Annotated in this window: 53 protein-coding genes (1 of these 53 running past the window's edge); 19 read left to right on the top strand and 34 right to left on the bottom strand. The window is 62.5% G+C overall.

Going from position 1 to position 57002, the window contains the following annotated elements:
• Positions 1–45, top strand: the final stretch of a protein-coding gene (locus FJV80_RS27575; protein ID WP_095772320.1) for a TMEM175 family protein. It extends 588 nt beyond the left edge of the window; 45 of the gene's 633 nt are visible here — the last part of the coding sequence; its start codon lies beyond the left edge, outside the window; it ends in the stop codon at positions 43–45.
• Here FJV80_RS27575 and FJV80_RS27570 read toward each other — a convergent pair.
• The 8 genes from FJV80_RS27570 to FJV80_RS27535 form a co-directional block, all read right to left on the bottom strand.
• Positions 19–1533 carry a L,D-transpeptidase family protein gene (locus FJV80_RS27570; protein ID WP_142877941.1) on the bottom strand — a complete coding sequence of 505 codons (1515 nt, stop codon included), beginning with the start codon at positions 1531–1533 and terminating at the stop codon, positions 19–21. The two genes, FJV80_RS27575 and FJV80_RS27570, sit on opposite strands and share 27 nt — an antisense overlap.
• Positions 1534–1682: 149 nt before the next feature.
• Positions 1683–2045 (bottom strand): MmcQ/YjbR family DNA-binding protein, encoded by a 363-nt coding sequence (locus FJV80_RS27565; protein ID WP_095787845.1) that lies wholly within the window; start codon positions 2043–2045, stop codon positions 1683–1685.
• A gap of 60 nt (positions 2046–2105) precedes the next feature.
• Complete coding sequence (gene clpB / locus FJV80_RS27560) at positions 2106–4712, bottom strand: ATP-dependent chaperone ClpB (RefSeq protein WP_095772317.1); 2607 nt, start codon at positions 4710–4712, stop codon at positions 2106–2108.
• 220 nt (positions 4713–4932) lie between these two features.
• The gene (locus tag FJV80_RS27555; protein ID WP_142877940.1) at positions 4933–5901 is read right to left on the bottom strand and encodes a DUF4167 domain-containing protein; all 969 of its coding nucleotides are present in this window, start codon (positions 5899–5901) and stop codon (positions 4933–4935) included.
• Positions 5902–6211: 310 nt separating this feature from the next.
• Positions 6212–7084: a peptide chain release factor N(5)-glutamine methyltransferase gene (prmC, locus tag FJV80_RS27550; protein WP_142877939.1), complete on the bottom strand. Its 873-nt coding sequence runs from the start codon at positions 7082–7084 to the stop codon at positions 6212–6214.
• A complete protein-coding gene (prfA, locus tag FJV80_RS27545) occupies positions 7077–8156 on the bottom strand; it encodes a peptide chain release factor 1 (protein ID WP_095772314.1) in 1080 nt (359 codons plus the stop codon). The genes prmC and prfA overlap by 8 nt, the downstream gene beginning before the upstream one ends.
• Before the next feature lie 10 nt (positions 8157–8166).
• Positions 8167–10437, bottom strand: coding sequence for a phosphoenolpyruvate--protein phosphotransferase (ptsP, locus tag FJV80_RS27540; RefSeq protein ID WP_019861345.1), 2271 nt, complete (start codon positions 10435–10437; stop codon positions 8167–8169).
• A gap of 81 nt (positions 10438–10518) precedes the next feature.
• Positions 10519–11772 carry an aspartate kinase gene (locus FJV80_RS27535; RefSeq protein WP_095793259.1) on the bottom strand — a complete coding sequence of 418 codons (1254 nt, stop codon included), beginning with the start codon at positions 11770–11772 and terminating at the stop codon, positions 10519–10521.
• Positions 11773–12020: 248 nt separating this feature from the next.
• Between FJV80_RS27535 and FJV80_RS27530 the strand changes: the two genes are divergently transcribed.
• The gene (locus tag FJV80_RS27530; RefSeq protein WP_142877945.1) at positions 12021–13859 is read left to right on the top strand and encodes a CHASE3 domain-containing protein; all 1839 of its coding nucleotides are present in this window, start codon (positions 12021–12023) and stop codon (positions 13857–13859) included.
• A gap of 18 nt (positions 13860–13877) precedes the next feature.
• Here FJV80_RS27530 and FJV80_RS27525 read toward each other — a convergent pair whose 3' ends face one another.
• Positions 13878–14447 (bottom strand): putative glycolipid-binding domain-containing protein, encoded by a 570-nt coding sequence (locus FJV80_RS27525; RefSeq protein WP_142877938.1) that lies wholly within the window; start codon positions 14445–14447, stop codon positions 13878–13880.
• Positions 14448–14628: 181 nt separating this feature from the next.
• On the opposite strand from FJV80_RS27525, the gene ubiG reads away from it, so the two are divergent.
• On the top strand, positions 14629–15378 hold the full coding sequence (ubiG, locus tag FJV80_RS27520; protein WP_142877937.1) for a bifunctional 2-polyprenyl-6-hydroxyphenol methylase/3-demethylubiquinol 3-O-methyltransferase UbiG: 750 nt from the start codon (positions 14629–14631) through the stop codon (positions 15376–15378).
• Between the two features lie 234 nt (positions 15379–15612).
• Here ubiG and FJV80_RS27515 read toward each other — a convergent pair whose 3' ends face one another.
• Together FJV80_RS27515 and FJV80_RS27510 are read right to left on the bottom strand one after the other, a co-directional pair.
• Positions 15613–16110 carry a flavin reductase family protein gene (locus tag FJV80_RS27515; RefSeq protein ID WP_095772378.1) on the bottom strand — a complete coding sequence of 166 codons (498 nt, stop codon included), beginning with the start codon at positions 16108–16110 and terminating at the stop codon, positions 15613–15615.
• Between the two features lie 24 nt (positions 16111–16134).
• The gene (locus tag FJV80_RS27510) at positions 16135–17259 is read right to left on the bottom strand and encodes an LLM class flavin-dependent oxidoreductase (RefSeq protein WP_142877936.1); all 1125 of its coding nucleotides are present in this window, start codon (positions 17257–17259) and stop codon (positions 16135–16137) included.
• Between the two features lie 87 nt (positions 17260–17346).
• On the opposite strand from FJV80_RS27510, the gene FJV80_RS27505 reads away from it, so the two are divergent.
• Positions 17347–17967 carry a winged helix DNA-binding protein gene (locus tag FJV80_RS27505; RefSeq protein ID WP_095793256.1) on the top strand — a complete coding sequence of 207 codons (621 nt, stop codon included), beginning with the start codon at positions 17347–17349 and terminating at the stop codon, positions 17965–17967.
• Positions 17968–17973: 6 nt separating this feature from the next.
• Here the strand turns inward: FJV80_RS27505 and FJV80_RS27500 are convergent, their stop codons facing one another.
• Positions 17974–18882 carry a DMT family transporter gene (locus tag FJV80_RS27500; protein WP_142877935.1) on the bottom strand — a complete coding sequence of 303 codons (909 nt, stop codon included), beginning with the start codon at positions 18880–18882 and terminating at the stop codon, positions 17974–17976.
• 117 nt (positions 18883–18999) lie between these two features.
• Between FJV80_RS27500 and FJV80_RS27495 the strand changes: the two genes are divergently transcribed.
• Positions 19000–19485 (top strand): MarR family transcriptional regulator, encoded by a 486-nt coding sequence (locus tag FJV80_RS27495; protein WP_142877934.1) that lies wholly within the window; start codon positions 19000–19002, stop codon positions 19483–19485.
• 3 nt (positions 19486–19488) lie between these two features.
• On the opposite strand, the gene FJV80_RS27490 is transcribed toward FJV80_RS27495, so the two are convergent.
• From FJV80_RS27490 to FJV80_RS27475, 4 genes are read right to left on the bottom strand one after another with little or no spacing between them, the layout of a single operon-like run.
• Positions 19489–19914: a DUF1178 family protein gene (locus FJV80_RS27490; protein WP_095793253.1), complete on the bottom strand. Its 426-nt coding sequence runs from the start codon at positions 19912–19914 to the stop codon at positions 19489–19491.
• The gene (locus tag FJV80_RS27485) at positions 19911–20780 is read right to left on the bottom strand and encodes a carbon-nitrogen hydrolase family protein (protein WP_095772304.1); all 870 of its coding nucleotides are present in this window, start codon (positions 20778–20780) and stop codon (positions 19911–19913) included. The genes FJV80_RS27490 and FJV80_RS27485 overlap by 4 nt, the downstream gene beginning before the upstream one ends.
• Before the next feature lie 10 nt (positions 20781–20790).
• Positions 20791–21060 (bottom strand): glutaredoxin 3, encoded by a 270-nt coding sequence (gene grxC / locus FJV80_RS27480; protein WP_142877933.1) that lies wholly within the window; start codon positions 21058–21060, stop codon positions 20791–20793.
• A 26-nt stretch (positions 21061–21086) separates the two neighbouring features.
• Positions 21087–21887: a ComF family protein gene (locus FJV80_RS27475; RefSeq protein WP_095772302.1), complete on the bottom strand. Its 801-nt coding sequence runs from the start codon at positions 21885–21887 to the stop codon at positions 21087–21089.
• A 65-nt stretch (positions 21888–21952) separates the two neighbouring features.
• Here FJV80_RS27475 and FJV80_RS27470 point away from each other — a divergent pair, with 65 nt between their 5' ends.
• Positions 21953–22825, top strand: coding sequence for a methyltransferase domain-containing protein (locus FJV80_RS27470; RefSeq protein WP_095793250.1), 873 nt, complete (start codon positions 21953–21955; stop codon positions 22823–22825).
• 24 nt (positions 22826–22849) lie between these two features.
• Here the strand turns inward: FJV80_RS27470 and FJV80_RS27465 are convergent, their stop codons facing one another.
• The 5 genes from FJV80_RS27465 to argJ form a co-directional block, all read right to left on the bottom strand.
• Positions 22850–23029, bottom strand: coding sequence for a Flp family type IVb pilin (locus FJV80_RS27465; protein ID WP_095793249.1), 180 nt, complete (start codon positions 23027–23029; stop codon positions 22850–22852).
• Positions 23030–23136: 107 nt separating this feature from the next.
• Complete coding sequence (locus tag FJV80_RS27460; protein WP_095772299.1) at positions 23137–23454, bottom strand: hypothetical protein; 318 nt, start codon at positions 23452–23454, stop codon at positions 23137–23139.
• Positions 23455–23656: 202 nt separating this feature from the next.
• Positions 23657–24079 carry a (deoxy)nucleoside triphosphate pyrophosphohydrolase gene (locus tag FJV80_RS27455; protein WP_019861362.1) on the bottom strand — a complete coding sequence of 141 codons (423 nt, stop codon included), beginning with the start codon at positions 24077–24079 and terminating at the stop codon, positions 23657–23659.
• Between the two features lie 8 nt (positions 24080–24087).
• Positions 24088–24840, bottom strand: coding sequence for a GNAT family N-acetyltransferase (locus FJV80_RS27450; RefSeq protein WP_095787856.1), 753 nt, complete (start codon positions 24838–24840; stop codon positions 24088–24090).
• 29 nt (positions 24841–24869) lie between these two features.
• Positions 24870–26111, bottom strand: a complete 1242-nt coding sequence (gene argJ, locus FJV80_RS27445) for a bifunctional glutamate N-acetyltransferase/amino-acid acetyltransferase ArgJ (protein ID WP_142877932.1) — start codon at positions 26109–26111, stop codon at positions 24870–24872.
• Between the two features lie 162 nt (positions 26112–26273).
• Between argJ and FJV80_RS27440 the strand changes: the two genes are divergently transcribed.
• The gene (locus tag FJV80_RS27440) at positions 26274–27503 is read left to right on the top strand and encodes a caspase domain-containing protein (RefSeq protein WP_142877931.1); all 1230 of its coding nucleotides are present in this window, start codon (positions 26274–26276) and stop codon (positions 27501–27503) included.
• A 22-nt stretch (positions 27504–27525) separates the two neighbouring features.
• Here FJV80_RS27440 and FJV80_RS27435 read toward each other — a convergent pair whose 3' ends face one another.
• Positions 27526–28743: an MFS transporter gene (locus FJV80_RS27435; RefSeq protein WP_142877930.1), complete on the bottom strand. Its 1218-nt coding sequence runs from the start codon at positions 28741–28743 to the stop codon at positions 27526–27528.
• Between the two features lie 259 nt (positions 28744–29002).
• Between FJV80_RS27435 and FJV80_RS27430 the strand changes: the two genes are divergently transcribed.
• The gene (locus FJV80_RS27430; protein ID WP_095772375.1) at positions 29003–29599 is read left to right on the top strand and encodes a TetR/AcrR family transcriptional regulator; all 597 of its coding nucleotides are present in this window, start codon (positions 29003–29005) and stop codon (positions 29597–29599) included.
• 67 nt (positions 29600–29666) lie between these two features.
• On the opposite strand, the gene FJV80_RS27425 is transcribed toward FJV80_RS27430, so the two are convergent.
• The gene (locus tag FJV80_RS27425; protein WP_095787858.1) at positions 29667–30578 is read right to left on the bottom strand and encodes a peptidylprolyl isomerase; all 912 of its coding nucleotides are present in this window, start codon (positions 30576–30578) and stop codon (positions 29667–29669) included.
• A gap of 262 nt (positions 30579–30840) precedes the next feature.
• Here FJV80_RS27425 and secA point away from each other — a divergent pair, with 262 nt between their 5' ends.
• From secA to FJV80_RS27380, 10 genes are all read left to right on the top strand, one after another.
• Positions 30841–33573 carry a preprotein translocase subunit SecA gene (gene secA / locus FJV80_RS27420; protein ID WP_095787859.1) on the top strand — a complete coding sequence of 911 codons (2733 nt, stop codon included), beginning with the start codon at positions 30841–30843 and terminating at the stop codon, positions 33571–33573.
• 401 nt (positions 33574–33974) lie between these two features.
• Positions 33975–35375 (top strand): lipopolysaccharide biosynthesis protein, encoded by a 1401-nt coding sequence (locus tag FJV80_RS27415; protein WP_095793245.1) that lies wholly within the window; start codon positions 33975–33977, stop codon positions 35373–35375.
• Positions 35375–36655, top strand: a complete 1281-nt coding sequence (locus FJV80_RS27410; RefSeq protein WP_142877929.1) for a GNAT family N-acetyltransferase — start codon at positions 35375–35377, stop codon at positions 36653–36655. Before FJV80_RS27415 ends, FJV80_RS27410 begins: the two co-directional genes overlap by 1 nt.
• A 2-nt stretch (positions 36656–36657) precedes the next feature.
• Positions 36658–37599 (top strand): creatininase family protein, encoded by a 942-nt coding sequence (locus tag FJV80_RS27405; RefSeq protein WP_142877928.1) that lies wholly within the window; start codon positions 36658–36660, stop codon positions 37597–37599.
• 161 nt (positions 37600–37760) lie between these two features.
• On the top strand, positions 37761–38225 hold the full coding sequence (locus tag FJV80_RS35300; protein ID WP_246689065.1) for a YncE family protein: 465 nt from the start codon (positions 37761–37763) through the stop codon (positions 38223–38225).
• 41 nt (positions 38226–38266) lie between these two features.
• A complete protein-coding gene (locus tag FJV80_RS35295; RefSeq protein WP_246689064.1) occupies positions 38267–38752 on the top strand; it encodes a YncE family protein in 486 nt (161 codons plus the stop codon).
• A gap of 251 nt (positions 38753–39003) precedes the next feature.
• Complete coding sequence (locus FJV80_RS27395; RefSeq protein ID WP_142877927.1) at positions 39004–40428, top strand: site-specific integrase; 1425 nt, start codon at positions 39004–39006, stop codon at positions 40426–40428.
• Positions 40418–40720: a helix-turn-helix domain-containing protein gene (locus tag FJV80_RS27390; protein ID WP_142877926.1), complete on the top strand. Its 303-nt coding sequence runs from the start codon at positions 40418–40420 to the stop codon at positions 40718–40720. Before FJV80_RS27395 ends, FJV80_RS27390 begins: the two co-directional genes overlap by 11 nt.
• Before the next feature lie 16 nt (positions 40721–40736).
• Positions 40737–41105: a type II toxin-antitoxin system RelE/ParE family toxin gene (locus FJV80_RS27385; RefSeq protein WP_142877925.1), complete on the top strand. Its 369-nt coding sequence runs from the start codon at positions 40737–40739 to the stop codon at positions 41103–41105.
• 1 nt (position 41106) lies between these two features.
• Positions 41107–41484, top strand: a complete 378-nt coding sequence (locus FJV80_RS27380; protein ID WP_142877924.1) for an XRE family transcriptional regulator — start codon at positions 41107–41109, stop codon at positions 41482–41484.
• A 3-nt stretch (positions 41485–41487) separates the two neighbouring features.
• Here the strand turns inward: FJV80_RS27380 and FJV80_RS27375 are convergent, their stop codons facing one another.
• The 3 genes from FJV80_RS27375 to FJV80_RS27365 all read right to left on the bottom strand — a co-directional run bounded on the left by FJV80_RS27375 (position 41488) and on the right by FJV80_RS27365 (position 45209).
• Complete coding sequence (locus FJV80_RS27375) at positions 41488–41736, bottom strand: hypothetical protein (protein WP_142877923.1); 249 nt, start codon at positions 41734–41736, stop codon at positions 41488–41490.
• A 21-nt stretch (positions 41737–41757) separates the two neighbouring features.
• The gene (locus FJV80_RS27370) at positions 41758–43014 is read right to left on the bottom strand and encodes a hypothetical protein (protein WP_142877922.1); all 1257 of its coding nucleotides are present in this window, start codon (positions 43012–43014) and stop codon (positions 41758–41760) included.
• Positions 43015–43118: 104 nt separating this feature from the next.
• A complete protein-coding gene (locus FJV80_RS27365; RefSeq protein ID WP_142877921.1) occupies positions 43119–45209 on the bottom strand; it encodes an ATP-binding protein in 2091 nt (696 codons plus the stop codon).
• A gap of 230 nt (positions 45210–45439) precedes the next feature.
• On the opposite strand from FJV80_RS27365, the gene FJV80_RS27360 reads away from it, so the two are divergent.
• Complete coding sequence (locus FJV80_RS27360) at positions 45440–46630, top strand: restriction endonuclease (RefSeq protein WP_142877920.1); 1191 nt, start codon at positions 45440–45442, stop codon at positions 46628–46630.
• Here the strand turns inward: FJV80_RS27360 and FJV80_RS27355 are convergent.
• The 8 genes from FJV80_RS27355 to FJV80_RS27320 form a co-directional block, all read right to left on the bottom strand.
• The gene (locus FJV80_RS27355; RefSeq protein WP_142877919.1) at positions 46621–48711 is read right to left on the bottom strand and encodes an AIPR family protein; all 2091 of its coding nucleotides are present in this window, start codon (positions 48709–48711) and stop codon (positions 46621–46623) included. The genes FJV80_RS27360 and FJV80_RS27355 overlap by 10 nt on opposite strands.
• Positions 48708–49676 carry a PD-(D/E)XK motif protein gene (locus tag FJV80_RS27350; RefSeq protein ID WP_142877918.1) on the bottom strand — a complete coding sequence of 323 codons (969 nt, stop codon included), beginning with the start codon at positions 49674–49676 and terminating at the stop codon, positions 48708–48710. The genes FJV80_RS27355 and FJV80_RS27350 overlap by 4 nt, the downstream gene beginning before the upstream one ends.
• On the bottom strand, positions 49673–52447 hold the full coding sequence (locus FJV80_RS27345) for a Z1 domain-containing protein (RefSeq protein WP_185975276.1): 2775 nt from the start codon (positions 52445–52447) through the stop codon (positions 49673–49675). The genes FJV80_RS27350 and FJV80_RS27345 overlap by 4 nt, the downstream gene beginning before the upstream one ends.
• Positions 52447–53937, bottom strand: a complete 1491-nt coding sequence (locus FJV80_RS27340; RefSeq protein WP_142877916.1) for an ATP-binding protein — start codon at positions 53935–53937, stop codon at positions 52447–52449. Before FJV80_RS27340 ends, FJV80_RS27345 begins: the two co-directional genes overlap by 1 nt.
• A 1-nt stretch (position 53938) precedes the next feature.
• Positions 53939–55429, bottom strand: a complete 1491-nt coding sequence (locus FJV80_RS27335; protein ID WP_142877915.1) for a DNA cytosine methyltransferase — start codon at positions 55427–55429, stop codon at positions 53939–53941.
• Positions 55426–55833, bottom strand: a complete 408-nt coding sequence (locus FJV80_RS27330; protein WP_142877914.1) for a very short patch repair endonuclease — start codon at positions 55831–55833, stop codon at positions 55426–55428. Before FJV80_RS27330 ends, FJV80_RS27335 begins: the two co-directional genes overlap by 4 nt.
• Positions 55834–56187: 354 nt before the next feature.
• Positions 56188–56454, bottom strand: a complete 267-nt coding sequence (locus tag FJV80_RS27325; protein ID WP_142877913.1) for a conjugal transfer protein TraD — start codon at positions 56452–56454, stop codon at positions 56188–56190.
• A 1-nt stretch (position 56455) separates the two neighbouring features.
• Positions 56456–56782, bottom strand: a complete 327-nt coding sequence (locus FJV80_RS27320) for a conjugal transfer protein TraD (RefSeq protein WP_142877944.1) — start codon at positions 56780–56782, stop codon at positions 56456–56458.
• Positions 56783–57002: the final 220 nt, after the last annotated feature.

Below are 57002 nucleotides of genomic sequence, written 5' to 3'. Positions count from 1 at the left end.
GCCGCCGCGCCGCGCGGCTCATTGCTGCGCAAAGTCATCGGCTGAAGGTCCGCCGACAAACTCCACGGTGACGCCTGGCGACACCAGCTTGGCGAGTTCGCGCGCATCCCAGTTGGTCAGGCGCACGCAGCCATGGCTTTCGGTCTTGCCGATCTTCGACGGCTCGGGCGTTCCGTGGATGCCGTAGGTCGGCTTGTCCAGGGCAATCCACACCGAGCCGACGGGGCCGTTAGGGCCTGGCGGAATGGTCAGGATCTTGTCGTTCTGGCCCTGCTTGAAGTTGATGTTCGGGTTGTAGGTGTAGTTCGGGTCGAGCGCGATGCGCGACACGGCGTGGATGCCGGTGGGCGAAGGCGTGTCGGCAGAGCCGATGGTCGCGGGATAGGCCGCGACCAGCTTGCCGCCCGCATCGTAGGCGTACGCTTCCTTCCTGGTCTTGTCGGCGACGATGCGCGCGACCGGCGTCGAGACCAGCTTGCCGAAATTGGCGACCTTGATGATCGTGCCGGGACGGTTGAAGTCGAGGCCCTTGTTGATCGACTTCAAATAGTTCTCGTCCATGTGGAAGCGCTCGGCCAGCGCCTCGGTGACGGAGGTGTAGCCCATGCGGTCGAGCTGCGCCTTCTGGCTGTAATCTTCCGGGATCGAGGCGACATAGGGGCCAGCCGCATCTTCCGCTGTGATGGTGTAATTGGCGAAAGCATCGCCGCCCGATTGCGCGAGCGCTGCCTGGATGCCGACTGTGTCCGTCGATTTCAGATTGCTGCCGGTGATCTGGTTATAGGCGGCCAAGGCCTTATCGACATTCGAGCCGAAACGCCCATCGATCACGCCCGGCGAAGCGCCGCCGCGGTCGAGCAGCACCTGCAGCGCCGCCACGTCCTGGCGCACGCCGAGCGACAGCGACGGATCGACGGCGGCCTTGCCGCCAGTATCAGGCGGCAGGGAAGCCTGCGTATCCGGATTGACCTGCTCTACGTCCGGCTGCGCAGGGTCTATCGCGGCCTCGTCTAGCGGCTGGCGCTTGATGGCGCCCGGCTTTGCCGTTGGCGCATCGGGATAGCTGTTGTCGTAATTGCCGTCGTCCTGCGGCGCCGGCGGATAGGCTTCGACCGAATTGTCGCCATAGGGGTCGTATTCGTCCGCCGGCGGCGGGATGACCCGGCCTTCCTCTTCCAACTGCTTGCGGCGGAAGCGCGCCATGTCTTGTGGATCGTCGAGATAGTAGCGGTCATCATCGGTGGGAGCCCGGCCCAATTCGCGCAACCTTGTCTCGCGGCGCAGTGCACGCCGGTCAAGCCGCGTCTGCGGCGGCTGGATGGCGATGACCTTGCCGGTGTCGGCATCGACGATGACGCGGTTGCCGCGGGCGTCGTAATAGATGTCCAGATTTCCGTCCTGGGCCACAAGAATGCCGCCATCATCGGTGGCGCGGGCAACCTTTCGTGCACTGTCCTGCGCCGGCGCGGCAAGCGCACCGAAAGACACAAGCCCGGTGGCAAGCGCCGAAAGGGCAAAGATCGTGCGGAACATCGTGGCCAACTCTCCGGTCCCTAATTGCCGCCGCCCGGCATTGTACACTGGGCGAACCCCTTCGCCAGCAAACCAGTTACCCCACCCTATGGTTCCAATATGAACCGGGCATGAAGATGGCGGTTTTTCGGCGCACCGACGAATACTCGCTAGCTTGCGAGCCCCAATTCCTTGCGCGCCTGCTTGGTCAGCTTCAGGGCGACAAGGCGATGGCTCTCGCGCAAATAATCCTCCAGCGCAGCATCATCCATGCTCTGGCTTGTCCGACGCTGGATCCACTTCATGCCGCGCGAGGCAAGGTAGGGCGCGGGCCGCAAACCCGGCTGCTCCCTCAGCACGTCATAGGCGATGTCGGAACATTTGAAGGTGACGAAGAGCTGCTGGCCCTGATCCCAGCCACCGATCGCAAATACCTTGGTGCCGACCTTCCAGACATGGGCGCCACCCCACTGGACGACGTGGTTTACCGCGGGCAGTGAGGCGCAGAAGCCATTGTAATCGTCCAGCGTCATCCGCCCTCCACCCTCAATATGAAAACGCCGCGCGTCCAGGATGGACGCGCGGCGTTGAAATCAGGCCGCCGCTTCGGTCGCGACGACCGTCGGCTTCGAGCGGAAGTTCAACCGGTCGGAACCGGACGTGACCTTGACGGTCGAACCGTCGAGAATCTCGCCGAGCAGGATCTTCTCCGCCAGCGGATCCTGCAGTTCCTTCTGCATCACCCGCTTCAGCGGCCGCGCGCCATAGGCCGGGTCGTAGCCCTTGGCCGCCAGCCACTCAATCGCCTCGTGATCCAGCGACAGCGTGATCTTGCGATCGACGAGCAGGCTTTCCAGCCGCTTGAGCTGGATTTCGACGATGCGGTCCATGTCCTTGCGGCGCAGCCGGTGGAACAGGATCACCTCGTCGACGCGGTTGAGGAATTCCGGCCGGAACGATGCCCTGACCACGCCCATCACCTCGTCGCGCACGGCATCGACATCCTGGTCCTCGCCGAGATTGACCAGATATTCGGCGCCAAGGTTCGACGTCATGATGATCAGCGTGTTGCGGAAATCGACCGTGCGGCCCTGCCCATCGGTGAGCCGGCCGTCATCGAGCACCTGCAAGAGCACGTTGAAGACATCGGGATGCGCCTTCTCGATCTCGTCGAACAGCACGACCTGATAGGGCCGGCGCCGCACCGCTTCGGTCAGCGCGCCGCCTTCCTCATAGCCGACATAGCCGGGAGGCGCGCCGATCAGCCGGGCGACCGAGTGCTTTTCCATGAACTCCGACATGTCGATGCGCACCATGGCGCTGTCGTCGTCGAACAGGAAGCTTGCCAGCGCCTTGGTCAGTTCGGTCTTGCCGACGCCCGTCGGCCCGAGGAAGATGAACGAGCCGATCGGCCGGTTCGGATCCTGCAGCCCGGCACGGGCACGCCGCACCGCCTTGGAAACGGCTTGCACCGCCTCGCCCTGGCCGACGACCCGCTTGCCGATCTCGTCTTCCATGCGCAGCAGCTTGTCACGCTCGCCCTGCAGCATCTTGTCGACTGGAATGCCGGTCCAGCGCGAGACGATATGGGCGACGTGGTCCGGGGTGACCACTTCCTCGACCATGCCGGCCTTGCCGTCCTGGGCTTCGGCTTCCTTCAGCTTCTTCTCGAGTTCCGGGATCTTGCCATAGGCAAGCTCGCCGGCGCGCTGGAACTCGCCCTTGCGCTGGGCAATGGCAAGCTCGTTGCGTGCCTCGTCGAGCTGCTTCTTCAAGTCGGCCGCAAGCCCGAGTTTCTGTTTCTCGGCCTGCCACTTGGTTGTGATCTCGGTCGATTCCTCCTCAAGGCCGACAAGTTCCTTCTCCAGGCGGGCGAGCCGGTCCTTCGAGGCATCGTCCGTCTCGACCTTCAGCGCCTCGCGCTCGATCTTGAGCTGCATGATGCGGCGGTCGATCTCGTCCAGCGCCTCGGGCTTGGAATCGACCTGCATCCTCAGCCGCGAAGCGGCCTCGTCGACCAGGTCGATCGCCTTGTCCGGCAGGAAGCGGTCGGCGATATAGCGGTTGGACAGCGTCGCCGCCGCCACCAGCGCCGAGTCCGAGATACGCACCTTGTGGTGCTGCTCGTATTTTTCCTTCAGGCCGCGCAGGATCGAGACGGTGTCCTCCACCGTCGGCTCATCGACAAAGACCGGCTGGAAACGGCGGGCAAGTGCCGGATCCTTCTCGACATGTTTTCTGTATTCATCGAGCGTGGTCGCGCCGACGCAGTGCAGTTCACCGCGCGCCAGCGCAGGCTTCAGCAGGTTCGACGCATCCATCGCGCCGTCCGCCTTGCCGGCGCCGACCAGCGTGTGCATCTCGTCGATGAACAGGATGATGTTGCCATTGGCCGACGTGACTTCGGAGAGCACGGCCTTCAGCCGCTCCTCGAACTCGCCGCGATATTTGGCACCGGCGATGAGTGCGCCCATGTCGAGCGCCATCAGCTGCTTGTCCTTCAGCGATTCCGGCACGTCGCCATTGACGATGCGCAGCGCCAGGCCTTCGGCGATCGCCGTCTTACCGACGCCCGGCTCGCCAATCAGCACCGGATTGTTCTTGGTGCGGCGCGACAGCACCTGGATGGTGCGGCGAATCTCGTCGTCACGACCAATGACCGGGTCGAGCTTGCCGGCGCGCGCGTCGGCGGTCAGGTCGCGCGCGTACTTCTTCAGCGCGTCATAGCCTTGCTCGGCACTCGCCGAATCGGCGGTGCGGCCCTTGCGGACATCATTGATGACCTGGTTCAGCGCCTGCGCGGTGACGCCGGCCTTTGCCAGTATGTCGGCGGTCTTGGCCGACTTTTCCATGGTGAGCGCCTGCAGCAGCCGTTCGACCGTGACGAAGCTGTCGCCGGCCTTCTTGGCCAGTTCTTCGGCCGTCGAGAACACCTTGGCCAGCGGCTGCGCCAGATAGAGCTGGCCATTGCCGCCCTCCACCTTCGGCATTGCCTCGAGCGCCGTCTCGACGCCGAGCTTGACGTCGCGGACATTGCCGCCGGCGCGTTCGATCAGCGACGCGGCCAAGCCCTCGTCATCGTCGACGAGCACCTTCAGAATGTGTTCGGGGGTGAATTGCTGGTGATTGCGGGAGAGCGCCATGGTCTGCGCGGACTGGATGAAGCCGCGCACGCGCTCGGAGTACTTCTCAAGGTTCATATCTGTCTCCTTCCATCACCGGCCCGCTTTGCGGCACCGGATCAGATTGCGGTGACGGACCCGCCCATTCGAGCCGGATCCTGTTCAGCCGAGATATGGTGCATAGGCCATGCCGTCTCAAGGCGCCTTGATGTCGGTCAATGCATAATATTCCACGTCAGCCGAAACGAAAACGGCGGAGATTTCTCCCCGCCGTTCAACGTCTTGAAATGCCGTTCGATCAGTTGTCGATGTCGACGATCGCCGGCTCGGCATTGCCGCTATCGGCCGGGGCCGCGGCCACCTCGCCGGCATCCGCATTGTCGCTGCCGCCATCGACCTGGTCGGCACTGGCGCGCGGACGGCGCGGACGGCGCGGGCGACGGGCAGCGCCGCTCTCGGCTGCCGCCTCGTTGAGCTCGGCCTGGGCGGCAAGAGCCGCTGGCGAAAAACTCTCGAACAGCGGCACCGGCTCGGCGACGGCAACGGTCTCGGCCGGTGAACCAGGCTCTAGCTGCACCTCCGCCTGTGCCGGGGCTTCGTTGCGCTGCTGGCCGCCTTGCTCGGTCGGTGACGGGTAATCACGCTGGCCATAGCCGCCATTTGGGCGGCGATCGCGGTGACGCCCGCCATTGTTGTCGCGGCCACCATTGTTGCGCCCGTTGTTGTCGCGCCCGCCATTGTCGCGCCCACCATTGTCGCGATTGTCGCGGCCGTCACGGTTCAGTGCGACCTCGGCCGGCATGCCCTCGATCACCGGCTGCGGACCGGCGCCATGGTTGATGACAGGAATTTGCGGATCGGAGACGGTGTTGCCCCCATTGCCGGCGCCATTGTTGCCGGCATTGTCGAAATCGTCGCGATCTTCATCGCCGTCATCGTCGAAATCGTCACGGTTCTGCTGGACGTTCTGGATCGGCATCTGCGCCTGCGCGGCGGCAATGATGCGATTGTAGTGTTCGGCGTGCTGGAGATAGTTCTCCGCCATGACCCGGTCGCCGGAGCTTTGCGCGTCACGGGCCAGGGTAGCGTATTTCTCGGCGATCTGCTGAGCCGATCCACGGATCTTCACATCCGGGCCGTTGCTCTCGTAGTTGCGCGTCAGGGGATTCGGGCCCTTGCGGTTGTTGTTGTTGTTATTGTTGTTGCCACCGCCGCCGCCATTGTTGTTGCGACCGCGCATGCGCCTGTTCTGCTGTTGTGGCCTCATTCGACTCTCTTCATCTTGAAATTTTCGAAAACTCGTTACGAACGGAGGCGCTCATGCAGCCAGCCGTTTCGTTTCTTCACCGGCGTTCGCCCGCATCAATTGCGTTGGCGCCACGTGCCATCCTGTTCCGGTTACATCACTTGCCGGACGATTCCCGCACGAAGCTTGGGCGTCGTTTGCGCAAGAAGGCAGCTATTTCCAAGGAGGACCGAATCGCTAAGAGCACTGCCTGCTTCGTCTCATCCGGTTGAGGCGACCCTAGCCGCATTCCCTGGTATTGCCAAGCGGTTTTTTCGCACTGCGCCAAGGCTTATCCCCATTGAAAGACAAGAACCCTGTCGTTTCCGCCGAGATCACGCAAAGCAGCAGCCGATGCATAACCAGCCGCCTTGAATATATCCGTAACCTCATTGCGTTGCGTATGGCCGATCTCGACCGCAATCCTGCTTTCGGCTTCTAGAAACCGTGCCGCCTCGGCGGCAATGATCCTGTAGGGGTTCAGCCCATCCACGCCGCCATCCAAGGCTTGGCGTGGGTCGAAATCGCGGACCTCGTCCTGCAGATTTCCAATGTCTCCTGACGGTATATAGGGAGGGTTTGCGGCAATTACATGGTATCGGCCGGAAACTTTTTCGAACCAGTCCGACTGCACCGTCGCGAACCTGGCCTCAAGTCCGAGTTCCCCGGCATTGCGCGCCGCCGTCGCCAGCGCACCGGCGGAAATGTCGACACCGGTGGCGGTCGCGGCCGGCACGGCACTCAGCAGCGCCAGCGCGATCGCTCCCGTCCCGGTGCCGAGATCAAGGATGCGGCAGGCCCCCTCCCGCGCGGCCATTGCCTTGACGAAAGGCAGCACGGCCTCGACCAGCGTTTCGGTATCCGGCCTCGGCTCGAGCGTTTCCGGCGACAGCAACAGACGCAAACCGTAGAATTCGCGGTAGCCGAGGATGCGGTGCACCGGTTCGCCACCCGCCCGGCGTCTCAGGGCGGCATCGATCGCGGCGATGGTGTTGCTGTCGATCATGCGTTCAGGATCGGCAATGGCCTGCGTGCGCGTCGTGCCGGAAAAATGTTCGACGATCAGCCGCGCATCGAGCGCCGGATCGCCGACCCCGGCCGCCATAAGCTTGGCCCGCGCTGCCCGCAGCAGCGGCCCCAGCGCCTCGGGCAGAGGGTCAGCCATCAAGGCCGATATCGGCCAGCAGCTTCGACTGGTGATCGGCGATCAGCGCGTCGATGATCTCGTCGAGCTCGCCCATCATCACCCGGTCGAGCTTGTAGAGCGTCAGGTTGATGCGATGGTCGGTGACGCGGCCTTGCGGGAAATTGTAGGTGCGGATGCGCTCCGAACGGTCGCCGGAGCCGACCTGCGATTTGCGCGATTCAGAGCGTTCCTCATCTGCCTTGCCGCGCTCCAGGTCATAGAGCCGGGCGCGCAGGATCTGCATGGCCTTCGCCCGGTTCTGGTGCTGCGACTTCTCCGCCTGCACCACCATGATGCCGGTCGGCAAATGGGTAATGCGCACCGCCGAATCGGTGGTGTTGACGTGCTGCCCGCCGGAGCCCGAGGCACGCATCGTGTCGATGCGGATGTCTTCGGCGCGGATTTCGATGTCGACCTCTTCCGCTTCCGGCAGAACGGCCACGGTCGCCGCCGAGGTGTGAATGCGCCCACTGGCCTCGGTCGCCGGCACACGTTGCACGCGATGAACGCCGGATTCGAATTTCAGATGGGCAAACACGCCCTTGCCCGAGACGGTGGCGATGATTTCCTTGAACCCGCCGGCATCGCCGTCGCTGGCCGACACGGTTTCGAACCGCCAGCCGCGTTCGGCGGCATAGCGCTCATACATGCGAAACAGGTCGCCGGCGAAGAGCGCCGCCTCGTCACCGCCGGTGCCGGCACGGATTTCGAGGATGGCGTTCTTGTCGTCGGCGGCATCCTTGGGCAGGAGCAGGATCTGGATATCCTTCTGCAGCGTTTCGATACGCTCCTCCACGCCGGGCAGATCCGCCTCGGCGAGCGCCCGCATCTCGGCGTCGGTGCCCTTGTCGGCAAGCATTGCCTCGAGGTCGGCCTGCTCATGCTCGGCCGAGCGCAATTCCCTGACCTTGGCCACCATGTCCTGCAACTCGGCATATTCCGATGCCATCTTCACATAGGCATCCGGCGCCGGGCCGGCCGACATCTGCGCTTCGAGCATCTCGAAACGCTTGACGACTTGATCCATACGATCGCGGGGCAAATTGACCATAAGGGAGACGCTACAACGGAATCGAGCGGTCGTCGGCGAAGGCCTGCAGCAGCGCCCGCATCGGCAACCCCTGTGCCGGCGCCATCAGATTGTCGTCGAAGAACGCCGTCAACTCATCCAGCGGCAGTTCCGTCAGCATCGCCTTGACCGGTCCGATCGAGGCCGGCGACATCGAGATCGAGCGGAAGCCAAGACCGATCAGCGCCATCGCCGAGATCGGCTTGCCGGCCAGTTCACCGCACAGCGTCACCGGCGTGTGGTTGCGGATGCCGGCGTCGGCGATCTGCTTGAGCACGCGCAGGAACGGCGCCGACAACGTGTCGAAGCGGTTGGCCAGTTGCGTGTTGCCGCGGTCGACCGCCATGACGAACTGGAACAGATCGTTCGAGCCGACGGAGACGAAATCGACCGCCTTCATCAATTCGTCGAGCTGGAACAGAAGCGACGGCACTTCCAGCATCGCGCCCAGCTTGAGGCTGGTCGGCAGATGATGGGCGAAACGCGAGAGATGCCGCACCTCGCGGTCGATGATTTCGCGCGCCTGGGCGATCTCGCCAAGCTCGGTCACCATCGGCAGCATCAGCTTGAGCTCGCGCCCGCCGCTGGCCTTCAGCAGGGCGCGGATCTGGGTGCGCAGCAACCCGGGCCGGTCGAGCGTCAGCCGGATCGCCCGCCAGCCGAGCGCCGGGTTTTCCTCTTGGATGGCGCCCTTGAAATAGGGCAGCACCTTGTCGCCGCCGATGTCGATGGTGCGGAAGGTGACAGGTTTGCCGCGCGCGGCCTCCAGCACGTCGCGATAGAGCTTCTCCTGCGCCTCGGCGCGCGGAAACGTCGAGGCGACCATGAACTGCAGTTCGGTGCGGAACAGGCCGATGCCGGCAGCGCCCGATTCGGCCAGTTGCGGCAGGTCGACGGCAAGCCCGGCATTCATCAGGAGATCGACTTGCACGCCGTCCCTGGTCGTCGACGGCTTCTTGCGCAGTTCGCGATAGACCTCTTGCCGTCGGGCGCGGAACCGCACCTTTTCGGCATAGGCCGCTTCGAGATCGGACTGCGGCCGCAGATGAATCGTGCCTTCCTCGCCGTCGACGATGATGGCGTCGCCGTTTTCCGCCATGGAAACGGCGCCCTTCATCTGGCCGGCGACCGGAATGCCCATGGCGCGCGCGACGATGACGACGTGGCTGGTGGCGGCACCATCCTCGAGCACCAGCCCGCGCATTTTCTCCCTGGGGTAGTCCAGCAGCTCTGCCGCGCCCATCGAGCGGGCGACGATGATGGCGTCCTTTGGCAGCGAGGCCGCGACATCTTCCGGCCCGCGGCCCATCAGCTGGCGCAAGAGCCGGTTGGCGAGGTCGTCGAAATCGCTCATCCGCTCGCGCAGATAGGGGTCGGTCATGTGCAGCATGCGGGCGCGCATGTCGCTCTGCACCTTTTCCACGGCCGCCTCGGCCGTCAGGCCGTTGCGGATCGCCTCCTCCAGGCGCCGCACCCAGCCGCGGTCGTTGGCGAACATGCGGTAGGCTTCCAGCACCTGGCGATGCTCGCCCTCGAAGGCGACGTCGCGGCGCTCCAGCATGTCGTCGATGGAGAGCCGCAGCGAACCGAGCGAGCTCTCCAGCCGCCGGACCTCTTCCTCGCTGTCCTCATTGAACAGATTGGTAACGACGATGCGCGGCTCATGCAGCACGACATGGCCGAGCCCGACGCCGTCGTTGAAGGACAGGCCGGTGAAACTGACGGGCCGGCGCAGGTCGAGTTCCAGCCCAGGCCGGGTCAGCCGCGCCAGATCGCCGGTGGCGATCATCTCGGCGATGACCATGGCGGTGGTTTCCAGCGCCTCGACCTCGTCGTCGCGATAATGGCGCATGGTCTTGTTCTGCACGACCAGGACGCCCAGCGTGCGCCCGGCCCTGAGCACCGGCACGCCAAGGAAGGAATTGTAGATCTCTTCCCCGGTCTCCGGCAGATAGGCGAAAGCCGGATGTTCCTGCGCATTGGACAGATTGAGCGGCCGCGCGCTGGCCGCGATGGTGCCGACCAGGCCTTGCCCGAGCCGCAGCTGCGCCAGGTGTACGGCGTTCGGGTTCAGACCCTCCGTGGCGTAGAGCTCAAGCACCGAATCGGCGCGCAGCACATAGAGCGAGCACACTTCCGCGACCATGTTGGAAGCGATGTCGCGCACGATCCGGTCAAGCCGCTCCTGCGGCTCCAGCGGCTCTTGCATGAGCTCGCGGAGCCGTTTCAGCAAAACGCGCGGGCCGCTGGCCTGGTCACGCATCGCGGCTTCTTCTCCAATGAAACACTTGCCGGCGCAGTTTCCGCCGCTGCCGGCATGCGCGCAACAACTGATTCAGTCTTGCTACTGCTTATCCAGACCGTAGACGGAATGCAAAGTGCGAACCGCAAGTTCGGTGTACGGACCGTCGATCAGTATCGAAATCTTGATCTCGGAGGTGGTGATGGCGCGGATATTGATCGCCTTCTCGGCCAGCGCCTTGAAAGCCGTGGCGGCGACACCGGCATGGCTCCTCATGCCGATGCCGATGACCGAAACCTTCGACATGCCGGCTTCCGACTGCACGACATCGTAGCCGACCTCGGCCTTCAGCCCGTCGAGCACGGCCAGCGCCTTGTCGACGTCACCCGAAGGCACGGTGAAGGTCATGTCGGTGAACTTGCCGTCCTCGGAGATGTTCTGGACGATCATGTCGACATTGATGTTGGCCTCGGCCAGCGGCCCGAAAATGCCGGCGGCGACGCCAGGGCGGTCGCCGACGCGGCGCAGCGAAATCTGGGCCTCGTCCTTGGCGTAGGCAATTCCGGTGACGACCTGCTGTTCCACGATCTCTTCCTCGTCGCAAATGAGCGTTCCCGGAGGATTGAGCAAATCCCCCATTCCGGGCGCGTCGGGATCGTCGAAGGACGACCGCACGAAGGTACGCACCCTGTGCACCATGGCAAGCTCGACCGAACGCACCTGCAGAACCTTGGCGCCGAGCGAGGCCATTTCAAGCATTTCCTCGAAGGAGATCTTGGCCAGCCGCCGCGCCTTGGGCTCGATGCGCGGATCGGTGGTGTAGACCCCGTCAACGTCGGTGTAGATGTCGCAGCGGTCTGCCCTGACCGCCGCGGCGATGGCGACCGCGCTGGTGTCGGAACCGCCGCGGCCGAGGGTCGCGATGCGGTTGTCCGGCCCGATGCCCTGGAAGCCGGCGATGACGGCCACCTGGCCCTCGCCGAAGCGCTTGATCAGGAAGGCGCCGTCAATGTCGAGGATGCGCGCCGCGCCATGCGCGTTGTCGGTCTTGATCGGGATCTGCCAGCCCTGCCAGGAGCGGGCATGTACGCCCATGTTCTGCAAGGTGATGGCCAGCAGGCCGGCGGTGACCTGTTCGCCGGAAGCGACGACCGCGTCATACTCGCGTGCGTCGTGCATCGGCGAGGCCTCGCGCGTCCAGCCGACCAGCTCGTTGGTCTTGCCGGCCATCGCCGAAACCACCACCGCCACCTCATGGCCGGCATCGACCTCGCGTTTGACGTGACGCGCCACATTGCGGATGCGGGCGATGTCGGCGACGGAGGTTCCGCCGAATTTCATCACGATACGCGCCATGGAAGCGAAATGCCTTTGACTGAAGCCGGCCAGGAGCCGAAAACGAAGGAAAGCGCCCGGCTGGCGCCGGCCGCTGAATGCGCGGCCTCCTTAGCCAAATGCTTTGGGTTTCGCAAGGCTGGCGGCGGAATGCCGGCTTCAAGAAGACGGCATATTGCCATCCAGGCCAGCGCCGCGTACCAAATGCTGCCCGCGGGGGATTTCCTTTTGGCTCGGCATAACAGATGATTGCTCGTCTTCGGCGCGCCATGCGGTTGCAATCGCTGCCGCTTGTCGCCGGCTTTGCTGTGCTGACGCTGATCGTCGGCACCCGCGCGCTGCTCGTCGAGGGACAAAGGGCCAATCGTGCCGCCGCGCGCGAGACAATCGAATACCAGCAACAGCTTTCAGGGCTGCTTTCATTGGCGCAGGAAGCCGAGGCAGGCCAGCGCGGCTATCTGCTGACCGGCGAGAAATCCTATCTCGAACCGTACCAGAAGGCTGTCGACGCAATTCCGGGCCAACTTGCCCACATCGATGCCATGACATCGTCCAATGATCAGCTCGCCCCGCAGATCAGCCACATCAAGGATGCGCTGGCGCAAAAGCTGGCTGAAATGTCCGAGACCATCGCCCTCTACGACAAGGGCGATGCGTCAAAGGCGCTGGAACTCGTCCGCGGCGGCCAGGGCAAGGCCGCCATGGACGATATCCGCGCCAGCATAGACACGATCCGGCGCATCGGCGCCGCCGACATCGCCGCGCGCGATGAACACACGGACCAGGCCGAGGCCTGGCTGCGTGTCGGTTCGCTTGCGGCCCTCGTCGCGATCTTCCTGCTCGGCGCCTACACCATCCGCCAATCCCGCCGCCGATTCCGCGAGGTCGCCACGGCCCAGGAAGAGCTGATGCGCAAGAACATCGAGCTCGGCAACGAGATCGACACGCGCGAGAAGGCCGAATCCCAGATTCGCCAGATGCAGAAAATGGAGGCGGTCGGCCAACTGACAGGCGGCATCGCCCACGATTTCAACAATATGCTGGCGGTCATCCTCAGCGCGATGAACCTTGCCCAGCGCAAGCTGAAGCGCGGCGAGAATGACATCGAGAAATTCATCGAGGCCGCGACGGATGCGGCCAACCGTGCCGCCAATTTGACCTCCCGGCTGCTTGCCTTCTCGCGCCTGCAGCCGCTGGCGCCGCAGGTGGTCGACACCAACCGGCTGTTGACCGGCATGTCCGACCTTCTGTACCGCGCGCTCGGCGAAGGCATCCGCGTCGAAACCGTGCTGGCGGCGGGCCTGTGGAAAACCTACGCCGACCCCAGCCAGATCGAGAACGCCATCCTCAACCTTGCCGTCAATGCCCGTGACGCCATGGACAATGACGGCCAATTGACCATCGAGACCGCCAACAGCCACCTCGACGACGCCTACGCCGCGACGCATGCCGAAGTCACGCCAGGCCAATATGTGATGATCGCGGTAACCGACACCGGCACGGGCATGTCGCCCGAGGTCATCGCCAAGGCGTTCGAACCCTTCTTCACGACCAAGCCGGTCAACAAGGGCACGGGACTTGGGCTCAGCCAGGTGTTCGGCTTCGTCAAGCAGTCGGGCGGCCACGTCAAGATCTACTCCGAACCGGGCCAAGGCACGACGATCAGGATCTATCTGCCCCGGTTTTTCGGACCGGAGGAGCCGGCGGCACCCGCCGGGCGCGGCAAGAGCGCCGCCAGGGTCACCGGAACGATCCTCGTCGTCGAGGACGACGCCCGCGTACGGGCCGCCACGACAGAGGCCATGCGCGAACTCGGCTACACGGTCATCCACGTTGGAAGTGGCCAGGAAGCCCTTCAGCAGCTGGCGGCGACATCGGACATCGCCGTGCTTTTCACGGATATCGTCATGCCTGCGATGAACGGCCGCAAGCTCGCCGAGGAAGCGGTCGCACGCCAACCCGGTCTGAAGGTCATCTTCACCACCGGTTTCACCAGGAATGCCGTCGTCCATAACGGCGTGCTCGACCATGACGTGCACTTCCTGGCCAAGCCGTTCACCATCGAGCAACTCGAAGCCAAGCTGCGCGACGTGCTGGACGCAAAATAGGCCGCGCCAGAACGTCCTTCAGCCTGAGGCAGTCACGCTTGTCCACAGGCCGGGATAGTCGACGACGAAGCCGTGCGGCGAGACACCAAGGATCTCGTCATAGCCGAACACGGGCGCGCTGTAGGCATAGCGGGTCTCGTCGAGACGCCGATAGCTTTGCTCGATAAGCACCATGTCGAGCGATGGAAAGCTCAGATAGGCGGCTGGAGCGGGCGTCGCCTCGCCGATGCCGAGGTCGAACCGGCGCATCGCCAGCAGGTTCGATGCCGGCGTGAAGCCGAGGTCGACGTCGACAAGGCCGGCAACGCCCCGCTGAGGCTCGCCGTTTAACATCCACTCGCCGTCGGCACGTCGTTCAATGGCATAGTGCAGCTCGCGCATGCCGAGAAAACCATCGACCCGCGCCGATCGCGTGAGCCAGCCGGCGTCGCAAATCACCTCATAGGCAAGGCAGCATGGCTTGGCGTCCTGGACGAAGATGGCCTGTCCCTGGAGGCTGTGCCCGCCATCGGCTTGCGACAGCAGGCAGGCGTCGTGGCCCTCCACATCCAGCCTGCGCCAAAGGATCGAAGCCGTTATGACCTTCATCGTGCACTCCTTCGAATCCAAACGATGCCCCTCATTCGCCAGCCGGCCAATTGTGTTTCACCGCCGCGGTCGACAACTGACATGCCCTGACAGGATGCTGTGCCCTGTCGGCAGAGGAAAATTGTTGCCTTGACTTTCCCGCCTTCACGCCCGACTTCCTAGCGTTCGAGGAGACCAACCAATGCCAGAACCCCGACGATCGACGATCGATGCCGGAGAAGTGGAACGCTTTTCCGCCCTTGCCGCCGAATGGTGGAACCCGAACGGCAAGTTTCGTCCGCTGCACAAATTCAATCCGGTCCGGCTTTCCTATATCCGCGACCAGATAGCGACGCGCTTCGGTCGTGACCCGCGTGCCGCGCGGCCGTTCGAGGGGCTGCGCATCCTCGATATCGGCTGCGGCGGCGGTCTTTTGTGCGAGCCGATGGCGCGTCTTGGCGCCGAGGTCGTGGGAGCGGACGCCTCCGAGACAAACATCGAAGTGGCGAAACTGCACGCAGCCGAGGGCAATGTGATCGTCGACTACCGAGCCACAACTGCCGAGGATCTTGCCGACGCCGGCGAAACATTCGACGTCATCCTCAACATGGAAGTGGTCGAGCACGTCGCCGACATCGATCTGTTCGTCGCCAAATGCGGCCAGATGGTCCGCCCCGGCGGCATCATGTTCGTGGCCACCATCAACCGCACGCTGAAGGCGCTGGGGCTCGCCATCATCGGTGCTGAATATGTGCTGCGCTGGCTGCCGCGCGGCACTCACCAGTTCGGCAAGCTGGTGCGCCCGGAAGAACTGGAGAAGGCGCTCGACGGCGCCAGCCTGACGGTCATCGACCGCACCGGCGTCACCTACAATCCGCTTGCCGACCGCTGGGCGCGGTCGAAGGACATGGACGTCAACTACATGGTGCTGGCGGAGAAGGGATCCGTCTGATCCGGCGCACTTTTCCTGGAATTTCCTCCAAGGTGTGTCGGGATTGAGGTCAGGCCGAGTCGAAAATGGTGGCTTCCGAGAACCGGAGCGGAGCGCATTTTTGGCTACGCGAGCACCGGCCTGCGCGGGCCGTAGCCTTAGCTGCCGCGCCATTCACGAGTGCTTCGGCCGGCGAGGCCGGAAGCGCAGGAAGCCGCCATTTGCAGGCCGGCATCACCTGAATATCACCACACCTCAGGCGTCGAGTGGCCGATAGCCTCCGCGCCAGTAGATCAGCGCCTGGCCGGCATCGCGGGTGCGCACTGCCTCGACCGAACCGATGACGATGGAGTGCGTGCCGCGGTCGATCATCTCGTCGAGGCTGCAGTCGAAGGTGGCCACCGCGTCCGAAAGCAGCGCGGCTCCGGTCTTCAGCGTCACCCACTCGGCGCCCTCATAGCGGTCCTTGCCCTTGATGCCGCCAAAGCCGGAGAAACGCTCCGCCACGGCTTGATGCCGGGGCCCCAGCGAATTGACGCCGAAATGCCGGTAGCGCTCGATAACCGGCCAGGTCGATGACGATCGGTTGACGCAAGCGATCACCTTTGGCGGTTCGGCCGACAGCGAGACCACCGAAATGACGACAAGGCCGGACCGGTCGTCGCCGACACCGGCGGTGATGACGCTGACATTGCCGACGATGAGCCGCATGGCGGCGCGGAAGTCGGCGACGCTGACCGAAGCTTCTGTCATGGACATTGCCTCTTCGCTTTTTTGCTAAGCCGCCGACTGCATCGCGGCCGGAGCGATGCGGATGCCCCTCTCTTCGAGAATGGGGAGCACGGTGTCGCGGAAATAGGGGAATTCCTCGACATAATCGACGAAGGACAGTGTCGAGCCGCGAAAGCCTGCCGCGTGCAAGGCGGTGATCCCGTCGGCGACCTGCTCAGGCGTGCCGGTGAGCGGGAAGCCGCCATGGCCCGCCGCCATGCGGTCGCGAATGAGCGCCAGTAGATCATGCGGGAACGACTGCGCATGGGCGAACTGCAGCCGAACCAGATTGTCGACCGCCGCCCAGTCGGCGTTGGCGCGGCCGAAATGTTCGAGATAGTCCTTGGCTTCCTTTTCGGTCGGCCGGCAGACGACATGGGCAAAGGTCAGCACGTCGACTTTGCTGCCGGCGGCCCTCGCCTGCTCCTTCAGCGCAATGATCTCATCCTTGGAGCGCGCCAGGTCGATTGCCGGCGTGAACAGGAAATCGGCGTTGCGGACCGCGAATTTGCGGCCCTCCTCCGACCCGGCGGCATTGAGGATCGGCAGCCGAGACGACGGACGCGGGTCGCCAAGCACATTCTTGAGCTTGAACCACGTGCCGTCCCAGTCGAAGGCTTCCGTGCGCTCCCACAGCGCCTGGACAATATCGAACCATTCCTGGGCATAGCCGTAGCGCGTGACATGGTCATCGGGCAGTGTCAGCCCTAGCGCCTCATATTCCGGCTTGTTCCAGCCGGCGACGATGTTGAGGCCGATGCGCCCGCGGCTGATCTGGTCGATGGTCGCCAGTTGCTTGGCGACGACCACCGGATGGTTGGCCGCCGTGTGGGTGGTGGCGAAGACCGTGATGTTGCGGGTCAGCGCCAAGAGCCCGGCCGCCCAGGTGATCGTCTCCAGCACATTGCCGTGGAAATTCGTCTCGCCGCCATAACCGATCCAGCGCGCGATCGGCAGCATGAAGTCGATGCCGGCCTCGTCGAGCAGATGCGCCAACCGCAGATTGTTGTCCCAGGAACTGGCCCAGCGCTCGGGAACCTTGGTGACGGTCATGCCGCCGGAACAATTGGACGCGAAAGTGCCGAGAAAGAAGGGCTGCGCGTGAGGCGCGGTCTTGTCGAGCATGCTCATTGGCGGTGTTCTCCTCATTTTTTGCTTATAATTTATAATAGAAAGTCTATCATAAATTCATGTGGACGCAATCACCGGGATCAGCGCATGCTGACGGCAGGGGACAGGCAGATGAACGAACGGCGCAAATCTTTGGAAACACAGGCCGAACTGCTGGATCGCGGTTGGCATCTGGCGCGCACGCCGCTGGAGATCGACGTCACCGAAGTCGAGTACGCGCTGATGCGCTCCTACGAGGCGTTCGGCCATTGGCAGGCTGAATGCCTAGCCACGGTCATCGAATTTTCCGCCAGCGGACCCGAGAACGCGCTGCTCCACATCATCCGCATGAACGACCGCCCGAAAAGCGTGCGCGATCTTGCCCAGATGACCAACCGCGACGACATCCCCAACATCCAGTACAGCCTGCGCAAACTGCTGAAGGGCGGTTTGATCATCCGCACCGGCAGCGGCAGGGCCGGCGTCACCTACGAAGTGACGCCGCTCGGGCATCGCGTGACCGAGCGCTATGCCGACATCCGCTCCGTCCTGCTCATCGATGCGGTGACGCGCATTCCCGAAATGGCCGACAAGCTTGAAGATGTCGCGCGCACGCTCGAACTGATGACCGGCATCTACGAACAGGCGGCGCGGGCCGCCGCCACGCACCGCCGCCGGAACCCAAGGCCGGAGCCCGGCGGCGACGCCGACGGCGGCGGAAAACTCTGACGACGTTTACGCAGGCTGCGGCTCCGCGACGACCTGGCTCTGCGCCTTCGTGGTGATGAAGACGCCGGCGGTGATGATGGCGGCGCCGGCCCAGGTCAGCAACTGATAGTGCTCGCCAAGGAAGATCGTGCCGGCAAACAGGCCGACCGCGGCCGCCACATAGCCGATCTGGCTGAGATAGACCGGGCCGCCGACCGCCTGCAGCCGGAAGAAGAAGGCAAACATCGCAGACGCCGATGCGACCTGCGCGATGACGACCAGCGGCACGCCTCCGAGCGGCGCGAAGGCCTTGATGCCGAACAGAGCGAGAATGCCGGCGAGCAGCAGCGTCGCCGACGCCAGATGGCTGCCGACGGCAAGCTCGATCGGGCCGGTGCCTTCCGGCCAGTCGACGGTGCGGTAGATGTTGCCGGCGGCAAGGCTGACCGGGATCAGCAGCCCCATCACCACCCAGAACAGATCGGCCGGCTGGCCGGCCTCGCCGCGCGTCGCCGCCACCATCACGGCGCCGACGAAACCGACGGCTATGCCGATGATGCCCAGCATGTTGGGGCGCCGGACGCGCAGCAGGATCGAGAACACCAGCGTGACGACAGGCGACAGCGTGAACATGATGCCGGTATAGCCGGCGCCCAGATGCGGGATGGCCGAGAACATCAAGAGATTGGGGACGGCATAGGACACGGCGGCCGTGACGAAGAAATAGCGCAGTTTGTGCGCGGTGAGCCGGATACGCTGCCCGCGCAGCAAAAGCACGCACAAAAGCACGCCGCCGGCGCCGAGCGAAATGACGAAAGCCCAGACCATGGCCGGCACGCCGGCTGCCGTGGCGAGCTTGCCGAAGGGCAGTGTCAGGCCGAGCAGGCCGCCGGTGACGACCAGCAGGCCGAGCGCCGAATCCCAGAGAAATTCCATCGGATGGTCCCGTCACTCAATCGTAGAATTTGGCACTTGCGGCGCTTGGCCGGTGCTGTACCTTACGATAAGATAACGCAAAGATTCTTAACGTCAAGATATTTAACGGTGAGACAGATGGATCGCGCGGCGAAAGCGATCGAGCAGTGGAAACGGGAGCGGCCGGACCTTGATGTCTCGCCGATGGGCGTGCTTGGGCGATTGAACGAAGCCTCGTCGTTGATCGCGCGTGATCGCCTGGCTCCGCTGTTTGCGCAATTCGGATTGCAAGCCGGCGAGTTCGACGTGCTGGCAACGCTGCGCCGCTCAGGCTCACCTTACGCTCTGACGCCGACAGATCTCTACGAAGCGACCATGGTAACCTCAGGCGCCATGACCAACCGGCTCGACCGATTGGAAAAGGCCGGATTGATCCTGCGCGGCCCGCACCCCAACGACCGGCGCGGCATCGTCGTGCAGCTTACCGAGAAGGGTCTCGCCTTGATCGACGAGGCCCTGACCGCCCACGTCGCCAATGAGCACGAGATCCTCGCGGGCCTGACGCCTGCGGAACGGGAAACGCTCTCGCACCTGCTTGAGAAATTGATAGGCAGCGTGAGCTGAACCTCAGTTGCGGTCGTCGGGAAACACCGGGATCGGCATGAAATCGACGCCATCCTCGGCCAGCCCCTTGGCCTCTTCCAGCGTCGCCTCACCATAGATGCCGCGCGGGTCGGTTTCGCCGAAATGGATTTTTCGCGCTTCCTCGGCGAATTTGTCGCCGACATAGTCGGCATTCTCGCGCACCTTCTCGGCCATCGCCTTCAGTTGCGCCAGGGCCTGTTTCTGCGCCTCGCCCATGGCGAGCGCTATGGTCTCCTGCTTGCGCGCCGTGGAAACGGCGGGCGCCATCAGGGCCTTCTCTACCTTGTGCGAGCCGCAGCTCGGGCAATCGACAAAGCCACGCTTCTTCTGGGTATCGAAATCGTCATTGCTGCGGAACCAGCCCTCGAACTCGTGCTCGTTCTCGCAGATCAGGGTAAAGCGGATCAAGAGGCAGCACCCCTGAGTCGCGGCGCATCCACCGCGCCGGCATTGATGGTGAAATCCCGCGCATTCTTCAAATTGGGGATCTTCTTGCGCGCCGCAAGCGACTGCGCCGGGTCGATCTCGGCGACGATCACCGCTGGCTCGTCATGCGCGGCTTCGGCGATGATGCGCCCCCAGGGATCGACGATCAACGAATGCCCAAACGTCTCGCGGCCGTCCTCGTGCAGGCCGCCTTGCGCGGCGGCGACGACAAAGGCGCCGTTCTCGATGGCACGGGCCCTGAGCAGCACATGCCAGTGCGCCTCGCCGGTCTGTCGGGTGAAGGCGGCGGGCACGGTCAAAACATCGGCGCCAGCCAGCGCCTCGGTGCGGAACAGTTGCGGGAAACGCAGGTCGTAGCAGACCGCAAAGCCAAGCTTCGCGGCGCCCGCTACCTCGGTCACGACGGCCTCGGTGCCTGGTTCGTAGGCCGCAGATTCGCGCCAGCTCTCGCCATTGTCGAGGTCAACGTCGAACATGTGGATCTTGTCATAGGTGGCGAGCGTCGCGCCGTCCGGACCGAACAACAGCGCCCGGTTGGCGAGCTTGCCGTCGGCGCGCAGGAGGGCGGTCGAGCCGATATGCAGGAAGACGCCGAGTTCGCGCGCCAGTCCGCGCCCAGTCGCGACGATGATGTCCTTGTCTTCGGAGGTGAAGGAGGCGGCGCGCGCCTGCTTGTCGCGGATCAGCGCCCCGGTCATTTCCGGCGTCTGGATATAGGTCGCGCCCTGACCGGCCGCCTCCCGCACCAGCCGTTCGAGATCGACCGCATTGCGCTCGGGGCTTTCACCGGAACGCATCTGGACCGCCGCAGCCTTGAAAACACCCATCGTCACACCCTCAAATCGTCGCGCCGTTGGCGAGCAGCCTGTCCAGCTGGCCTTCGGCCTCCAACTCGTGGAGATCGTCGCAGCCGCCGACATGCCTGTCGCCAATGAAAATCTGCGGAAAGGTCGTTCGGCCGTGGGCTCGCGAGATCATCTCCTGGCGCAGTTCCGGCGAAAACGAGGCGTCATGCTCGGTATAGGTGACGCCCTTGCGCTCCAGCAGCCGCTTGGCCGCCGTGCAGTAACCGCACATCATGCGCGTATAGATCGTGACATCGACCATGACGAATTTCCGCTTCCGTTGCCGACTTATATAGTCACGGACTCGTCCGCCCGGAAGTCCCCCGGCAGCACACGCGCGAAGGTCAGCACGTCGACGGCGGCGGCACCTCCCTTTTTCAGCGCCTTGGTGGCCGCGCGCACGGTGGCGCCCGTGGTGTAGACGTCATCGATCAGAAGCACCCTGCGGCCGGCGATCTCGATCTCCGCCTCGGCAGGCACGCGGAAGGCGGCTCGCACATTCTCCTCGCGCTCCTGCCGCTCGAGCCCGACCTGCTGGCGGGTGAGTTTTACGCGCCGCATGGCGGAAGGCGCGAAAGACAGGCCGCTGAGCTCACAAACCGCACGCGCCAGTTCCGCCGACTGGTTGAAGCGCCGCCGGAAAAAACGCCGCCAGTGCAGCGGCACCGGCACCACCACATCGGCTTCGGCGATGAGATCGGCGCCTGCGCGCACCATCCAGCGCGCCATCCAAGGCGCCAGATCGGTGCGATCCTGGTATTTCAGCCCTTGCACCATCTGGCGGGCAACGCCGGAATAGGCGACGGCTGCCCGCGCCCGCTCGAAGGGCGGCGGATCCGCGATCGCCTCGGCCGACAGAAAACCCTCGCCCATATGGTGGGTGAACGGCGTGCCCATCACCGGGCACCAGGGCCGTTCCAAGAGCCGCAGCTTTGGCCAGCAGGCGCCGCACAGCACGCCCGGCTGCGAGACATGCCGGCGGCAACCGGCACAGACCGGCGGAAACAGCATGCGCGCCGGCCAGCCCAGGGCCGATCGGGCGAGGTTCCTGATCCCGATGGACTTGATCTCTGGCATCGGATCGGCCACGTGGTTGGTTCTCCGCACCGAATGTACCAAGTATATCAGGGCGTGGACAAACAAGGATCCACCCGTTGCAGCCTATTATGGATACCTCTTTGTGGCTGGCGCACAAGCGGCGCGCGCTGAGCCATCCTGTCGACGGCGCCGATTTCCTGATGAACCGTGCCGCCGAGGACCTTGCCGACCGGCTGGGTGCCGTCGAGCGGCGGTTCGGCAAGGCGGCGGTGCTGTTTTGCCAGACGCCGGCCGCGGCCGATGTGCTCGCCGCGAGCGGCAAGGTGGCGGAGATCGTCCGCGTCGAGACGGACGCCGTCTTCCTGATGGGTGCCGTCGGCCTGGTCGCGCCGCTGGAAACCGTGCCGTTCGAGCCCGCAAGCCTCGATCTGGCGGTATCGCTTCTGTCGCTACAGGCGATGAACGACATTCCCGGCATGCTAATCCAGATCCGTCGCGCGCTGCGGCCGGACGGGCTCTTTCTCGGCGCCTTCGCCGGCGCCGGCACGCTCGGCGAGTTGCGTGAGAGCCTGCTTGCCGCCGAGACCGAGCTTTACGGCGGCGCCAGCCCCCGCGTCATCCCCTTTACCGACGTGCGCGACGCCGGTGCGCTGCTGCAGCGCGCCGGTCTTGCCCTGCCGGTCGCCGATGTCGAGACCGTGACGGTGCGCTATGCCAATTTGTTTGCCTTGATGGCCGATCTGCGCGCCATGGGCGAAACCAGCGCCCTCACCGATCGCAGCCGGCGGCCGGGCACACGCAGACTGTTTGCGCGTGCCGCGGAAATCTATGCCGAGCGGTTTTCCGACGCCGACGGCCGGATCCGCGCAAGTTTCTCGATGGTCTGGATGTCCGGCTGGGCGCCCGATGCATCGCAGCAGAAACCACTGAAGCCGGGTTCCGCCAAAGTCTCGCTGAAGACGATACTGGAAGCTCCCGACGGGCAATGATCGGGTCAGCCGCGGACAGCCGGATCAGGGTGCGAACGCGTTCGCAAGCCGGCTGCCATTGTCGCTGAACAGCCAGGTGATCGAGTTGAACACCTGACCGATGCCGGCGACGATGGTCAGCGACAACACAGCGATGATCAAGCCATATTCGACCGCCGTGGCGCCGGTTTCGTCTTTCAGAAAATGCAGCAGCACTGGTTTCATCACCTCGATCCCCTCGCCGAGGACCTTACCGCCGACCTGTTAAGAAAGGTTAACGGCAAAGCCTTAACAGGCGGTGAAACCGCCACCTCTTGCAAATTCCAACCATGTCAGCAGTCGCCGCTGGTTCTGCCATCGGAGCCGATGATGCAGACCGAACCGGGCTGCGCCTGCAGCACGCTGCGGCGCACCGTATAGGTGGTGCGATGGCCGATCGAGCCGGTGGCCGTCATGTCGAGACCACCGGGAAAATCATCGCGCGCCGATTGCGAGCGCGTCTGGCTGTCGAGGTATGGGGTCGCGATCAGCGCCAGCGCCACCGCGGCCGAGCCGAACAGCAGTGTCACGCGCAGGATGCCCATGCCCGCATCGGCGGCACGAAAGCCGCGGTCGGGCCGGATCGAATCCCAATCCCTGTCCAGGCTCATCCTATCGCTCCCCAGCCAATCCGCGACGCGGCCGCGACGACACGGCCATGCATCAATTTTTCATGATGAGATAAATCTTCCATTAACGCTGGCTGATATGGGCGGTGGCCCGCTCCTCAGAGCAACTCCAGGAAAACTTGTGGAGCGGTTTTCCCGGCAAAGCGCGGAGCGCTTCCCTTGGGAATCGCGTCAAGACAAATCCTCAGAGCAGATCGATCAGGAACGGAATCAGCGGCGCGTCGGCCGGCGGCATCGGATAGTCACGCATCTGCTTCGGCCGTACCCATTTCAGCGCCTGTCCTTCCCGGGGCTGGGCGATGCCGCGGAAGCGGCGGCAGACAAACAGCGGCATCAACAGATGGAAGTCGTCATAGGAATGGCTGGCGAAGGTAAGCGGCGCCAGGCAAGGGATTTCGGTCTCGATGCCGATCTCCTCGTGCAATTCTCGGATGATGCATTGTTCCGGCGTCTCACCTGGCTCGACCTTGCCTCCGGGAAATTCCCACAGGCCGGCAAGCTGCTTGCCCTCGGGCCGCTGCGCGAGCAGCACGCGGCCGTCGGTATCGACAAGCGCGCAGGCCGCGACCAGGAGCAGGCGCTTGCCGGTATTGGCCGGATCATTCATGCCCGACGTCACTCATGACCGGGCGGACGGCGATAATGGTAGCGATAGACTTCCTCGAAGCCGAGCGACCGATAGAGCGCCAGCGCCGGCACGTTGCCGGCCTCGACCTGCAGCCAGGCTTCCCGCGCGCCGCGCAGCCGCGCCCATTTCAGCGCCGACCGGATCAGGTTGCTGCCATGGCCCTTGTTGCGCGCGGCCTTGTCGGTGGCGACTTCGAACAGGCCGGCGAGATCGCCGTCATGCACGCAGATCAACGTCGCCAGCGCCTCCGCCCCATCTTCCAGTGCGAACAGCCCGGCCTCGGGCTGGATGGCGCCGATGATCTCCGACAGGCCGGGCCGCAGCGAAACGTCCGAGCCGCTGACCTTGAGCGACGCGCCGATGAAGCGGCTGATGTCCTTGAGCGGAATCTGGTCCATGGCGGCATCGAGCTGGGCGTCGGCCAGCGGCAGCCGCATGACCAGCGATTCGTCGAACCGGCTCCAGCCCTCCTTGTCGAGATGGCCGGCAAGATCGGGACCCGACAGCGGCGACATGCGGAACGTCAGCGGCCTGCCATAGGCGTCGAAACGGCGGCTGGCGCGGCCGATGCGGTCGGCTATGTGCTGGATGTCGCCGGGATCGAGCGGGTTGACCGAATTCAACCGCTTCGCCGGATGGCCGGCGGTGAGCCGCACCACCCAGGTGCCGTCATAATGGACGGCGGCCGCCGGCCAGGCGCGAAAGCCGGCCGCCTCGTAGCGGCGCACGATCGCAAGCATGCTTGCCGGATGCCTGGAAGCCAAAACCGTCAGCTCCGATAATCGCCGTTGATGGCGACATATTCCTTGGTGAGGTCGCAGGTCCACACCGTCGCCTTGCCGCGGCCAATGCCGATATCGGCACGGATGCGGATATCGTCGCGCTTCATGTAGGCCGAGGTCTCTTCTTCCGAATAGGCCGGATCGCGCTCGCCCTCATGCGCCAGCCGGTTGTCACCGAACCAGATCGACAGCCGGTCGCGGTCGGCGGGCTCGCCGGCCTTGCCGACGGCCATGACGACACGGCCCCAATTGGCGTCCTCGCCGGCGACCGCCGTCTTGACCAGGGGCGAATTGGCGATCGACAGCGCGATGCGCTTGGCCGAGCGGGCCGATTTCGCGCCAGTGACGGTGACTTCGACCTGCTTGCGGGCGCCCTCGCCGTCGCGCACCACCTGCAGCGCCAGCGACTTCAGCACCTTGCCGAGCGCCCGGCGGAACTGACCGAGCCGTGCGTCTTTCGGGTCGGTGATTTCGGGCGCACCGCGCTTCGCCGCCTTGCCGGTGGCGAAGATCAGCAGCGTGTCGCTGGTCGAGGTGTCGCTATCGACAGTCACCGCGTTAAAGGTCTTGGCCGTGCCGCGCGACAGCAGATCCTGCAGCACAGGGGCCGCGATCGGCGCGTCGGTGGCGATGAAGGACAGCATCGTCGCCATGTCGGGCGCGATCATGCCGGCGCCCTTGGAGATGCCGTTGATGGTGACCTCGGTATCGCCAAGCTTGACGGTCTGCGTCGCCACTTTCGGATAGGTGTCCGTGGTCATGATGGCCTTCGCCGCCTCGGTCCACAGGTCGGGCTTGCCAACGCTGACCAGTCCGGCGAGCAGGTGGCTGAACTTGGTCGCGTCGAGCGGCTCGCCGATGACACCGGTCGAGGCCAGGAAGACCTCCCCTGCCGTGCAGCCGGCAGCCTTTGCCGCCGCCTCGCCGGTCAGCGCGGTGGATTCGCGGCCCTTCCTGCCGGTGAAGGCGTTGGCATTGCCGGAATTGACGACCAGCACCCGCGCCTTGCCGGCGGCAAGGTTCTGGCGGCAGAAATCGACCGGCGCCGAGGGGCATTTCGACCTGGTGAACACGCCGGCGACCGCGGTGCCGGCATCGAACACCATGGCCAGCAGGTCGGTGCGGTTCTTGTACTTTATCCCCGCTTCGGCGGTGGCGATGCGCACCCCTTCAATGACAGGCATCTTGGGGTACTTCTTCGGCGCGAGCGGCGAAATCGTCGTGGACATGGGGACCTCGGGCGGGAAAATCGCAAGGGAAGGCCGGTTTGCCCGATACGGCGCGCGGGCGCAAGGGCGTTTTCGCCGCGCCTGCCGGGGCGGCGAACCACGCCGGATTAAGCCTGCAAATCTGTTGGCATCGCCGGGCCCTGTGACGCTATGATCGCGTCCATGGGCAGGCTCGCGATCCTCGCTTGGGCATTTCTGGGACTGTTGCTGCTGAGCGCCGACGCTGAGCCGGCGCGGCGCGTGGCTCTCGTCATCGGCAACGGCACCTATGCCGAGGCCGGCACGCTGGCCAATCCGGTCAACGACGCGCTCGACATCGCCGACAAGCTGCGCTCCATCGGTTTCGAGGTCATCGAAGGCAACGATCTCGGCAAGCGCGAGCTCGAACGCAGCATCGGCGAATTCTCCGATGCCCTCCAAGGCGCGGGCGTCGGGCTTTTCTACTATGCCGGCCACGGCCTGCAGGTCGACGGGCGCAACTACATCGTGCCGGTCGACGCCAGGCTCGACATGCCGGTGAAACTGCAGCTCGAAGCCGTGCCGATCGACGAAGTCCTCGACATCATGGAACAGCAGACCAAGGTCAGCCTGGTGTTTCTCGATGCCTGCCGCAACAACCCGTTTGCGCGCAGCCTGAGCCGCACCGCCACCACGCGCTCGGCGACGGCGCTCGCCGGCCTGGCGCAGTTCGATTCGACGCGCGGCTCCTTCATCGCCTTCTCGACGGCGCCGGGCGCGGTCGCCATGGACGGCACCGGGCGCAACTCGCCCTTTGCTGCCGCCCTGTTAAGGCACATCGCCGAGCCCGGCCAGAGCATCAACGACATGATGATCGCGGTGCGCCGCGACGTCGTTTCGCAAACCCGCGAAGGCCAGCGCCCCTGGGAGCAGGGCTCGCTGCTCGAACGCTTCGAATTCGTCCCGGGTGAAGGCCCTGCCCCGAAACCCAAGCCGGCGGCCGAGCCGGCGCCGGCTCCACAGGTCGCTGCACTTGAACGCTCCGTGGGTGACGACAAGGCTTCGATCGAACAATTCCTGCGCCGGGATTATCTGACGCCGGACACCAAGAAGATGGCTGAAACGGTCAAGCGGATCTACGGCGCGTCGGCCACCATTTTCGGCACACGCTACGACGCCGATGCCATCGTCAAGGTGAAGACCGACTGGTTCGCGCAGTGGTCCTCGTGGTCGCTCGGGCTGGAACCCGGCAGCCTGGAGATCACGCCGCATGGCGAGGACCGCGCCGACGCCGCCTTTGCCATGCGCTACGACTACGTGCCGAAGGACAAGTCGGCGGCACGGCTGACCGGCAAGGCGCGCGTCACGCTCGGGCTGGTCAAGGCCGTGGAGGGATGGCGCATCGAATCCGAAACCTCGCAGGCGACGCAATGATGCGCTGACCCGGGGCGCGAATTCACGGGCTTTGGCGCGACATGAATTCGGTGCCGAAACTGAGCAGTGCAGCAACCGGCAGCGCCAGGCCGATCCAGGACACCAGGGGCCAGCCGCCTTGCGCATAGGCCCAACCGCCGACGCCCGAGCCGATCGCGCCGGCGATGAAGAACGTCGCCATGTAGAGTCCGTTCAGGCGGCTGCGATGCGCGGCGCCGAGCGCGAACAGGTCCCGATAGCCGAGGACAAGGTTGGTCTGCACGCCGAAGTCGAGCACGATGGCGGCGGCGACCAGCAGCGCCAACGAAAGCGTCGAACCGCCATGGGCGATATGGGTTACAAGAAAGGCGGCGGCGACGCACAGCATGGCAAAGGCTGTCGCCGGCCGGCTCCATCCGCGGTCGGCGACCCTTCCGGCGAGCGGCGCGGCGATTGCGCCGGCGACGCCCGCCAAAGCGAACAGGCCTATGCCGCGTTGCGTCAAGCCAAAATCGGGTCCGGCCAGCAGCAGCGGCGTCGTCGTCCAGAACAGGCTGAAGGCCGCGAACAGGAAGGCCTGATAGAGAGCCCGCCGCCGCAGGACCGGTGTCGAGCGCGCAATCTGCACCATGGACGCCAAAAGCGCGCCGTAGCTCAGACGTGCCGTCGGCACGCGCCTGGGCAGCGCGAACCGCAGCACGACGGTCAGCACGATCATGACGGCGCAAGAGGTGAAGTAGACGACATGCCAGGACGAGAGCGCGGTGATGAAGGAGGAAAACGGCCGTGACAGCATTATGCCCAGCAACAATCCCACCGAGACATTGCCGACCACGCGGCCACGCCTGGCTTCCGGCGCCAGGTGGGCCGCATAGGGGATAAGGGTCTGCACCGCGACCGAGCCAAGGCCGACAAAAAGCATCGCGGCCAGAAAAGCCGCCGGCTGCGTTGAAATCGCCGCGCCCAGCAAGGCCAGCGTCGCAACGGCGAGTATGCCAAGCACGAGCCTGCGGTTCTCGACGAGGTCGCCAAGCGGCACGATGAACAGCAGGCCCACCCCGTAGCCGATCTGCGCCATCGTAACGATCAGGCCCGCCGCATGCGGCGGCATGCCAAGTTCGGCGCCGATCGGCCCAATCAATGGCTGTGCGTAATAGATATTGGCGACAATCAGCCCGCAGGCGGCAGCCAGCAAGAAGGTCATCCAACTCGAAATTGTCGTCTCGGCGGGTGCGGTGCCGGATGCGATAATGGTCGTCATGGTGATGTCCATCGGAACGAAACGTTCCGTTGAATAGAACGAACCGTTCCGTTTCGTCAAGCGATGATGTATGAACGTCTCTTGGCGTCAGCGTATTTTGCGGCCAAATGACTTCATTTGGCGCCAGTAGGAACGCTGCAAGGAAAACGACCGCTTTTGCTCCCGGATGGCCGGCCTCCAGCTGGCGAATGCGGGCGAAGGCAACGGTTGCAGTTGGGTTGTCGTAGCCGACCCGCAACCGCTTCAGGAGGAACGGCTCATGGGCGAAATCGCCGATCCGGCACGCAAATCGATTGGCGCCAGGCGCAATCCCGACAGCGCCGAAGCCATTCTCGAGGCGGCCGAAGCCGTGCTGGTCGAGGCCGGCTATGCCGGCTTCTCGATCGAGGCGGTGGCGCGCCGCGCCCGTGCCGGCAAGCCGACCATCTACCGCTGGTGGCCGAGCAAGGCGGCACTGCTGCTCGAAGTCTACCAGCGCCAGAAGCGCGTCGACATTCCCGATACGGGAAGCCTGGAGGAGGATCTCGTCGGCTTCCTGGTCAATCTGTTCACGCACTGGCGCGAGACATCGTCGGGCAATGTTTTCAAGTCGCTGATCGCCGAGGCACAGTCGGATGAAACCGCGGCGGCCGCCCTGGCCGGCTATGCTGGAGCGCGTCGCACCCACACTGGCCAGATCATCGAGCGCGCCAAGGCACGGGGCGAGATCGCTAGCGAGATCGATGCGGGCGTGGTCGCCGATCTCATCGCTTCCTACGCCTGGCGGCATCTCCTGACCAACCGGCTCGACGAGCCCGAGGCAACGATACGCAAGATGGTCCGCTATCTCCTGCAGGGCATAGCAGCCGGCAGATAGCGGTATGCCGGTCAAAAAAGGGCGCGGCAACCCTTGGCTGCCGCGCCCTTTTGAAACTCAATCAGGCTTACTTGCCGGCTTCCATCGTGTCGACGGCCTGCTTCAGCTTGGCGTCGGGGATCTCGACCTTGGCGCCGGCGCGCAACGACTTGACCAGCGCGAAATACTTGTCGCGGATGACTGCCTGCTTGGCCTGGTCCTTGACGTCGTCGAAGGCCGGCGGCTGCTTGGCGCGCTTGTCCTCGAGCTTGATGACATGCCAGCCGAACTGCGTCTGCACCGGCTGCTCGGTATATTTGCCGACCTCGAGCGCGAGGGCCGCCTTGTCGAACTCCGGCACCATCTGGCCGGGTCCGAACCAGCCGAGATCGCCGCCATTGGACTTGCCCGATGGATCGCTGGTGTGCTCGTTGGCGAGCTTCTGGAAATCGCCGCCGCCGTCGAGCTGCTTGATGATCGCCTCGGCCTCTTCCTTCGTCTTCACGAGGATGTGACGGGCATGCACCTCGTTGACCGGCGGCGTGTTGGCGATTTCCTGGTCGTAGCGGGCGCGGATCTCGGCGTCGGTGACCTTGTTGACGACGCCCTTCTCGACCATCTCGCCATGCAGCGCGCGCTGCTGCAGGAAGGCCATGCGGCGCTGGAAGTCGGGATCCTTGTCGAGGCCGTCGGTAACGGCCTTGGCGGCCATGACGCGGATCTCGATGGCCGCCGAAAGGGCAGCCGCGCGGCGCTGTTCGGGCGGCAGCTGCGCGAACTGCTGCGACAGCTCGCCCTCGGCAAGCACCAGGTCGGCTTCGGTCAGGGGCTGGCCATTGACGGTGGCGACCACGGCATTGGGGTCGACCGGCGCCGCCGCGGGTGCGGCCGGAGCAGCAGGAGCGGCCTCCTGCGCCATGACGGGCGACAGGCAAAGAGCCGACAGGCCGAAGGCCAGGCCAAGGCTGGCAAGCGACGCACGGCGGAACAACAAGGGCATAAGGATGACTCCGGTGGAGGATTGTAAGGAGGGGTGGCTTCCAGATCAGCCAGATTGTGGCGGAATTTGGCGCGACCGGCAGGGCCAGCGCGGCGTTGACATCAGTTGAGCCCCCTCTTATCTGTCCAACGACTTTGCGTCCAGAACCGTTTTCCGGGCGCTTTTTGTGTTTGCCCGTATTCAGGCGGTGCGATCACGCGGATTTGATGGGGCCGGCCGGCGCCTGTCTCAAGATTGAGAATTCTATCGAAAGGACCATTGGATGGTCAGTCTCGGCGGTCTCGCCCGTAAGGTTTTCGGTTCCTCCAACGACCGTCGGGTCAAATCGACCCGGCCCCGTGTCGAGGCGATCAACGCCATGGAAAACGAGATGCGGGCGCTCTCCGACGCCGAACTCGCGGGGCGTACGGAAAAATTTCGCCAGGACATCGCCAATGGCGCCACCCTCGACGACCTTCTGGTCCCGGCCTTCGCCACCGCGCGCGAGGCGGCACGCCGCGTGCTCGGCATGCGTCCCTTCGACGTCCAGCTGATCGGCGGCATGGTGCTGCACAATGGCGGCATCGCCGAGATGCGCACTGGCGAGGGCAAGACCCTGGTCGCGACACTGCCGGTCTACCTCAACGCGCTCGCCGGCAACGGCGTCCATGTCGTCACCGTCAACGACTATCTCGCCACCCGCGACTCCGAATGGATGGGCCGCGTCTACAAATTCCTCGGCCTCTCGGTCGGCGTCATCGTCCACGGCCTGTCCGACGAGGAGCGCCGCGTCGCCTACGCGTCCGACGTCACCTACGCCACCAACAACGAGCTCGGCTTCGACTACCTGCGCGACAACATGAAGTACGAGCGCGCCCAGATGGTCCAGCGCGGCCACAATTACGCGATCGTCGACGAAGTCGATTCCATCCTGGTCGACGAGGCGCGCACACCGCTGATCATTTCCGGTCCGCTCGAGGACCGCTCGGAAATGTACAACACCATCGACACTTTCATCATCCAGCTGCAGCCGCAGGATTATGAGATCGACGAGAAGCAGAAGACCTCGATCTTCACCGAGGAAGGCACCGAGAAGCTGGAGAACCTGCTGCGCGATGCCGACCTGCTGAAGGGCGAGTCGCTCTATGACGTTGAGAACGTCGCCATCGTCCACCACGTCAACAACGCGCTGAAGGCGCACCAGCTGTTCCAGCGCGACAAGGACTATATCGTGCGCAACGGCGAGATCGTCATCATCGACGAGTTCACCGGCCGCATGATGCCCGGCCGCCGCTATTCGGAAGGCCTGCACCAGGCGCTGGAAGCCAAGGAGCATGTGGCGATCCAGCCGGAGAACCAGACGCTGGCCTCCGTCACCTTCCAGAACTACTTCCGCCTCTACAAGAAGCTGTCCGGCATGACCGGCACGGCGCTGACCGAGGCCGAGGAATTCGGCAACATTTACGGTCTCGAAGTCACCGAGATCCCGACCAATCTGCCGGTCATCCGCAAGGACGAGGACGACGAGGTCTACCGGACGGTCGAGGAGAAGTACAAGGCGATCGTCAAGGAGATCCGCGAGGCCAGCGCCAAGGGCCAGCCGACGCTGGTCGGCACCACCTCCATCGAGAAGTCCGAGCAGCTGGCCGAGCGCCTGCGCAAGGAAGGCTTCAAGGATTTCGAGGTGCTGAACGCCCGCCACCACGAGCGCGAGGCGGCGATCGTCGCCCAGGCCGGCAAGCCCGGCGCCATCACCATCGCCACCAACATGGCCGGCCGCGGCACCGACATCAAGCTCGGCGGCAATGCCGAGATGCGCATCGCCGATGAGCTGGGCGACATGCCGGCCGGGCCCGAGCGCGAGGCGCGGGAAAAGGAAATCAATGACGACGTCGAGCGCCTGAAGGAAAAGGCGCTGGCGGCCGGCGGCCTCTACGTGCTCGCCACCGAGCGCCATGAATCGCGCCGCATCGACAATCAGTTGCGCGGCCGTTCCGGCCGTCAGGGCGACCCGGGCCGTTCGAAATTCTTCCTGTCGCTGCAGGACGACTTGATGCGCATCTTCGGCTCCGAGCGCATGGACGGCATGCTGCAGAAGCTCGGCCTCAAGGAAGACGAGGCGATCATCCACCCCTGGATCAACAAGGCGCTGGAAAAGGCACAGAAGAAGGTCGAGGCGCGCAACTTTGACATCCGCAAGAACCTGCTGAAGTATGACGACGTCTCCAACGACCAGCGCAAGGTGGTGTTCGAGCAGCGCATCGAGCTGATGGACGGCGAAGGCCTGTCGGAAACCATCACCGAGATGCGCGAGGGCGTCATCGACGAGATCGTCGCCAAGGCCATCCCCGAAAACGCCTATGCCGAGCAATGGGATGTCGCCGGCCTGAAGGCCGAGGTCGCCGAATTCCTCAATCTCGACCTGCCGGTCGAGGACTGGGCCAAGGAAGAGGGCATCGCCGAGGACGACATCCGCGAGCGCATCACGGCTGCCGCCGACGCCGCCGCCAAGGAGCGCGCCGAGCGCTTCGGCCCCGAAGTGATGAACTATGTCGAGCGCTCCGTGGTGCTGCAGACGCTCGACCATCTGTGGCGCGAGCACATCGTCAACCTCGACCACCTGCGCTCGGTCGTCGGCTTCCGCGGCTACGCGCAGCGCGACCCGCTGCAGGAGTACAAGGGCGAGGCGTTCGAGCTGTTCCAGGCGATGCTGGGCAATCTGCGCCAGGCCGTCACCGCGCAGCTGATGCGCGTCGAACTGGTCCGCCAGGCCGCCGAAGCCCCGCCGCCGGAAGCGCCCGACATGTTCGGCACGCATATTGACGGCACCACTGGCGAGAACGACTTCGAAGGCGGCGAAACCGCCGTCCTGGTGCGCCAGGAGCAGAGCGCCGTCGTCGCCCCCGAAGACCGCGACCCGAACAATCAGGCGACCTGGGGCAAGGTCGGCCGCAACGAAGCCTGCCCCTGCGGTTCGGGAAAGAAATACAAGCACTGCCACGGCGCTTTTGCTTAAGGCGCAGCGCTTTTCCTTCTCCCCGTTCAACGGAGATGAGGCGTGGTCCGCGCAGCGGACGAAAAGCCAATTGCTTGGCTTTTCGAACGACGAACGCCCGGAGCGATAGCGAAGGGCCGGGTGCCCGAAGGGCGGATGAGGGGCGGCGCTGAGCTCCGTGATTAGCCCAAATCTCCAATTGATGAGATGACATTCCGGGCCCGGCAAAGCCCGGTGCGTTCGTAGATAATTCTTCCCGAACTTCCCGCATCAGCAGAAATTGTCGAAGCCGGCGCTGCCCCTCATCTGTATGCCGGCACCTTCTCCTGCTCACGGGACGAAGGACGCCCACCCACGTTTTCTTAATGTGTCTCCGCTACACCAACGCCTGAAAAAGAGGCGGAAAACGGAGAGAGATCGGGGTGCGCTTTTCCGCGGCCACGACTGCCGGGCGGTTCTTGCCGCAGCGTTTGGCGCTGCGCGTCGGGCCGTTGCTTGGCCGCATCGACGCCGTGCTGTTCACCGCCGATGAGCGTGGCGAGGCCGGCCGCATGTCGGTCATCGCCTTCTCCATCCGCATCGTCAGCGCCGTCATCGCCTTCATCAGCCAGGTGCTGATGGCGCGCTGGATGGGCTCGTTCGAATACGGCATCTTCGTGCTGGTCTGGGTGACGATGGTGATCGTCGGCAACCTCGCCTGCCTCGGCTTCCACACCTCGGTCATCCGCTTCATCCCCGAATACCGCGAGCGCGGCCTGATGGATGAACTGCGCGGCATCGTCGTGGCCAGCCGCCTGTTCGTGCTGATCGCCTCCACCATCATTGCCGGGCTCGGCGCGCTCGGCGTCTGGCTGGCGGCGCCCTGGATCGAAAACTATTACGTGATCCCCTTCATCCTCGGCGTCATCTGCTTGCCGATGATCGCGCTGTCGGATCTGTTGCAGGGCCAGGCCAGGGCGAACAGCTGGGCGCTGTTTGCCCTGTCGCCGACCTATCTGATACGGCCGGTGCTGATCCTGCTGTTCATGGCGCTGATGCTTTTCGCCGGCTACGCGGCCGATGCCAGGACGGCGATCTTCGCCTCGATCGGCGCCACCTATGTCACCACGCTCGCCCAGCTGGTCGGCGTCACGCACCGCATGGAAAGGCAGATCCCGGCCGGGCCGATGAAGGTGCATTTCGCGCAATGGTTCATCGTCTCGCTGCCGATCTTCCTGGTCGAAAGCTTCTTCTTCCTGCTCACCAATGCCGACGTGCTGATGGTCGGCGCCTATATGGATCCCAACGACGTCGCCGTCTATTTCGCCACGGTCAAGACGCTGGCTCTGGTGCATTTCGTCTATTTCGCCGTCAAGGCCGGTGTCGCCCAGCGCTATGCGCAATTCACCCATGGCGAGCCGGAAAAGCTTGCCGTCTTTGCCCGCGAGACGGTGTCGTGGACCTTCTGGCCCTCGCTGCTGATGGCGCTGCTGGTGCTGGCGCTGGGCAAACCCATGCTGGTGCTGTTCGGCCCCGAATTCACGTCGGGCTATCCGCTGCTGTTCCTGCTCGTCTTCGGCGTCGTGGCGCGCGCCGCTGTCGGCCCTTGCGAAAGCCTGCTCACCATGAGCGGCAACCAGAACATCTGCGCCGCCGTCTATGCCATGACACTGGCCTTCAACATCGGCCTCAACGTGGTGCTGATCCCGCATTTCGGCCTGTGGGGCGCCGCCATGGCCACCGCCTTCGCCATGATCTTCGAGGCCGGCGCGCTGTCCTTCACCGTCTGGCGCAAGCTCGGCATCGTCATGGCGATCTTCGTGCCTGCCAAAGGAGCCGCCTGATGGTCGCCATCCCGTTGCTCGAGGAGACCAGCGGCGGCACCGCCGGCGCCATGGTGTCCGGCCTTGCCGGGCTGGCGCGCGATCCCGATCCCGCCCATATCGAAATCCTCGCCAACAACCGGCCGGAGCGCAAGCTTGCCATCTACCCGGCGTCCGCCGGCTTCGACCTGGTCGAGGAGCTGGATTATCTGTGCGCCCGCACGGTCGAGCCGAACGTCTTCTTCAACCCGCGCTTCCTGGCGCCGGCCATGCCCCGGCTGGAGGATCGCGAGGTGCGGCTGGCGGTGATCCGCGACGGCGACGAATACCGCAACCGGCTGCGCCTGCTGGTGCCGATCTCGGTGGAACGCCCGGTGGTGCCGCTCGGCGTTCCGGTGATGCGCACCTGGTCGAGCCCGTTCGGTCCGCTCGGCACGCCGCTGATCGACCGCGACGATCCGGTTGGCGTCGTCGAGGATTTCTTTTCGATGCTGTCGCGCCCGCACCTCAAGCTGCCGAAAGTCTTCGTGCTGCCCGACATCAGGCTCGACGGTCCGGTGGCGAGCCTGCTTGACACCGTGGCCGAGACGCGTGGCCTGACGCTGGTCACCACCGGCCAGACCCCGCGCCCCGTGCTGGAGAGCGAGCTCGACGGCGATGACTATCTGAAGGCTTCGCTGCGCCCGCACCATTATCGCGAGTTCCGCCGCCTGAAACGGCGCCTTGCCGACCTCGGCAGGCTGGTGCATGTCGTGGCGCGCGGCCCCGAGGAGATCCGCCACGCCATCGAAGGTTTCCTGACGCTGGAAGCCTCCGGCTGGAAGGGCCGTGAGCGCACCGCCATGGCGATCGACCGCTTCCGCGCCGCCTTTGCCCGCGAGGCAGTGCACCGGCTGGCCGAACAGGACATGTGCCGCATCCATTCGCTGACGCTCGACGGCCGCTCCATCGCTTGCCTGATCGTCTTCGTCGAGGCCGGCGTCGCCTATACCTGGAAGACGGCCTATGACGAGACGCTGGCCGCCTATTCGCCGGGCACGCTGCTGATGATCGAGGTCACCCGGCAGCATCTCGACGATCCCAACATCATGATGACCGATTCCTGCGCGGTGCCGGATCATCCGGTGATGAGCCGGCTGTGGGCCGAACGCAAGCCGATCGGCACGCTGGTGATCGGGCTGACCCCGGACGCCGACCGGCTCGCCCGCCAGGCCGCCTCGCAGCTGCATCTCTACCGCGAGACCCGCAACATGGCCCGCCTGCTGCGCAACCGCATGAAGAGCCTGCTGAGACGGCGATAGCCATGATCCCGAACCTTCGTGGCCGCCGACGCCATGCCGCGACCTCCGCCCCCGGATTGACTGCAGGAAATCGGCCGACATCCGGTCCGGTGCAACGCATCGCCCGAAGGCTGATCGCACGGCACGATTTCACGCTCGCGGGCATTGTCGTCGGGCTGTGGGTTCTGTCGGGTCTTGCCTCGGCGGCCCATGCTGCCAATGCGTCGGTCTTCCTCGAAGACCAGACCTGGACCGAACTGCGCGATCGGATCAGTGCCGGGACGACGACGATCATCGTCCCGATAGGCGGCACCGAACAAAGCGGTCCTGCCATGGCCTTGGGCAAGCACAATGTGCGGGTCAAGTTCCTGGCCGAGAAGATTGCCGGTCAACTCGGCAACGCCTTGGTCGCCCCGGTGATCTCCTATGTCCCGGAAGGAACCATCGACCCGCCGAGCGCCCATATGCGGTTTCCCGGAACGATTACCATCAGCGACAAGATTTTCGAGCAATTGCTCGAATCCGCGGCGCGCAGCTTCAAGCTGCACGGCTTCAGGACCATCGTGCTGATCGGCGACCATGGCGGCTATCAGGCCGACGAGCGCCATGTGGCCGATCGTCTGAATGCCGAATGGAGCAAAAGCCCGGTCCGGGTCTTTGCGGCGCTGCAATACTATCAGATCACCCAGGGCGCTTATGTCGACAGGCTCCTGTCGGCCGGCGCGAGGCAGTCCGAGATCGGATCCCACGCCGGATTGGCTGACACATCGCTGATGCTCGCCATCGACCCTTCCATGGTGCGCAAGGATCGCCTCGCGGCGGCGCCGCCGCGCGGCGCCGACGACGGTGTCTATGGTGGCGACCCGACACGATCGTCGGCCGAGTTTGGTCAACTCGGCGTCGACCTGATCGTCAACGGGACGACCGAAGCGATCCGCGAATTCGCAAGACAGCAGCCCAAATGATCAAGCCATATCCACGGTTCACGAGCTTCCGCGCCCTGCTCGTTTTGTTGCTTGCCCTGTCGCCGGCATCGGCTTCAGCTGGTTCATGCCCTGAGGATTGCAGCGAGCCGCCACCTGCCGGCTCTCCGGTCAATATCTACGACCATACAACCCCTGATCATTTGAGCCCCGCCACGACAGGCGCGCTGCCGCGCGTCTATGTTCCGAACCGCTCGTCCGACAGCGTATCGGTCATCGACCCCGCGACGCTCAAGGAGGTCGACAGGTTCCCTGTCGGGCGCAAGCCGCAGCACGTCGTTCCGGCCTGGGATCTCAGGACGCTCTGGGTCGCCAACAACGCCAGCGGCACCAGCAAGGGCAGCGTGACGCCGATCGACCCCAAGACCGCCAGGCCGGGTCACGAAATCCCGGTCGATGACCCCTACAACATGTACTTCATGCCGGATGGAAGTGCGGCCGTCATCGTCGATGAGGCCTATCAGCGGCTTGATCTGCGCGATCCGCAGACCATGGCGCTGAAGTCATCAATACCGACCCCGACCTGCCCTGGCATCAACCATGCCGATTTCTCCGCCGACAATGCCTACGCCATATCACCTGCGAATACGGCGATGGCGGACTGTTGAAGGTGGACCTGAAAAACCACCTCGCTTTGTCGAAGATGGGCATGCCGCAGGACATCCGGCTTTCGCCCGACGGCAAGGTCTTCTATGTCGCCGACATGATGAACGACGGCGTGTTCCTGATCGACGGAGACAGCTTTTCCGAGATCGGCTTCATCGCCACCGGCATCGGAACGCACGGCTTTGTCGTGAGCCGCGACGGGACAAAACTCTACGTTTCAAACCGTGGCTCACACAAGATGGAGCAAGGCCGTGCAAAGGGGCCGGGCAGCGTGACCGTCATCGACTTCGCCACCCGTTCGGTCGTCGCGCAATGGCCAATACCCGGTGGCGGCAGCCCCGACATGGGCAATGTCAGCGCCGACGGCAGGCAATTGTGGTTGTCCGGCCGCTTCGACAGCGAGGTCTACATGATCGACACCACCTCGGGCGCCGTGACGAAAATCCGGGTCGGCGTCGAGCCTCATGGCCTGACGGTCTGGCCGCAGCCCGGCAGATATTCGCAGGGCCATACCGGCAACATGCGGTAGCGTTGCGTTTGCGGAAAAAATTGGTGCCCCTAGCCGGGATCGAACCAGCACTCCTTGCGGAACTCGATTTTGAGCGACCGGATATGCCCTATCCTAACTTTATCCGGCGGTATCCAATTGTGCGATAACCGATTGTAGACACTAGCTTTTTCGGCCCGTCCAATCATCCATGCCTAACCGGATATACGCGACGGTTTGATTTCTGGCTGCACCTATTCTGCACCTGAAATCAACCTCAACGGAGGTTAGGAATGCCCAGGATCAAGCTCACAAAGACGGTCGTCGATGCTGCGACAGCCGATCAGGAACCTTACGAACTTCGCGACACAATAATACCCGGGTTCTTGCTAAAGGTCACCCCGGCGAGCCGCAAGATATTCATGGTGGCCTACGTCGCCGCCAATGGTCAGCGCCGCAAACCGGCCATCGGACGCTTTGGCGAAATCACGGTGGAACAGGCTCGAACGATTGCCCAGGACTGGCTTGCTGACGTCCGTAAGGGCAAAGACCCAAGCGCCGAACGCAGCGCCGCTCGAAAGGCCGCGACGGTCAAGGAACTCTTCGGTCGCTTTATCGACGACTATTCCGATAGCCGGAACAAGCCGTCAACCGTCAAGTCCAATCGAGGATACGGTAAGATCCACATCCTCCCCCACCTTGGCCAGATGAAGGTGCCCGATGTCACGCGCGCGGACATCGCGAACCTCATGAAGAAAATGTCGAAGACTCCGACCAACGCGAACCGCGTCCTGGCCGTTGTCCGTAAGATGTTCAACATGGCCGAGGTCTGGGGCATGCGTCCCGATGGCTCGAACCCTTGCCGGCATGTCCCGAAATTCCCGGAGCGCGGCAAGACCCGGTTGATCACCGACCCGGAGTTGAAGCGGCTCTACGCCTATCTCGATAAGGCCGAAGCCGAGGGACTGGAACATCCTTTCATCGTTCTCGCCGTTCGGCTTCAGTTCGAGTTCGCCGCGCGGATGTCGGAGATCCTCCAACTTGAATGGGCCTGGGTCGATCTGGACAACCGCCGCATCGAATGGCCCGATAGCAAAACCGGCGGCATGTCCAAGCCCATAAGCGCGGAGGCGATCCGGCTGTTCGAGACCGCTCCACGCTTCGAGGACTCACCGTTCGTTTGCCCTTCGATTTTCGATCCAAACCTGCCGATGTCAAAGCAGACCTATTACCTGGGGTGGAAGCGCATCCTGGAACGGGCGGGCGTCCCGCATATCGGTACCCACGGCATCCGCCACCGCTCGGCGACGGACATCGCGAATTCTGGCGTACCGGTGAAGGTCGGCATGGCACTGACTGCCCACAAGACGGTCACAATGTTCATGCGCTACGTCCACACCGAGGACGACCCGATAAGAGCGGCTGCCGAGACCGTGGCACAGCGGCGCCAGATCCTGATCGGCGGCTCGCCGGCGGTTACAGCTCCGGCGCCCATTCAGGAACCGATCGTCTCACCGCCAATGCTTGCTCTCGAACCTGTCGAGGCGTCGACCGCGGCGGCCGACCCAAAACCGCGTGGTCTTGAGGACGGTAAATACTCCTCGCGGACTAAGCTCGGGAACTACCGGCCGTTCCGCCATCGCAGTGGGGAGAACCGGACGCTCCCTCCTGGAACCAAGCACGCCGAAACCATGCAGGAGGCCACTGATGTCCAGTAAGGGAGCAGAGCAACGGCGCTGGCCGACATCAGATGTCTTACGTCGCGCGCGGTTTGTCGAAGACGCTGGTCCAATCCGCTTCGTCGACACCGAAGCTGCCGCCAGATACCTAGCCTTGGAGGCCCATTCGCTGGAATGCTATCGCTCGCTTGGTGGCGGCCCGATCTTCCACAAGTTCGGCAAATATGTCCGCTACGCGGTCGATGACCTCGACGCCTGGGCGGAAAGTTGCCGGCGTGTGACGACGGCCTCGCCTGCAGCGCCTCGCATCCTTCCAATTGACCTGACATAGCTTGAAGGCTATATCGATGACTTGGGAAGTCGAATTGCATGAAGCCTTCGAGGCGGAGGTTTTGGGCTTTGAGCCGGGCGTTCGGACGGAGTTGCTCGCCGCCGCCAAGCTGCTGATCGACTACGGTCCACACCTTGGCAGGCCTCACGCCGATACGCTTAAAGGATCGAAACACGCCAACATGAAGGAGTTGCGGTTCGAGGCCTCGTACGGCGAATGGCGCGCAGCCTTCGCCTTCGGTTCCGAGAGGAAGGCGATCCTCCTGGTGGCGGGCGACAAATCCGGCGGGAGTCAGAAGCGATTCTACAAGCAGCTTATCGCGAAAGCGGATCTCCGGTTTTCCGCTCATCTGGAAAGCCTGAAACCCGCAAAGAAGGGAAAGTGAGATGGGCCGGAGCCTCAACGAATTCATCGCCGCGCTACCCCCCGAGGAGCAGTCCGCGATCGACGCGCGCCATCAGGAGCTGAAGCAGGAGGTCGAGGGACTGCGCGAGTTGCGGCAGATCGCCGGCAAGGCCCAGGAGGACGTGGCCAACGCGCTCAACATCAAGCAGCCTTCGGTCTCGAAGATCGAGAAGCAGGCCGACATGTATCTCTCGACCCTGCGCAGCTACGTCGAAGCTGTCGGCGGAAAGCTCGAACTCACCGTGACGCTTCCAGCGCGACCAACGCTCAGGCTGCACAATCTTGGGGATGTCGGCGTAGAGCGAGGCGCACGCCCACGCGCCGTGGCCCGCCGCCGAAAACCAGCCGCAGCGCGGTGAACCTCAATGCTCCAGTTCGACGGCCGCTGGCGATTTGACAGCCCTGGTCCGATAGAGCCTACCGTCGAGGAAGGTTTCCGCGACCTGATCAATCGGATCATCGGGCAAGCTCAGCGGAAGGCCATTCTCGAGCATTTCAAGGCTCGCTTCGCCGCTGCCGCGAACATCCAATACTGGCCGAGCAGCAATGAGCGCTTTGCCGGAGAGGATCTCGCCACAGCGATGTCCGAAGCGGCGCGAACGCCCCGTCATGCGAGTTCCGGCGTGGGAAATCTAGCCGACAGAGACGTACCCCACGCGGGCAAATTGAGCCGAGTTGGAGTTTCTGATTGATGTGGTTGGAAGCTCACGCAGTCGGAACCAGGGTGCAAGCCATTGGCTCGGCGTTGCTGTCGGAATGCTGAGTCGGAAGAAATGCGCGACGATCAGTTTCGCATCCTGTTCGCCGAAATCGGCGGTTGGCCAGCGAATCTTGAACGGGGGAAGTTCAGTAATGCTTGGTACGTTGGTCTTGATGCAGTCCCATTGAGCCTCTGGAACGATCAGCCCGCTAATCAGCGATGCTGCGATACGTTTATTCTGAGCTACATCGCAGACAGGTGAGATCTCTACCAGGATCGGACGCACGTCGGTTCGCCATGCGGTCAAGCGAGGGCTCGCGGCACCTTTGCCGAAGCAATGGTCAATGAAAGTCTGCTTGTCCTTACCGAACGCGGTCAGGAAAGCTGCATCGTTCGTAACACGATACACGGTGCCTGGGCCGAATGGGGTAGTCCCTGGAGCTAGATCCGACGCGAGGAGGATTGAGTTCATCTTCGCACGGAAGGCCGCAGACGGCGCGGGGTTCGGGGCTTCTGCTAGCCAAGCTCCATGGTCTGTCAGTTCGGCCGCTGGCATTGCTAGTTCCAGCTGGTCGATAAGCAGCTGGGAGAGAACTGTGGTCATATGGAACGGCGCGGTTTGCGCGCTGAGGTCAGCTTCACCCTGTGCAGCCGTCAGCTTTTGCAGCGTTGTTTTCAGACCATCGCCAAGAGAAAGTGCAGTTCCTGCTCGCGCCGTCTGAGCTGCCGAAGTCAAGGACGTTGTGACTTGGCTGGTGGCCTCCTTCACGAGCGCATCCCAAGCCCATAGAGCTGCAATTGCGGGCTGATCGACAAGCGCATTGTCGATAGCCTGCTTCAGGTCATCAACCCAGTTGTCAGGCCTGTCATCGGGCATCGGCTTTGGCATCTCTACGAAAATGACTCTGCCTTCGTACGCCGGTTCAGCGCCTAGAAGCGTTCTCCTGAACAGCGCCGCTTCCGTCTCCTGGTCTTCTTGCGGCAGATCAGTATCAACGATCTCCGCGGCATACTTGCTCCAGATCACGACGACCACCGGGGCGGTGTCGGTAGGAACGATCCGTCTGAACGCGTTGGCTGTATAGGATGCGGCATTCTTTCCGAGCTGTCCTGCGAGGTGCAGATCTAGAAAAAGTAGACGCAATCGACCAAACGGCGTTACCGGCAGACTTTCCAGTTCGCCCTTCAAGTGTACAGCTCCTACCTGAAGCTGATTTAGAGCCGTAAGGATAGTCTTATATTCTGCCTCTTCGTCATCAACGACACATACAGCAGGTGATGCAAGGTGACTGATCATGTCTGGTCCATAAACTGAAGGGCCACTACGGCGCCATCAACTTCTGCGGGCAGGTCTATCTCGCCGTCAGCAGGGAACAGAAGCCGCCCCCCATTCACCCGCATCACCTCGCTTACTATGTACAGGCCAAGACCCATTCCCCCGACGCGACGCGAAAAGAATGCGTTGACGAGATCGTCAGGTTCGTCGTTGCCGAAGCCCGGGCCATTGTCTCCAACGACGATCGCCCTGCCGCCTTCGATCTCGTCAGTCAAGCCGATGTACAGGTATTTCTGTTTCGGATTTCTGGATTCGAGCCAGTGAATGCTGTTGTCAATCAGATTGGTAATGGATGCAACTAGCATCTGCTTCGACCCATGAATAATGAAGTCGAGATCATTTGCCGCAGATTTGTTTATCAGCTTGATCTTGTGCCGCTGTAGGCGAATTTCAGTGCTGAAGATTGCTTCCTTGATAAGTGCCGATGCTGAAGTTTTTCCCGGCGTCGGGTTTTTGAGGAGATTGGTGACGGGGCGCATCGCCCTGTAGAGACGATCAACCAGCTCGCGAACGCGTTCGTTCGAAGCATCCTTCCGAGTAGCCGCTCTCAACTCGTCAAGAATCTTTTCGGCGCCATGGAGCATCATGCCGATGGTCAGTCCTGGGACCGCTGCGTGCAGCAACTGGTCCCTGTACATTTCCATCTCGCGCTCCGCTGTCTTGAGCGCAGGCTCAAACTCGGGAAGCAAGCCTTTCCGTTCGAGAATATCTCTTATCTCCGTCAGTTTCTCGAAGACCTTCTTGCCTGTACCCTTGCCAAGTGCCTCGCGAAGTTTCCGCTGGTCCTTGCTCTTTTCGGCCTCGACCTGTGTCAGCACGCTGATGACCGCGTCTCGGAAAATGGCGAAGGCGTCGTTCTCGATGAAACCCTCGCGATTGGTCTTCTCGCGAAGGTCGCGGCTTTCGGTAGCATCCAGACGCAGTGTGCCGAGGATCTGATTGTTACTGGTCCTCGCTGTTGGCGTGTTGACACGACGAAGGTCGAGATTGAGCCAGTCGTTTCCGGGCTCACCGAAGTCATAGACTCGGATGCCATCACGATAGATCCGAATGCCGCCATTCTCATCGAGATAGTCTTTGAGCCCCTTGAGGTCCTGAGTTACCGCACGAAGGACCGCCGGATCTCTATCGAAGAGCAAAAACTCGAATTCGACCTTTCCGATCTCGTAATCTGAAAGGTCGACCGGAACAGTCCGTCGCCCTTGCTTCTTCTCGAGCCGGAACAGAGTGGAGGGCGTCTTTCTGGCACTGAGCTGTTTCGAGTAGCCCGGGGGCGGCGTAAAAGTGTAGCGCAAGATTCCTTTGTTGCCTTCGAAATGACCGTGAATCTGGTAGAGAGCGCAACTCGCCGCGTCCTCCGAAGTAAACATGTTATCGAGCCAGTCGTCCGGTCCTACGATAATCAGCTGAACTTCAAAATCGGTCGGCCCTTTGAACGGAGAACAAAGGCTGTTCACTGCCCTGTGCAGGCGGCGCACCTCACCGCGTTTCCAGGTTTCTCGAAGCTTCGACACCTCGATTTTCGTGCCGTGCGCTTTGCCCGCGAAGGTCTTGGGCGTGCGACGCGTGAGCCTCACCACGGCCGAATCCAGGTTCTGTGCGGACTCTATGGCATCCCAGTCGAAAACCAGGACGAGCTCCTCACCGCCGGAGACCCGCGTAATCAGGGTGATCATGTGCCCAAGCTTGTGAATCGAGAGGCGGCCGAGTCCTTTCTCGCCAAGCGGGTACCGATGGTATTTTTTTGACCTGACGTCCTGCCTGCGCTGCTCAGCGCGAAAATCCGTGGCAATGACCATCCACACGTTGCGAAGTGTGGCCTCGTCCATCCCCGAGCCGTTGTCCTGAACGGTGATCCGGGCGGTCTGTCTGGATTCCGGGTTTTCGAGTGTCACAACGCATTCTGTCGCATCAGCGTCGTAAGCGTTTTTCACTAGCTCGAAGACAGCGAGGTTCGCATCGCGAATCAACTGATCGCCAAGGAGCGTCAGGAGCCGAGGTTTGACCTGGAAAACCAAATCATCGTTCGTGTGAGTGCGAATAGCCACGCCGATTATCTGCCGATCTGCCGAAGAACTACGGCAAGAGATTTCATTTCATTGAGCGCACAAACCCGCATATTTTTCAACGCCGTAGATGCAGTATGCGTGATATGACAGAGTACATAGTAACTTCATAATGCTGCGCCAATGCCTGCGGAAGGGTTGGGCCGGTCCTGAAGGCTCATTCATTCCCGACAAACGTACCGATCAGTCGCAAAATTCAGGCAGGGGGCTAGATGAGGATTGTTTCTGTAGACATCCTGACGACAGCCGGTCTGCATGTGGATGCAATCTACCAGGGCGGCCGCAAGGGCAACGCTGGTGACGATCCGCTGCCGAAGCTGATGCGTGTCGACAGTCAGGGGGGCTTCCGCTACCGCGGCAAGGTCCGAGGCAAGCTGGAGATGCTCGTACTGATGACGAGCATGAACGATACCGACTGGCCTGATGAGATGGACGTGGAGACCGGCGTCTTCACGTACTTCGGCGATAACAAGAAGCCAGGGCGCGACCTGCATGATACCGGGCGCGATGGCAATCTTATCCTTCGCACGGTCTTTGAGGACTCCAGAGCAGGCCGTGCGGGCCGTGAGTTGGTGCCACCGATCTTCTTGTTTGCCAGCACCGGCGTATCTCGCGACGTGAGATTCCTGGGCTTGGCGGTGCCCGGCGCCAGCGATTTGGATGCGTCTGAGGAATTAGTGGCAATCTGGCGCAGCACCAAAGGTCAGCGGTTCCAGAACTACCGTGCTCGCTTTACAGTACTTGATGCTGCTAGCATGTCACGGGAGTGGGTCGACAGCATAATTGCCGGCACGCCCGATCACTCGCTAGCGCCTGAAGCCTGGAAACTGTGGCGCAAGGCAGGTCGCCGCAAAGCGCTGGTTGCATCGCGGACGCTGGAATACCGCTCTCGCAAGGAACAGTTCCCCACAGACCGTGAAGGGCAGGCGATGCTCGAAATTGTCCGCGGGCATTTCGCTGGAAGGCCGCATGCCTTTGAACATTGTGCTGCGGCGCTGGCGCGATTGATGATACCGGAAATTGCGGGCTTGGATGTCACAAGACCATCTCGTGACGGAGGTCGCGACGCGATCGGTCAACTGCGTGTGGGGTCGGGACCGAGCGGCATCCTGGTAGATTTCGCCTTGGAGGCAAAATGCTATACGCCTCCGACGGCGGTGGGCGTGAAGGACATGTCACGCCTGATTTCACGTCTGCGGCACCGTCAGTTCGGCGTGATCGTCACGACATCCTGCGTCGATCTTCAGGCCTACAAGGAGATTAAAGAAGACCAGCATCCGATCCTGGTCATAGCTGCACGCGACATTGTCGAGCTGTTAAGACGGAATGGTCGCGGCAGTGCCGAAGCGGTTAGGACGTGGCTGAACGAGGAGTTTCCGGACGAGGACAAAGCTCAGGCCTGATCGGCCTCAGCCTCCTCCGTCAAGAGTACGGCGTTGACCAACCCTGCTCTCTCGACAGCGATGACTGCTTCCAGCGCCGGTTTTGCCTGCTTCGCGGTCGGCTTTCGCTGCCAGCCGCCTGCTGCGTAGCTTGCAATGGTGCGGCAGATACCTGCGACGGTCCAATGAATGGTTTTGGTCTGTTGACCATATTCAGCAACTGCTAGCCAGACCGCCGCAGGGATTTCCATGCAGCGGGCGATGCGATCGTAATCCGCGACAGTGTGCCTGCCTTTCGGAACCACCGAGCCGCCGGTGCCGGTTGAGCCGTCCGCGGTCATATATGACAGTTCGGGCGGAAGCGGATCAGACATCTCAGGGAGCTTTTCTTGAATGTCGTTCCAACAATCTGCCTTCTTGTACCATTCGCTCGGATTTCGCTGGCCAGCCGACTCGCGCATGACGGCGTCAAGTTTCGGTGCCCAGTCCGCAATCAATTGCTCGAATTCAGGGCTGATGGCCTGCTTTGACCACAGTCGGTCAAAGTCGACGCGTCCGCCGCTACGATGTGCAATGCCGGCAACGACATAGGCTGTGATCTGAGAGCCATATGCCGGGAACTTCATGCTTTTAATCTTTTTCTCCGCGGCGCGGTAAAGGACTGCGATCGCGATCAGACGCTTGAACCAGGTCTGGTCAGGCGGCGGAATCGGCGCGTCCTTCAAACGCTGCATGAACATCTGGAAATTTTTCTGGCCACCGAGGCAAACCTTGTCCGGCAGACTTTCCCAGGCGCTGAGGTAGCGCGCGACATCAAGCTTGCTAAGACGGCGCTGTTTCGGGGTCTGCTGGCGGAAAACCTTTGTTTCCGAAACCTTGTAGGCAGCCTTATGCTCTGCCGCGAGGTAGGAGCCGCGAGCGCGTTCGTAGAACCAGCGACCTTTTCCGTCATCGAGCCAAGTCGTATTGGCGAGTGTTTCGATCTGCTGATGGAAAGGATCGTTTGCGGAGAAGTCGGCCAGCTGGACCGCGTTCTGGCGGTTCGCGGCACGAGAAATGGAGGACACCATTTCGCTCAGGTCAGCGCCACCGACCTTTATGATCTTCACCGGCACGGCCACGTGTTCGAGGCTAAGTGAGTCCTTCCGACGGGCCCGGTGCAGGGAAGCTGTGGTCTGGCCACCATTGACGATCTGGAGGCCTTTAAGCGACCGGATTTCGAGACCGCCGGCCGGATTCTTAGCGACGTCGAGTTCATCGACCGTTGCAACAATACCGTTGTTGAACGCCAGGAACATAGATGGCTGATCTGCAATTGTGCGGCGTAGCTCCGCGTTGACGCTCTTGCGTCCCTGTAGACCCAGGAAGGCCCGAACATTGAGTTCAAGGAGCCGGACACCGTACCGATCGTAGATCTGCGATAAGACCTCACCGGGAAGAACAGCCAAGTATGCGTCATATTCATCGTTTTGCGCAGGAACGTGCAGGCACGTCAGTCCCATGCCAGTAAGGGCCGTAAAGTCCACGGAGATATCGGCGCGCGTTTCACCTTCGCCGAGAATACGAAAGAGGCGGACTATGTCGTACGCCTCAAATTCCACCAACTTCTCGCGCCATACTGTCTGGGATACAATATTGCCGACTATGCCGTCCGTCAGCAGTACAACACGGATGGCAGAGAGGTTCTGAGCCTCGTCCTCTATAAGGCGGGCGAGATCGCTAGCGTCCGTGTTCGACGGTTCCAGGAGGGAGGCAAGACCACCCACGCAAGCGCCGGCAAATCGCAGAGCACGTTCGAGTGCGCGGTTAGTGTCCGCACTTGGTATCTTGCTGGCAGGAATGTCGCCGAAATAGAGCGTCGTGAATAGGTCAAGGCGAGCCCGTTCTTCGTCGTAGGAATAACCATCGATACGGTAGGTTGTGTTTCGGATGGGCCCCTCTTGGTACAGGGGAATGGCGCCATCGAACTGTCCAGCTTCTTCTAAACGTTCGAGGATAAGGCGTGTGAAGACATTGGCGGAGAACGGCTCCTCGGTCGAAAGTCCTTCTTCGACTTCAGCGATAAGGTCCTGATGAAACTCTGCAAGCGCGCCGTCAGTCATGAACGATCTCCCTGAATAAACGCTTCAAGGACAAGCGCCGTGTCTGCCCAAAAGGCGGACAGAGCGCGAACATCAAGCGTGTAGGTGGCGTCAGTAATTGCTACTGGAAGGACCGTGCGGCGCAAGCGCGGAAAGCCGTCTGTGACTGCATAGCAGTCCATGCTTCGAATCTGCACGCGAGGTGCGCCTCGAGCCTCGTCATCGTCGGGCAGCAGACCACGGCGGATGAGCGCGTTGTCGAACTGGGAAACGTTGCCCGGAATGGTATCGCGGATGGAGGCTATGATATCGCCGAGAGTCCGGCCATCCGGGGCTTCGATGAGCTTGACGTGAATAAGTTCAAGTCGGCGCAGATCGGCAGTCTCGAGCTGATCCAGACGCGAGATGGTGATTGTTGGTGAAGGCCCAAGGCCGGTCTTTATTTCGAGTGCATGGCCACGCGAGTGGAAATCATGGAGGCCGTCAACGGGGGCTTCCCAGCTGGGCAGCAGTTTAGAGTCAACGCCGAGCAGTCTTTCGAGAACCAGGAGCTCTCCGACAAGACCGATGATGCCTGACCGCGAAAGTCCGTCCTGCCGGTCGCGTAAGAACTGTCTCCAGGCATCCAGGCGATCCAGGAACCGGTCGAGTGCTCTGGCCCGATCTGATGCGGCGGCCTCGACGAGATCAGCACAAAGCTTGATGAAGAGGTCGAGACGGCTGGTGTCTTCAAGTGAGAGGACGAGCAGCGGCCCCCGGCTGTCGGGAACTGTTACGAGGCGCACGCCTCCGAGATCGAAGAGAGCGTCTGCCGTCATGGGCTTGGACAGGAGAAGGCATGGCGCATTGTCGGCGGCCCGCATGCCTGCAGAGATTTCAAGTGGCAGGTTGCCGGCGAGAACCTTGCTCCGATACTCGCGCCAGATCGGCGCTGTGTGGGCTAGCTCATTCCAGGCTTCAGTGAGGAGAGTGACCCAGCTGGTCATTGCTCCTCTTTCTGCGCGACGCTGTTGATGCGGTAAACGCGATCATCGGCAAGATCGCTGTTCGGGAAACTGACGACGACACCGATGACTGGGCGGTCGGTCTGCTCGACCAGCGCCTTGTCTGGATCTATCGGGTAGATGATCAGAAGGCCGTTCTGCGGTCGGGCACCTCGGGCCTTGCGGATATACTCACCTGATGGGACATCGGTGGCGGGCTTCCTTCGAGTTGCGCGCTCGGCGTTTGTGATCGTGAGTGCACCTGCGAACTCTGCATCTGTAAGGTCGATTGCTTGGTCAAGCGGGCTGAGCGCGGTACCGATGATGAAGCGTTCTGTGGAAGCCAGGACACCGTACTCATCGCTTCTTGGCGTACGGAGGATGCAGTTCCGAGTGACACCACCGATGGTGACGGCCTTTTCACGGCCGGTGGCAAGGAAGATGCTCCAGTCTGTGAGTTCGTTCAGTCCGAGCTGGTCGGTAATGTAGGTTGCAAGCTTACTGCCGTTCACCTGGATGCTTTCAGGAGGGAACGCCAGGCCACGCAAATATTCTGCGACTTGGCGCCCGGGGATGCCGCTCCAGAAAGTGCCCATGGCCTTATTTCTTTCCGGTCCCGGGCGCGTCGGGTTGTCGGTTCCATGGCCAAGACTGCGGATGAAGTCGTCGGTGACATTAGCGTTATGCTCGATTGTCGCCTTGTCGCGGAACATGACGGTCTGCACTTTGCCTTCACCGGCGTAGCTGCTGCTGCGGAGTGCAGTGTGTCGTTGCTTGTCTCTCGACGTAATTTCTAGGATCTCGTGAACCTCAACTTTCAGGCCGAACTGCTTCGGCGTGGCCTTTGTGACGGACATCTCATAGAACTGGGCACGCAGTTCCTTTTGAACCGTCGCCATGTAGCGGAACCAGTCTTCCATGTCGTCCGTCGTGTACAGGCGGCAGAGATCGGCAAAGCCCCGACGGTAGCCGAACCAGCGGCCCATTTGCAGGAGGCTGTCGTACTGACGAGAAATACGCAGGAAATAGCTGACAGACAGGCCTTCGAGTGTGAGGCCTCGCGAAAGCTTGTCACCGCCGATGGCTATGAGTGAGCGGCCGCTGTCCTTGAACGAGTCGTAGTCGATGTCGCTCTTCGACTTGCCGTTGGCGGTCATGACCTCGATCTTGTCGGAGGAGTCAGCCAGCGTTTCCAGAACCTGCTGCCAAGTCACCGGGACGATATTCCGGCCGAAGACGGTCGGTAGAACCTCCTTGGTGGTCTGCTGGAAGTCCGTCTCCCACACGGTCTGAAGGCGTTCGAGGGTTTGACGATCTCCATTGGAGATCATCGAGCAGGTTTCCCGAAGGTACTTCTCGACTTGGCGATGGACTTCATTGTGGACGTCCACGTATCGGGAGACGTGTACCAGCATGGATTTGTGTTCGCGCTCCTGACCTCGCGCGGCGCGCGCGGCGCAGCTGAGGAGGAAGGCGTCGATTGCATCTTCAAGGCTGGGAGGGATGACGTCCTGTCCATCAAAGCGCGGCTTGTAAGACTTGTCGTGTTTTTCCGGAATCCAGTTTTCCTCGGTCTGTTCGAGGGGGCGAGCGAGGGGAATGCCGGTATTGTCGGCCTCGTCGTTGGTGCCGAAAACACCGCTGGGACCGAAGTAGTCATCGGGTGGCGTGAGCTGGACGATAAAGGCAGCCGGAAACAGGTCATCTCCGAAACCGTCTGCACGTCGATCGTCGTGAATGAAGATGTTGGCGAACGGCGTCGCGGTGTATCCGACATAAACGCGGCGATCGAACTTCATCAGCAGCTTGCGGATTTCGCCGTTCACGCGCTTGGGTTCGTAGTCCTCGTCAAACGTGCCATCTTCGAGCAGCGGCTGATCCTTGGTGTCGACCGAGGCCTGATCCGCTTCATCATCAATGATGAGGGCGGCGGCTGCGCGGGACGCGGCTGATCTGCGAGCGATCCAGTTATTGAGGTTTTCGAGCACCTTGGCGTTTTTCTTGACTACGAGGACGCAAGGCTGGCTGACGGGTGAGAAGTTGGCCTTCTCAGCGATAACTTGGCTGAAGTCACCTTTCAGGGACGCATTTGTGACACTGTCGACGCTCAGGAGCGTGTTGAACTCGCCGACCCCGATCACAGGCATGGGCTTACCCGGCACGATGTTCTTCGGATTGGTATCGTAGCCCAGGAAATCGCTGTCGAAGCGCTTCTGCGTCTGCAAACGCAGGATGTTATGCATGCCGGCGAGGATGATGATGATGCGATATCCGGCGTCTGCAGCGCGGTTGACCACGCCCGCATAGCTTGCGGTCTTGCCCGACTGAACGTCACCGACGACAAGGCCGCGCCAGTCCCAACTGCCTGGTCTTTCCGGGTTCTCCATCGACTCCAGTATCCTGGCGGTGCTTTCCTCGAGCTGGTCGATGGAGTCCTGAGGCCAGCTGGCCTCCTGCAGCTTCTCGAGGTAGCGCTGCATGAAGGGGCCGGGTTTGCGCCGGTCGCCGACATACCATTGGGCTGGGCGTGCGCCTTCGGTGTTTCGAAGTATGAGAGCGGGGCCCTGCTCAGTGACGAAGATGGTGAGGAGCAGGCGTGTTGCGGCTTCGATCTGCTCTAACGTGATGGTCTGGCCCGTGGTGAGGCTGAAGATGGGTGCGTCGAGTTCGACGATCTTCGCGATAGCGTCGCGGTCGATGACAATGCCGGCTTCCTTCTGGCGTTTCAGGATTCTGCGCGCTCTGAACGCTAGGTCTTCCACGAGATCAGCCATCATTCCCCCCAAAGTCGTCGCATCATTTCAGCTCTTAATTTCGTCAGGTCCCCCGGAAGATTGACGAGAAGCAGGTCGATGCGCTCCTGCACGGAGAGGGCTGCGGGCAATGTGCGGCTCAGTTCTTCGAGCTGATCGGCGAGTTTCGCGGTCTCACCATCATCGAGAACGGGGATTTCTGCGCCTTCAGATTCTGAAACGTCGAGCCAGATACGTTCGACAGGAACGCTGCGCTCGATAATCGAGAGGACCGCATTAAGCGGGCGAAGTCCGCCGGCTGCTTCGCGGCACGCGATGATTACCGGATGGTTTCGGTTGATTCGGTATTGTGGGCCATTAAGTCCGGAGCTAGCCAGCCAGACGGAAAGGGCCTCGCGTGAGGCACCGCGGATGCGCGGGCCTTGTCCGCGAAACGCGAAGACCTCACGTGCTTCCTGCCTGCAGTGTCCAGCAATGGCGGTAAGACGTGCCCTAATGGCTCCGGGCGGCCGTGCCTGTGATTTGCGCACATCGATGCGCCAGTTGCGGTCCATGCCCGTCGGCAGGTCCACCTGGATACGCGCCAGCCGACTGGCTTCGTCACGCGTCCAAGTACGAGCGCCGCCAAGTCCGAGCCAGCTGCCAGCGACGAGCAGGCGCTTGCCGCGGTACACGTAGAAGCCCTGGCGTGCGCCCCAGCCACCTGGGCCGCCTGCGGCTTCGTACTCGGTATCGTTGGCGAAACGATCCCGATGCGGAAGGACATATGGCTTCACACTTAACGAGGAGCCGGCATGCCGAATTTTCTCAACCGGCATAGCAATGGTCGCAGGATGTTGAGTCTGGAAAGGGTCCCAGGCTTTTACGGCGCGCCCGTTGAGAGCTATGGCGAGGCGCTCGGCGTCACCGTTGATGAAGCGATGAAACACCATGCTGAGATGGGCGCGGATTTCTTCCAGGCGAAGGTAGAACGCTTGCTTGGCCAGCCCTGAAAGCCCACTCAACTCGTCAATATTTTCCCAGAGGACGGCGGTCCCGGCGGGAAACGCGAGAAGTTTTGCGACGAAAGGATGAACAGGCAGTGGATCGGGGACGGTGGCGATCCAGCCACGGGCGGCGATGACAGCGACATCCATCGCGATAGCGTTGGTCGTCCCTTCCACTCGCGAAACGACGACCAGACGGCTACTTTGCGAAAGTGAGGCAGTCTTGAGCCCCATGCCGAAGCGGCCGAGATCGCTTTCGCTTCGGGTGGCGTCTGGGCCGTCGCCACCAAGCTGCATGGCTGTGGCCAGTCGTTTCTCGCTCATGCCGCGGCCATTGTCCAATATGGCCGCGGTCGGGCGTCCGTCGTTCCACTGGAGATCGATTTCGACAGTGCTTGCGCCTGCGGTGATGCTGTTGTCGATAAGATCGGAGATTGCGGTTTCGGGGGAATAGCCCAGTCCCCTGAGGGAGTTTATCAGTGCGGAGGCCTTCGGTGGGATGTCTATGGTGCGTTCCGCGGCCATGTCAGGCGACCTGCCGATCAGCTGCCTCTTTTTCGCGAGAAGTTGCGGCAAGCTGAGCCTTCAGCACTTTTGCGACGGCGAGTCCCAGCAGCGGCGGAACGGCGTTCCCGATCTGACGGAAGGCCGCGTTCATGGCTCCTGCAAATACGAAGCCATCGGGGAATGACTGCAGGCGTGCAGCCTCACGAACAGAGACTGTCCGCTTCTGCGTGCTGTCATAGTGGATATGGGAGTAGGTGTCCTTGCCCATGTGAGCGGTCAGCGTGCGGGACGGCTTGGAGGGATCGAGCTTCCACCATTTATTTGGAAACTTGTCTGGATCGTACGGCGGGACCATGTTGGCATGGAGGTCACGATATGCCGTCGAGTCCTTGTGCGTCTTCGTCATTCGACGTCGTACGATTTCGTCCTCGAACATGCTCTGAGCGAGCGCACGAGCAGCCGGATAGTCAGCGCCATACTTCATCTTTGCGAAAATGGGGAAATCGCGTGGCGTCAGGCGTACTAGGTGACCGTCGGAGCCTGTGTCGGTTTCGAAACCTGGCCAAGTGCGCATGATGATTGCATAAGCTGAGATGCCATCGGCCAGTTGCCGGTAGGGAAGGATATCTGAAAGCCTACGTTTGCGGATCACGGCGGGGGCAGTTGCATGCTCGACGATGCGTGGAAGGTCGGCGAGGGCGCTTTTGACGCCAACGGCCTCCTTCGCGCTGTTGTTCGGTGTCGGGATCGGATGGAAGTAGCGGCTGTCTGACTTGACATGCTTGAGTGCCACCCGACGGGACCCTTCATAGCCGCGGGGCAAGTCGAGGAAATGGAGCGGCGTGGGGAATTCGGGTTCTTCGCCAAGTTCGTTAGCGATTGCCACGATGAAAAGCCGTTCGCGTATTTGCGGCACTCCGTAATAGGCGGCATTGAGAATGGTGTAACCGGTTCGATAGCCAGCCTCACCGAGTGTTTCACAGATTTCTTCAGGGACGTTGTGCCCGCCGAAATTCAGAATGTCCGGGACATTTTCGATAATGATGACCAGTGGCTGCGTGTCTTCGACATACTGTAGGAAGCGGCGATAGAGAGCTGCGCGAGGGTCTTTCTGGAAGGCGTCATCGTGCCCGGCAACCGAACGAAGCTTGGACCGCCCGATGCGTGCGAAGGCTTGGCATGGAAGGCCGGCGGCGAGGACGTCAAAAGCTTCTGAGGCGAAGGTGCCGAGTTCAAGGTCTGCTACCAGCTGAGAGGCCGAGCAGCTTTCCATGTCGCGTGGTTTGGCCCATTCACTGTCTGGTGCGTGATCACCGCCGAAGTTGAGCGCGTAGCTCGCGGCGGCTTCAGAATCGATTTCGATATGAGCGGTAAGTTCGAAGCCGGCAGTCTTCAGGCCAAGGGACAAGCCTCCGCAGCCCGAGCAGATTTCGAGCGCGCGAGGCGCGGCACAGGAGTGCAGCCTGGCTATCTTGTTCCGGCGTATGAGCTGCTTGTCGATGGAAGTCATGACCTGAATATTTGCTTGAGCCTTTTGCGCAGACCGTCATCGTCGGCAGTTTCGCATTCCCAAAGGGTCACGACGCGCCAGCCACCCTGCTGAAGTTCCTGCCCAACGCGTTGATCACGCGCTACGTTGTTTTTGAATTTTTCGGTCCAGAATTCAACGTTGGACTTAGGATTATAGCAATATCGGCATCCTTCGTGGCGGTGCCAATAGCAACCGTGAACGAAGATCACCGTATTCCGTGCCGGAAATACAAGGTCAGGGGAGCCTGAAAGGTCCTTGCGATGAAGGCGAAAGCGGTACCCCAAGGCGTGCGCAGCCTTACGCACAGCCAGTTCGGGACCAGTGTTTTTCCCCCGGATACCACTCATCATCCGGGAGCGATGTTCGCGTGTGACAATATCCATGGATGCCCCAGCGGCGTTGTTATCAGACGCCGACTCACGGGATACTACATTGCCTTAGCCCAAGCCGGAACGATTTTGTCTGAAAGGTAACAGGGTGTAGCGCCTAGGCTTGTGCTCATGTCGAGCGGCGAAACGTTGGTCTATTGTCTGCAAAGGAGCGCGAAATGCCGGCTGCGCGAGGCCCGCACAAGATGGTGGCTCTGCGCTCGCGTAACGATATGTCTGCTTTCCTGCCTCGCTCGCGAAACGCGGCCCACTTCTAGTCCCAATTGAGACATTCCACATCTTTAAACGCGGCGTCGGCCGCTGGTGCAGCGCGGGCGGCGCTACGCTGTTCGGGCTTCGCACCGCCCGTCACTCGCGCCGACCAATGCTACTATCGCTTCCCCATTGCTCTTCGCGCCATTCCCCATCGAACGCCTGTTTCCCCTTCGCGGCCCACAGGTCGCGCGCATGCTCGCCTTCTTGGCCCTGCAGCTTGACGGCGATCCAGAGGAGCGCGCCGTAGATGATGGGGCGATCATCATTTGTCAGCTCGATGATGCCTGCCTTGGCCACGAGACCGCCGAGTTCGATCAGGTGTCGGGTGCGCTTGCGGCGCTCGATCTGCCAGGTGCGCATGTCATTGCGAGCCAGTGCCGCTTGCCGGCGATTGTGAGCTGCCCGGTTGTGCTGCAGCGCCACGAGGGTTGCGCTGAGATGCAGGAGCAGTTCGCCGGGACCCGCTTTCGAAAAACATCACCCCACGCTTGGCCCATGCCTCGCGCTTTGCGGCGTCTTTCGTCTCGGCGATTGCAACCAGCGCGCCGGCCAGTTCGTCGGTGCTGAGTTGATCGGCGCCGGTGGCGATCACCAGGTCGCCAAGTTGCTGCACCTTTCGCGTCTTGAGTTCCCACGCTTTGTCTTCCAGCGCCTTCAGTTCCGCGTCAAAATCTCGTGGTTTACGCATGGCTGTCTCCATCTGACGTCGATGCGGCGATGATAGGCGAGCGTGTGCCGGAAGGCTTCAGGGTTGCCGAGACAGGCGGGGACGGGCTGGTCCATCCCGAGATTTTTTCGAGGGAGGGCGCGCTTATACGTCGTGCCGACGTTCGCTTTGACGTGCAAATGGTGGAGTAGAGATGAAGCGCTACTTCCCCTTTCGGAGACAAGTTTCTCCATCCCTCTCC

This window comes from Mesorhizobium sp. WSM4310 (assembly GCF_007003935.1).
Lineage (GTDB): Bacteria > Pseudomonadota > Alphaproteobacteria > Rhizobiales > Rhizobiaceae > Mesorhizobium.
This window is presented reverse-complemented; position numbering and strand designations above follow the sequence as displayed.

Bases quoted from the DNA above. Each gene is read 5' to 3' on its own strand.
- FJV80_RS27570 (WP_142877941.1), bottom strand. From the start codon at position 1,533: ATGTTCCGCACGATCTTTGCCCTTTCGGCGCTTGCCACCGGGCTTGTG.
- FJV80_RS27565 (WP_095787845.1), bottom strand. From the start codon at position 2,045: ATGACGCTGGACGATTACAATGGCTTCTGCGCCTCACTGCCCGCGGTA.
- clpB (WP_095772317.1), bottom strand. From the start codon at position 4,712: ATGAACCTTGAGAAGTACTCCGAGCGCGTGCGCGGCTTCATCCAGTCC.
- FJV80_RS27555 (WP_142877940.1), bottom strand. From the start codon at position 5,901: ATGAGGCCACAACAGCAGAACAGGCGCATGCGCGGTCGCAACAACAAT.
- prmC (WP_142877939.1), bottom strand. From the start codon at position 7,084: ATGGCTGACCCTCTGCCCGAGGCGCTGGGGCCGCTGCTGCGGGCAGCG.
- prfA (WP_095772314.1), bottom strand. From the start codon at position 8,156: ATGGTCAATTTGCCCCGCGATCGTATGGATCAAGTCGTCAAGCGTTTC.
- ptsP (WP_019861345.1), bottom strand. From the start codon at position 10,437: ATGCGTGACCAGGCCAGCGGCCCGCGCGTTTTGCTGAAACGGCTCCGC.
- FJV80_RS27535 (WP_095793259.1), bottom strand. From the start codon at position 11,772: ATGGCGCGTATCGTGATGAAATTCGGCGGAACCTCCGTCGCCGACATC.
- FJV80_RS27530 (WP_142877945.1), top strand. From the start codon at position 12,021: ATGCGGTTGCAATCGCTGCCGCTTGTCGCCGGCTTTGCTGTGCTGACG.
- FJV80_RS27525 (WP_142877938.1), bottom strand. From the start codon at position 14,447: ATGAAGGTCATAACGGCTTCGATCCTTTGGCGCAGGCTGGATGTGGAG.
- ubiG (WP_142877937.1), top strand. From the start codon at position 14,629: ATGCCAGAACCCCGACGATCGACGATCGATGCCGGAGAAGTGGAACGC.
- FJV80_RS27515 (WP_095772378.1), bottom strand. From the start codon at position 16,110: ATGACAGAAGCTTCGGTCAGCGTCGCCGACTTCCGCGCCGCCATGCGG.
- FJV80_RS27510 (WP_142877936.1), bottom strand. From the start codon at position 17,259: ATGAGCATGCTCGACAAGACCGCGCCTCACGCGCAGCCCTTCTTTCTC.
- FJV80_RS27505 (WP_095793256.1), top strand. From the start codon at position 17,347: ATGCTGACGGCAGGGGACAGGCAGATGAACGAACGGCGCAAATCTTTG.
- FJV80_RS27500 (WP_142877935.1), bottom strand. From the start codon at position 18,882: ATGGAATTTCTCTGGGATTCGGCGCTCGGCCTGCTGGTCGTCACCGGC.
- FJV80_RS27495 (WP_142877934.1), top strand. From the start codon at position 19,000: ATGGATCGCGCGGCGAAAGCGATCGAGCAGTGGAAACGGGAGCGGCCG.
- FJV80_RS27485 (WP_095772304.1), bottom strand. From the start codon at position 20,780: ATGGGTGTTTTCAAGGCTGCGGCGGTCCAGATGCGTTCCGGTGAAAGC.
- grxC (WP_142877933.1), bottom strand. From the start codon at position 21,060: ATGGTCGATGTCACGATCTATACGCGCATGATGTGCGGTTACTGCACG.
- FJV80_RS27465 (WP_095793249.1), bottom strand. From the start codon at position 23,029: ATGAAACCAGTGCTGCTGCATTTTCTGAAAGACGAAACCGGCGCCACG.
- FJV80_RS27460 (WP_095772299.1), bottom strand. From the start codon at position 23,454: ATGAGCCTGGACAGGGATTGGGATTCGATCCGGCCCGACCGCGGCTTT.
- FJV80_RS27455 (WP_019861362.1), bottom strand. From the start codon at position 24,079: ATGAATGATCCGGCCAATACCGGCAAGCGCCTGCTCCTGGTCGCGGCC.
- FJV80_RS27450 (WP_095787856.1), bottom strand. From the start codon at position 24,840: ATGCTTGCGATCGTGCGCCGCTACGAGGCGGCCGGCTTTCGCGCCTGG.
- argJ (WP_142877932.1), bottom strand. From the start codon at position 26,111: ATGTCCACGACGATTTCGCCGCTCGCGCCGAAGAAGTACCCCAAGATG.
- FJV80_RS27440 (WP_142877931.1), top strand. From the start codon at position 26,274: ATGGGCAGGCTCGCGATCCTCGCTTGGGCATTTCTGGGACTGTTGCTG.
- FJV80_RS27435 (WP_142877930.1), bottom strand. From the start codon at position 28,743: ATGACGACCATTATCGCATCCGGCACCGCACCCGCCGAGACGACAATT.
- FJV80_RS27430 (WP_095772375.1), top strand. From the start codon at position 29,003: ATGGGCGAAATCGCCGATCCGGCACGCAAATCGATTGGCGCCAGGCGC.
- FJV80_RS27425 (WP_095787858.1), bottom strand. From the start codon at position 30,578: ATGCCCTTGTTGTTCCGCCGTGCGTCGCTTGCCAGCCTTGGCCTGGCC.
- secA (WP_095787859.1), top strand. From the start codon at position 30,841: ATGGTCAGTCTCGGCGGTCTCGCCCGTAAGGTTTTCGGTTCCTCCAAC.
- FJV80_RS27410 (WP_142877929.1), top strand. From the start codon at position 35,375: ATGGTCGCCATCCCGTTGCTCGAGGAGACCAGCGGCGGCACCGCCGGC.
- FJV80_RS27405 (WP_142877928.1), top strand. From the start codon at position 36,658: ATGATCCCGAACCTTCGTGGCCGCCGACGCCATGCCGCGACCTCCGCC.
- FJV80_RS35295 (WP_246689064.1), top strand. From the start codon at position 38,267: ATGCCGCAGGACATCCGGCTTTCGCCCGACGGCAAGGTCTTCTATGTC.
- FJV80_RS27395 (WP_142877927.1), top strand. From the start codon at position 39,004: ATGCCCAGGATCAAGCTCACAAAGACGGTCGTCGATGCTGCGACAGCC.
- FJV80_RS27390 (WP_142877926.1), top strand. From the start codon at position 40,418: ATGTCCAGTAAGGGAGCAGAGCAACGGCGCTGGCCGACATCAGATGTC.
- FJV80_RS27385 (WP_142877925.1), top strand. From the start codon at position 40,737: ATGACTTGGGAAGTCGAATTGCATGAAGCCTTCGAGGCGGAGGTTTTG.
- FJV80_RS27380 (WP_142877924.1), top strand. From the start codon at position 41,107: ATGGGCCGGAGCCTCAACGAATTCATCGCCGCGCTACCCCCCGAGGAG.
- FJV80_RS27375 (WP_142877923.1), bottom strand. From the start codon at position 41,736: ATGACGGGGCGTTCGCGCCGCTTCGGACATCGCTGTGGCGAGATCCTC.
- FJV80_RS27360 (WP_142877920.1), top strand. From the start codon at position 45,440: ATGAGGATTGTTTCTGTAGACATCCTGACGACAGCCGGTCTGCATGTG.
- FJV80_RS27355 (WP_142877919.1), bottom strand. From the start codon at position 48,711: ATGACTGACGGCGCGCTTGCAGAGTTTCATCAGGACCTTATCGCTGAA.
- FJV80_RS27350 (WP_142877918.1), bottom strand. From the start codon at position 49,676: ATGACCAGCTGGGTCACTCTCCTCACTGAAGCCTGGAATGAGCTAGCC.
- FJV80_RS27345 (WP_185975276.1), bottom strand. From the start codon at position 52,447: ATGGCTGATCTCGTGGAAGACCTAGCGTTCAGAGCGCGCAGAATCCTG.
- FJV80_RS27340 (WP_142877916.1), bottom strand. From the start codon at position 53,937: ATGGCCGCGGAACGCACCATAGACATCCCACCGAAGGCCTCCGCACTG.
- FJV80_RS27335 (WP_142877915.1), bottom strand. From the start codon at position 55,429: ATGACTTCCATCGACAAGCAGCTCATACGCCGGAACAAGATAGCCAGG.
- FJV80_RS27330 (WP_142877914.1), bottom strand. From the start codon at position 55,833: ATGGATATTGTCACACGCGAACATCGCTCCCGGATGATGAGTGGTATC.
- FJV80_RS27325 (WP_142877913.1), bottom strand. From the start codon at position 56,454: ATGCGCACCTGGCAGATCGAGCGCCGCAAGCGCACCCGACACCTGATC.
- FJV80_RS27320 (WP_142877944.1), bottom strand. From the start codon at position 56,782: ATGCGTAAACCACGAGATTTTGACGCGGAACTGAAGGCGCTGGAAGAC.